We start from the raw sequence: 44,430 nt of genomic DNA on the forward strand, positions 1-44,430 counted from the left end.
TCTCGACGGCCTGCGGGCCGAAGCGCCGATCCTGCTGGTCGAACACGACATGGACGCCGTCTTTGCCCTGGCCGACCGGATTTCCGTGCTGGTCTACGGCCGCATCATCGCCACCGGCCCGCAGGAGGAGATCCGCGCCAGCCGCGCGGTGCGCGAGGCCTATCTCGGAGAGGCGAGTTGAGCCTGCTTAGGGTCGAAAATCTCACCGCCTCCTACGGGGCGAGCCAGGCGCTCTTCGGGGTGGACCTGACCGTGGCCGAGGGCGAGGTGGTCTCGCTCATGGGCCGCAACGGCATGGGCAAGACGACGACGGTCAAGGCGGTCTGCCGGATGATCCCCTCCGCCGGGCGGCTGACCTTCGACGGGCGGGACCTGCATCCCCTGCCGAGCCACGCCGCCGCGCGCCTCGGCATCGGCCTCTCGCCCGAGGGGCGCCGCTGCTTCCGCGACCTCACCGTGGCGGAGAACCTCGCCGCCGCGGCCCGGCCCGGGCCATGGGACATCGCCCGTGTCACCGCGCTCTTCCCGCGCCTCGGAGAACGCCGCGCCCAACGTGCCGCCTCGCTGTCCGGCGGAGAACAGCAGATGCTGGCCATCGGGCGGGCGCTGACGACCAATCCGCGCCTGCTGATCCTCGACGAGGCGACCGAGGGTCTCGCCCCCATCGTCAGGCAGGAGATCTGGTCCGCCATCGCCACGCTGAAATCCGAGACCGGCATGGCGATCCTCATCATCGACAAGGCACTGAAGGAACTCTCCGCCGTGGCCGACCGCGCCGTCATCCTCGAGCGCGGCAAGACGGTCTGGACCGGCCCGATGGCCGCGCTGACTCCGGACCTCACCGACCGCTACGTCGGCGTCTAGGGTGCGGCCCCGCGGATTTCGCCCGCGTCGATCTGGAAAATCCTTAAAAAAGATATACTTGCAAAGCGTTACATCGTGAAACGCTCAGCCGGAGACCGGACGCACGTCCACCTCGTGCCGCGTCGAATGCCCGCCCGAGGACCGCAAGGCCCCCCGGACCGGGGCGACGTCCGCATAGTCCCGCCCGATCGCCACCACGACGTGATCGTTGGCGGCCACCAGATCGTTCGTCGGGTCGACCTGCACCCAGCCCATCTCCGCCCCGCACCAGGCCGTCACCCAGGCATGCATGGCATCCGCCCCGTCCAGCCGGACCTGCCCCTCCGGGGGATCGGTCCGGAGGTAACCCGAGACATAGCCCGCCGGAATGCCCAGCCCGCGCAGGCCTGCGATCAGGATGTGGCTGAAATCCTGGCAGACCCCGCGCCGCGCCTCGAAGGCCTCCGCGGGCGGCGTCGTCACGTTCGTCGCCCCCGGATCGAACCGCATCTCCCGGTGCAGCGCCCGGTTGAGCGCCCGCACCGTCTCCAGCACCGACATGCCCCCGTCCGTCACGTCCCGCGCGAAGTCGGTGATCGCCGCGACCGGCCGCACCCTCTCGGAGTCGCCGCGGAAATGGTGCGGCGAGCCCCCGCCCAGCGACTGCGCCGCAGCGATGTCCTGCGCGAGCCCCGAAAGGCGCGGCGACAGGTCGAGCTCCCGCTCCTCCGCGGCCCGTCGTACCCGCCCGGTGAAGCGGAAGGCGACCCGGTCCAGCGCCGCGTCGAAGGCAACCTCGGTCGAGGGATTGCCGAAGAAATCCGTCCGGTCCCGGCGGAAATCGGGGGTCGGGTCCGTCTGCACCAGCCCCGTCACCAGCTGCTGGTCCGGAAGGCCGCGCGGCAGGATCCGCAGGATGTCCCGGCTCGCCGCGGCGGGCTGCTCGTAGTCGTAGGTGATCGTCATGCGGATATCGTAGAGCACGCTCATCCCGTCACCCCAGGTACTGCGCCGTCAGCCTGTCCGACAGGGACCGGACCCTGTCCCGCAGATCGGTCAGCCGCCGCGTGGTCACATCCTCGGGCGCCATCACCCGCAGTTCGGTGTGCATCCGCAGAAGCTCGGAAGACAGCCGCGACATCCGCCCCGCCGTGCTCGCCCCCGGCAGATGCGCGACCTCGCCGCGGATCAGGTCGATCTGGTAGACCACCGATCGCGGGTTCTTGTCGTCGAGAGCGAGCAGGTCGATCACGGTCGAGCGGTTCGTCTCCACCGAATAGCGGCGGCGGTGGGTCATCACGCTGTCCGCCACCTCGACCGCCACGTCGAAGGCGCCGGGCGGCGCCTCGGGATCGGCGAAGACCCTCAGAAGGTCCGCCCCTGTATCCGCCCGCTCCAGCGCGCGGCCGACGGTCAGGAACCGCCAGCCGTCGAAGCGGAACATGTTCTCGTGAACGAGCCCGGTGAACCCGGCGAGCCGCCGCAGGAGATCGCCGAGGCCCCGGACAGCGTCGTCGCCGGGACGCAGCTCCCCGCTCAGGGCCTCGGTGGCGCGGCTGAGATCGTCGAGCGCGAGCCAGCCGTCGGGCGAGAACCTGTCCCGGACCCGCAGCGCGCAGGCCCGCGCCTGGCCCAGAACCTGCGGAAGGCCCGGCGGGATCGGCGTGGTGGGATCGGCCTCGGGCCCGAGATAGGCCGCGAGGTGGTCGAGGAGCGGCTGGGCGGAGGCCCCGGCCTCCGCCTGCCGTCCGTGGTAGGCGCGCAGGAGGCGGATGCGCCCCTCCGCGCGCTCCACGTAGCGGCCGAGCCAGAACAGGTTGTCCGCCGCTCGGGACGGCAGAAACCCGGGCATCCGGCGCACGAAGGGGCCGGGCGAGGGATCGGCGAGGGTGGCGGGACCGGTCGGTGTCCTGCCCGCGATCCAGACATCGGCCACCGATCCGCCCCTCTGCATGGCGAGCGCGGTCGGATCGTCGTCCCGCCCGATCCGGGCATACCCGCCGGGCATGACCGTCCAGCCCTCCGGGGTGCGGGCGGCGAAGACGCGCACCGTCATCGGCCGGGGCCGCAGGCGGCCGTCCACATGGACGGGCGTTGTCGAGAGGGTCACCGCCTCCTGCCCGACGAGCTGCGCGCCGTCCCGCGCGATCCATTCCTCCACCGAGGGGCGCGCCTGGCCGCGGAACGACCCGCCGAGCACGGTGGTGGCGTCGATCTCGAAGGGCAGGCGGGTGGAGAGCGCGGGGCCGATCATCATGCGCTTCATGTTGTCGCGCACATAGGCGGCCTCGGACGGCTGCCCGCACCACCAGGTGGCGATGTTGGGCAGCGCGAGGTCCTCGCCCAGGTAATGCCGGGCGATCCGCGGCAGGAACGCCAGCAGGGCCCGCGCCTCGAGCACGCCGGAGCCCAGCGCGTTGACCATTGTCGCCGCCCCCGCGCGCAGGGCGGCGGCCATGCCGGGGGCGCCGAGCGCGGAGGTTTCGTCAAGCTCGAGCGGATCGGCAAAGCGGCTGTCGAGGCGGCGCCAGATCACGTTGACGGGCTCGGGCCCGGTGATCGTGCGCACGGCGAGGCGGTCGGCCTCCACCCGCAGATCGCCGCTCTCGATCAAAGTGAATCCGAGGTAGCGCGCGATGTAGGCGTGTTCGAAGAAGGTGTCGGTCTCCTGGCCCGGTGTCAGGATCGCGACGCGTCCCGGCTCTCCGCCCTTCAGACCGTTCAGCGCGTCCCGGAAGCGCCGGAAGAACCCCGCGAGCCGTTCGACGTTCGCACCGGGGTAATGATCGGCGAACATGCGCGTCGTCGCGACGCGGTTCTCGAGCGCGAAACCCGCGCCCGAGGGGGCCTGCGTGCGGTCGCCGAGCACGAACCAGGACCCGTCCGGCGAGCGGCCGATCTCGAAGGCGAGAAAATGCAGGTAATGCCCCGACCGGGGCCGGGCGCCCACCATGGGCCGCAGCCATTCGGGGCATTGCGCGACGATCTCGGCGGGCAGGAGGCCCTGCCGCACCAGATCGCCGGGGCCGTAGAGATCGGCCATGATCCGTTCCAGCAGGTCAGCGCGCTGGACGATGCCGCGGCTGAGCGCCGCCCATTCGTCGGCGGCGATGACGACGGGGATATGGCTCAGCGGCCAGTTCCGCTCGGTCGAGCCGTCCTCGGTATACTGACGGTAGTAGACGCCCGCGTCCCGCAGGTGCTGATCGCCGCGGGCGAAGCGCCGGGCGAGAAGATCCGGCGATTGTGCCACCAGGTAGTCGATGAGCGGCTGCCAGACGGGCCGCAGCGTGCCATCGGGGCGCATCAGTTCGTCGGCGACATTGTCGCGGGGGCGGTAGCCCTCGAGGAGGGGCGGCGGCTTGAGGGCTTCAGGAGCAGCCGCCCGGGGTTTCGGGTCCGACGTCATCGGTCCGGCTCGGGCAGAGGTGGGTCCGGAACCCACCTTGCGGAGCGTGGCGAGGCGGCGCGCATCGTCAGATCCCCGGTGCGCGGCGCAGGTCGAGGGTCATCGGGAAGTCCGGATGAGGCGTCTCCGCGGCGGGCCAGTAGGTGCCGGCGGTATGGCCCATGGGCTCGAACCGGGCGAGGCGGCGGGCCTCGGCCTCGTTGCCATTGACCGGGAAGGTGTCGTAGCTGCGTCCGCCGGGATGGGCGACATGGTAGGTGCAGCCGCCCAGCGCGCGGCCCGTCCAGGTGTCGAAGATGTCGAAGGTCAGGGGCGCGTTCACCGGCAGCACCGGATGCAGCGCCTCGGCGGGCTGCCAGGCCTTGAAGCGCACGCCGCCCACGGCCTCGCCGGAGGTGTCGGTCGGGTTGAGCGGCACCTGTCGGCGGTTGCAGGCGACCATGTAGCGACCGGGATCACGGCTGGTCAGGCGGACCTGCATCCGTTCGACCGAGCTGTCGGTATAGCGCACTGTCCCGCCGATGGCGCCGCGCTCGCCCATGACATGCCAGGGTTCCAGCGCCTGCCGCAGTTCGAGGTGGACGCCCTCGTAAGTTACCTCGCCGCAGAAGGGAAAGCGGAACTCGGCCTGGGCGGTATACCACTCCGGCCGCATGGCATAGCCGTGGTCCGACAGATCGCGCAGCACGTCGAGTAAATCGGCCCAGACGTAATGCGGCAGCATCATCCGGTCGTGCAGCACCGTGCCCCAGCGCACCGGGCGGCCCTTCACGGGCGCCTTCCACAGGCGGGCCAGCATCGCGCGGATCAGGACCTGCTGGGCGAGGGACATGCGCGGATCGGGAGGCATCTCGAAGCCCCGGAACTCCACGAGACCGAGGCGGCCCGTGGGACCGTCGGGGGAATAGAGCTTGTCGATACAGATCTCGGCGCGGTGGGTGTTGCCGGTCACGTCGATCAGGATGTTCCGCAGCAGGCGGTCCACCAGCCAGGGCTGCGGCGCGGGCCCTTCGCCAGGGTCGGGGATCTGGCTCAGCGCGATCTCGAGTTCGTAGAGCGTGTCGTGGCGGGCCTCGTCGATGCGGGGCGCCTGGCTCGTCGGGCCGATGAAGAGGCCGGAGAAGAGATAGCTCAGCGACGGGTGCCGCTGCATGTAGAGGACGAGGGAGCGCAGGAGATCGGGGCGCCGCAGGAAGGGCGAGTCCATCGGCGTCGCGCCGCCGACCACGACGTGGTTGCCCCCGCCCGTGCCGGTATGGCGCCCGTCGATCATGAACTTGTCCGCGCCGAGGCGGCTCTGGCGGGCCTCCTCGTAGATCGCGGATGTGATCGCCTTGCAGTCCTCCCAGCTACGGGCGGGATGCACGTTCACCTCGATCACGCCGGGATCGGGGGCGACCTTGATGACGTTGATGCGCGGATCGTCGGGCGGGCCGTAGCCCTCCACATGGATCGGCAGGCCCATCTCCTCCGCAGTCTGTTCGGCGGCGGTGAGCAGTTCGAGGTAGTCCTCGAGCGCCTCCACCGGGGGCATGAAGAGGCAGAGGCGGCCGTCCCGGGGCTCCACCGCCATCGCGGTGCGCACGGCGCCCGCGGCGGGATCGACGCCCTCGGGCGGGGCGGTCAGGCGCTGCTCCATCATGGGCTGACGCTCACCCGCCTCGCGCACGGCCTGGACCGGCTGGTCATGGCCCGGGGTGACCTCGGGCAGGGCCTCGGCCTCCTCGGCAGCGATGCGGCTGAGCTCCTCCAGAACGGCGCGGCGACGCTCTACGAGGTCGGCGTGGAAATCGGGCAGGGCGCCGCGGTCCACCGTGGGATCTGTGGGGTAGGTGTAGGGATAGGCGCTTTCGGGCACATGGGGCAGGGTGCCCAGAGGCAGACGAAAGCCGACGGGACTGTCGCCAGGGATCAGGAAAAGATGCCCGCGCCGGGTCTTCCACAGCTCCGACCGCCAGCGCGGCGCGCGCGCGTCCTTCGACTGCCAGCGCTGGATCGGCAGGGCATAGCCCGCAGGCTCCGTCAGACCGCGCGCGAAGACGCGGGCGATGCGGGCGCGGGCCTCCGGGTCCTTCAGCCTGGGGTTGTCGGGGGAGACGTTGGGCGGCAGGTCCGCCTCCCTCAGGATCCATTCGGCGGGGTCCTCGTAGGTCGGCTGCGCGTTCTCCGGCGGCACGCCGAGCCTGTCCGCGAGGCCCCTCAGGAAGGTGCCCGCCTCCTCAGCCCCGGCGCCGGTCGCCTCGGTCTCCGCCGCGACGAGGTCCGCGTTCTTCCACACCGGCTGACCGTCGCGGCGCCAGTAGAGGGCGAAGGTCCACCGCGGCAGGGTCTCCCCGGGGTACCATTTGCCTTGGCCGTAGTGGAGGAACCCGCCCGGCGCGAAGCGATCGCGCAGGCGACGGATGAGCCTGTCCGCGAGGGCGCGCTTCTGCGGGCCGACGGCGGCGGTGTTCCATTCCGCGCTTTCGAAATCGTCGATCGAGACGAATGTCGGCTCTCCGCCCATGGTCAGGCGCATGTCCATCGCGGTCATGTCGGCATCGACCTCTGCCCCCAGCACATCGAGCGCGGACCAGGCTTCCTCTGAGAAGGGCTTCGTGATCCGAGGATGTTCGGCGGTGCGTGTCACGGTCATGTCGAAGTCGAAATCGACCTCGGGCTGGCCGTCCGCCGAGAAGCCGCCGACGATGGGTGCGGCGTTGCGGAAGTGCGGCGTCGCGGCGAGGGGGATATGGCTCTCGCCGGTCAGGAGCCCGCTGGTGGGGTCAAGGCCGATCCAGCCCGCGCCGGGGAGGTAGACCTCGGCCCAGGCGTGCAGATCGCAGAAGTCCACATCCGTACCGGAGGGACCGTCGAGCGCCTTCAGGTCGGGCTTCAGCTGGATCAGGTAGCCTGACACGAACCGCGCGGCGAGGCCGTGATGGCGCAGGGCCTGCACCAGCATCCAGGCGGTATCGCGGCAGGAGCCCTTGCCGGTCTCCAGCGTCTCCTCGGGGGTCTGCACCCCGGGCTCCAGCCGGATCACATAGCCGATCTCCCGGGCGATGCGGGCGTTGAGAGCGACGAGCCAGTCCACGGTGCGGTCAGCGCTTTTCGCCACGCCCTCGAGGAAGGCGACGAAGAGCGGCCCTGCGGACTCGGCGCGGCGGTAGATCGTCAGGTCCTCGCGCAGGTCCTCGGGATAGTCGAAGGGATAGGCCTCGGCGGTGTCGTCGATGAAGAAGTCGAACGGATTGTAGACCGACATGTCGGCGACGAGGTCCACCTCGATCTTCAGCTCGCGGACGGGGTCGGGAAAGACGAACCGCGACAGCCAGTTTCCGTAGGGGTCCTGCTGGTGGTTCACGAAATGCTTCGCTGGGGTGACCTTAAGGGAATGGGAAATCACCCGTGTACGGCTGTGCGGGGCGGGGCGCAGCCGGATCACCTGAGGCGACAGCCAGACCGGCCGGTCGTAGCGGTAGTGCGTCAGGTGGCGGAGGCTCGCGGTGATGGCCATGGAGAGTCCCTGTCCGGCGGGTCTTACGTCCAAAGAGGTTTCAGAATTGCGACCGCGCCGCCACCCCTATCGATGCGAGGAGGCGGGGGCAGGGGGTGAAGCAGGCGCTGTGCCCCCGAATTGCGCAGAGCTGGCGACCTCTCTGCCGCATCCCGGAAGGAAACGCCGGTCGATGGCATGCGCGGTCTTGCCCTAGCGTCGCCGTCCCGCGAGAAACCGGATCATGGCTGGGGGGCCAGGACAGAGGGGCGCAGGAATGTTGCGTCAGAACCCGGCGATCGTCTTTCACGCCGATGCGGTGGAGAGCGAGGGCAAGGACCTCGTGGGCCGCCGCGCGGCAGGCGAATCCTTCCTGCGCGGATGGCTGCGCCATGCGCCCGGCGACGAAGTGGCCGTGGTCGCCCAGACCCGTGAGGGACTGAGGCTGTTCCGGGAGCGGATGGCGGCGCTCGGCCATGACCACGCGGTCCGGGACTGGACCTTGCGAGGCGACGATTTCACCGAGGCCGGGACGCTGTTCTTTCCCTCGCCCGGCTATCTCGATGCCGCCTGGAGGCGGCAGAGGTTCGGGCCTGAACGCTGTTCGCTCGTGGGGATCACCCATACGATGTCCACGCGCCGCGCGATCGAGGGACTGCACAGGCTTCTGTCCGAGCCGGTGGAGAGCTGGGACGCCATCATCTGCACCAGCCGGGCCGTGCGGTCTGTCGTGCAACGGCAGTTCGAGCTGGAGGCGGAGTATTTCCGGACGCGGTTCGGCGCCGCCCGCGTGCCCATGCCCGAGCTGCCGTTGATCCCCTTGGGGATCAACGCCGCCGATTTCCGCCGCGACGGCCGCGACCGGGAGGAGATGCGCGCCCGCAACGGCGCGCCCGAGGGGGCGTTCGTCGTGCTGACCGTGGGCCGGCTGACGATGGTCGAGAAGGCCAACATGATCCCTCTCTTCCAGGTGCTCCAGTCCCTGACAGGGCGCATCGGGCGCCCGGTGCATCTCTGGATGTCCGGCTGGGCCAGCCGCGATCCGGAGCGGGAGCTGCATGAGCGGGGCGCGCGCGAGATCGCGCCGGACGTGGTGACGCGCATGCTCGACGGGCGGGACCCGGAGGTGCGCCGCAGGGTGTGGTCGGGCGCGGATGTGTTCACCCTGCCGGTCGACAGCATCCAGGAGACCTTCGGCCTTGTTCCGGTGGAGGCGATGGCCGCCGGTCTGCCGGTCGTCATGCCCGACTGGAACGGCTTTCGGGATACCGTGCTCCATGGTGAAACCGGCTTTCTGATCCCCACGCGAACAGCGCCGCCCGGCGCGGTGGCGCAGATCGCGCGGCGTTTCGCAAACGGGACGGACGACTACCTGCGCCATCTCGCCATCGTGCAGCAGCAGACCGCGATCGACCTTCCGGCCTATCTTGCCGCCTTCGTGGACCTTGCGGGCGATCCGGCGCTCGGGCGCAGGATGGGCGAGGCCGGGGCGCGGCACGTGCGGGAGCGGTTCGACTGGTCGGCGGTGGTTCCGCAGTATCTCGCCCTGGCGGACCACCTGTCCGAGCGGCGCAAGGGGGTTAAGCCCACGACGCCGCGGCGCGCCTCGGGACCGCCGAACCCGCTCGAGGTCGATCCCTTCGATCTCTATCGCCACTATCCGACCGCGCCGCTGGGCCAGACGGACCACGTCCGGCGCGGCGAGCCGATGACGTCCGAGCGGCTCGCGATGCTGGATTCGGTCAACGGGCGCGATCTCTACCGCAGGAAGGTGCTCAACCGGGCGCAGCTGATGAGCCTTCTCGCGGCGGTTCCGGAGGAGGGCGGAACGCCGAAGGAGATCTCGCGTGGGGCGGGTCTGCCGCTGGCGCATGTCCTGGCCGGCCTTCTGTTTCTCGCCAAGCACGGCGCCGTCCGACTTGACCCGAGAGAGCCGACCGCGTGACCCTTCGACATTCTTTCGCCCCAGACTTCGGGTCAGTGCCCGAAAACAGCAGACGAGGAAGCAGCCCATGCGTCTCTCCGTGAGCTTCGAGAACACCGCCGGAACCGAGCCGGACCGCAGCGGGCCGGTGCAGGTCGGCTGGTTCCTCAGCGAGATGAAGGGCGGGGTGATCTACGACCCGCCCGAGCGCGTGCGAGGCGCAGAGCGCAACAAGACCCACGCCAAGAGCGCCTCGCGCTGTCCCGCGGTCATCAATCTCGAGTCGCGGCACTTCATGATCCGCTGCCCCTTCGATCTGAACCTCCAGTTCGTGCGGGACGAGAAGGGCCAGCCGCAGTTGCGCAATCTCAACGGGCAGATGTCCTCGATCCGCTCCAACAAGCTGCGCGACAAGGTGCATCTGACGGCGGAGCATGAATGGCGCCACGCGGGCGTGCCTACGGTGCAGGTGCAGACACCGTACGTCTTCGTCAGCGACGAGCCGGTCTACATGGCGCAGGTGCCGCCCTTCATGCACTACCTCAGGGAGCCATGGCCGGGGACGCTGTTCGGCGGGCGCTTCCCGATCAACGTCTGGCCGCGACCGTTGATGTGGGCCTTCGAATGGCACGACACCTCGAAGCCGCTGGTGATCCGCAGGGGCGATCCGTGGTTCTACGCCACGTTCGAGACCCTGCCCGCAGACCGCGGGATCGTGGTGGAAGAGGCGGAACGCACGCCCGAACTGCTCGACTACATGGAGCTGATCTCGGGCGCGGTGAATTTCGTGAACCAGACCTTCTCACTGTTCGAGGCTGCCGAGGCCCGGCGACCGGAAACGTTGGTGAAGTCCGTGAGACGGCGGGGCGGCGCGGGATGAGCGGGCCGGTTTCCCTTTCGGAGCTGCGGAACGCGGCGATGGAGGCGCATCGCGCGGGCCGGCTCGACGAGGCGATGCGCGGCTACGCGCGCTATCTCGTGAACCGGCCCGTTGACGGGGCCATCTGGTCCAACCTCGGCGCGCTGCACCGGGCCGAGAAGCGCCACGACCAGGCCGTGCGCGCCCATGCGCGGGCCCATGCCGTCGATCCGAACGCGCCCTCGGTCCTGAACAACTATGCCAACGCACTGACCGATGTGGGCCGCTACGACGACGCCATCGCCCTGCGCCGCCAGCTTCTGGCGGCAAAGCCCGACGATCTGGCGCAGAAGGCCCTGCTGGGGCGGGCGTTGCGCGGCAAGGGCGACTATCAGGCGGCGATCGAGTGGCTTTCGGCGGCGCACCGGGCCCACCCCGAGGATGGGGAAATCGAGTTGCAGCTGGCCTTTGCCCTGCTGGGCCAGGGCGACTACGGTCGCGGGTTCGAGGCCTACCGTGCGCGCTGGCGCACCGACGAGATGAAGAAGCAGTCCGTGCCCTTTCCGAAATGGGAGGGGGAGGACCTGTCCGGCAAGACCGTGCTCGTGATGCCGGAGCAGGGCTTCGGCGATGCCGTTCTGATGATGCGGTTCCTGCCCTGGCTTAAGGAGCGGGCGGGACGGGTGATCTGCATCGCGGAAAAGCCCATGGCGCGACTCTTCGCGGGTCTGCCCGGAGCGGACAGCGTGGTGACCGAGCTTGCGAGGGATGCGAAGGTCGACGCCTATCTCAACATCATGGATCTGCCGCGGCTGGGGCTTTCAGGGCGCGACGACGTCCCTCCGCCGGCGCAGCTGACGATCCCCGGGGATTCGCGCAGGCGGGCGCAGGCGATCGCCGCGCCCTACCGGGACCGTCTGCGTATCGGCGTGAACTGGAGTGGCAGCGTGACCTATCGGGCCAATGCCTTCCGGTCGTTCAGTCACAGGGAGTACCTGCCGTTCGCCGATCTGTCGGGGGTGCAGCTGTTCTCGCTCTACAAGGGGCCGGGGCTCGACGCCTTCCGCGCCGATGGCAGCGACGCCTTCATCGTCGATGCGGCCTCCACCGACCGGGATTTCGCCGATTGCGCCGGGCTGATGCAGGAGATGGACCTGATCATCACCTCCGACACGGCCACCGCCCATGTGGCCGGGTCCCTCGGACTGCCGACCTGGGTCGTGCTCCACTGGGACAGTTTCTGGGTCTACATCCATGCCGGGTCCGCGACGCCCTGGTATCCGTCCATGCGGCTCTTCCGCCAGCCTGCGCCGCAGGACTGGGACACGCCGCTCGGAGAGGTCCGCGCCGCGCTGGAGGAACGGATCGCGTCAGCCGGAGGCAAGGCAAATGGATGACATCCTCGTGCCCACCTCGCCAGGCGAGCTGATCGACAAGCTGACGATCCTGCGGCTCAAGAGCGAGCGGATCACCGATGCGGGCCGCCTTGCCAACGTGCGCCACGAGAAGGCGGTGCTCGATGCCACGGCGTGCGCCCATCTGCCCGACAGCGCGGAGCTGGCGGCGCTCTGGGAGGAGCTCTACGGGATCAACGCCGAACTCTGGCAGATCGAGGACGACATCCGCGATTGCGAGCGAGAGGGCGATTTCGGGCCGAGGTTCGTGGCGCTGGCGCGGGCCGTCTACCGGACCAACGACCGTCGTGCGGCGGTCAAGAAACGGATCAACGAGGCGCTGGGCTCGGCGCTGGTGGAGGAGAAATCCTACGCCGATTACGGGGCTGACGGCGCATGACCCCGGCCGAACGCGTCGCCGCGGCCCGCCGCGAGCTGAGCCTCGCCCGGGCCGAACTGCAGGAGGTGCTGCGCCGGGACCGGACGCGACGGCGCGGCGCGGCGATGCGGCAGCTTCATGAGATCGACCGGATGCTGCGCCCCGACGATCCGTGGCGGTCGCAGGCGGGGCAGGACCGGGTGGTCGACCGCCTGCTGGGCTGCAAGAGCGGCGGTGTCTTCGTCGATGTCGGCGGCTATGACGGCGTGACCGGGTCCAACACCCTCTTCTTCGAGGAGACTCGCGGTTGGACAGGCGTCCTCGTGGAGCCCGTGCCGGCGATGCTGGACCGCGCGCGGGTGCGGCGACGGTGTCCCTGTCTCGGCGTCGCAGTCGCCACGCGCGAGGGCGAGGCGGAGTTCATCGAGGTCACCCGTGGCTATACCCAGATGTCGGGTCTCGCGGGCACCTATGACCCCGCCCTTCTCGAGAGGGTTCGGTCCGATCCCCGCCACCGGGAGGATGTGCGGCGTGTGCCGACGCGGACGCTGAGCTCGATCCTGACGGGCGAGGGCGTGCCCGATCCCGATTACCTCTCTCTCGACATCGAGGGCGGTGAGGTCGCCGTGCTGGAGGAATTTCCGTTCGAGAAGCACCGCATCACCGCATGGTCGATCGAGAACAACACCGCCGATCCGCGCATTCCCGAGATCATGCGGGCGAACGGCTACGATCTGGTCGAGTTCTGCGGTCCGGACGACATCTATCTAAAATCCGGCGTATAATCCGGCACTCGCCGATCGGATTGTGGCGACCCTGCCCGAAGTTTGCCCGCCCCGTGCCCCATCCGGCCACGAGTCTGGCTGCGGCACAGCAAGGGGGCGGGCATGTCTGCGCAGCCGAACGCACCGATCATCGTCAAGCGGAAGAAGGTCGTCGTCGCGGGCGGCCACCACGGAGGCGCGTGGAAGGTCGCCTATGCCGATTTCGTCACCGCCATGATGGCGTTCTTCATGCTGATGTGGCTGCTCAACGCCACCACGGAGCAGCAGAGGAAGGGCATCGCCGACTATTTCTCGCCCACGATCCCGATCAACAGGATTTCGGGGGGCGGAGACGGCGCATTCGGCGGCGATAACATCTTTGTCGAGGACAGGCTCGCCGAGAATGGCGATGTGGCCACGGTCGAGAGCGCCGGAAACGAGGAGACCGTCGCTTTCGAGCAGGGCACCGACGACTCCGATGCGGAGCCCGCACAGGTCGCGGCCCTGCGCGAGGTCGAGGACCAGCTTCTTGGGCGGGGCGGCGAGAGCCTCATTTCCGAGAATGCCCTGCGCCATGTCGTGACGCGACTGACCGACGAAGGCCTGATCATCGAACTCTTCGATCTGGACGATGCGCGGCTCTTCGAACCGGGGACAGCGATCCCGCGACCTGTGACGGAGGAACTGGCGCGGATCTTCGCCCGCGTCTTCGCGCTGGTCGAGAACGATGTTGCGGTGGACGGACACACGCGCTCGCGCCCTGTCGTGCTGGCGGAGAATCCGGTGTGGGATCTGTCGATCAACCGCGCCTCGGCCTTCCGGAGGCTGATGGAGGAGGCCGGTCTGGACCGCGGGCGTCTCGTGCGGGTGACCGGTCACGCCGACCGGGAGCTTGCCACGCGCAACGCTCTCGATGTCCGCAACAACCGCCTGGAGGTCATCCTGCTGCGGTCCGACATGATGGGCGCGCGTTAGCGGGACCTTAAGCCCGTGGGCTGTATGGCCGGGAATGAGAGCGTGCACCCAGCCATGCAGAAAGGTCCCGACCATGACGATCTCTTCCTCGCTCAATGCCGGAGTCGCCGGTCTCAGCGCCAACGCCAGCCGTCTTGCGACGATCTCCGACAACATCGCCAACAGCGCGACCTTCGGCTACAAACGCGCGGTCACCGACTTCCACTCCATGGTCATCAACGGCTCCCGCGGGTCCTATTCGGCCGGGGGCGTCCGGGCGACGACGAATCGGCTCATCGACGAACGGGGGTCGATCACCTCCACCAGCAACGTGAGCGACCTCGCAGTGCGAGGGCGGGGCATGATGCCGGTCACGACCGAATCCGCGATCGGCGTCGGGAACGTGGGCTCGGAATTCCTTCTGACGACCACAGGATCGTTCCGTCCGGACAAGGAGGGATACCTGAGGTCCGAAAGCGGCCTCGTCCTCATGGGCTGGCCCGCGACCCCTGACGGGACGATCCCGGGCTATCCGCGGGATACGGCCACGGGGCTGGAACCGATCCGGATCAACGCCAACCAGGCCGCGGGCGAGGCGACGACCTATGTCGATCTCGGCATCAACCTTCCCGCCACCTCGACCCAGTACGGGGCCGACGGTTTCCCCGAAAGCCTGACCATCGCCTACTTCGACAACCTCGGGACGTCCGAGGAACTGACGGTCGAATTCAGCCCCACGGTGCCTGCGGCGGCGGGATCCTCCAACGAATGGACAATGACGGTGCGCGACAGCGCTTCCGCCGGTGCCGTGGTGGGCGAATACATCCTGCAGTTCGATTCCACGCGCGGCGCGGGCGGCACGCTCCAGTCGGTGACCGCAGTGACGGGCGGCGGCCATGACAACGCGACCGGGCGCGTCGATGTCACGGTGGCCGGCGGACCGCTCGGCATCGGGATCGGTCAGCTCGGGCAGCAGGGCGGCCTGACGCAGCTCTCCGACACCTTCGCCCCGGTTTCCGTTCAGAAGGACGGCAATCCCGTGGGCAACATGACCTCCATCGACATCGACGCCAATGGCTTCGTCCGCGCCTCCTTCGACACCGGCATCAACCGCGTGATCTACCAGATCCCGCTCGTCGACGTGACGAACTTCAACGGGCTGGAGGCGCTGGACAGCCAGACCTACCAGGTGGGCCCCAATTCCGGCAGCTACTTTCTGTGGGACGCGGGCGACGGGCCCACGGGCGACCTGCTGAGCTACGCGCTGGAGGAATCCGCCACCGACGTGGCCGGCGAGCTGACCAGCCTGATCCAGACGCAGCGGGCCTACTCCTCGAACGCCAAGGTCATTCAGACCGTCGACGAGATGCTGCAGGAAACCACCAACATCAAGCGATAGAGGCGGCGGGCGCCCGGGGACAATGCCATGAGCATAGGAAACACCATCGCCGCGGCGCTGAGCGGATTGAACGTCGCATCGCGGCGGGCTGAGGTCGTCGCCTCCAATGTCGCGAACGCGATGACAGAGGGATACGGCCGGCGCTCGCTGGCGGTGTCCAGCCATGGTCTTGGCGGTGTCCGTGTCGAAGGGGTGCACCGCCAGGTCGATGCGGGCCTGATCGCCGCGCGCCGGCTGGCCGACGCGGATCTCGAAGCCGGTCGCTTCGCGGCGGATCACCTCGGCCGGATCGAGCTCATGGTCGGGCGGATCGGAGAGGACGGAGGGCTCGCCGGTCGTCTGGCGGAGGTGGAAGCCTCTCTCGTCGCGGCCGCGGCGGATCCCGCCTCCGAGATCCGGCTGACCCGCGTGACCGATGCCCTGGGCGCACTGTCGGACACTCTCAACAGCGCCTCGGACGGCATCCAGTCCCTGCGGTCGGATCTCGACGGGACGATCGCGGAGCAGGTCGCGGCGCTCAACGGGGCGCTCGTACGGGTCGAACGGCTGAACGTGACCATCGCGGAGTCGGCGCACAGCGGAGTCGATCCGTCCGCCCTGATGGACCAGCGACAGCAGGCGGTGGACAGCATCGCCGCCCTCGTCCCGATCCGTGAGATCGACCGCGGAGGAGGCGAGATCGCCCTGATGTCGGTTGCCGGGCAGATGCTTCTCGACGGGCGCGCCTATCGGTTCGATTTCGCGCCGGCCACCTATGTCACGGCCGACATGACCCTTGCCTCCGGCGCGCTGTCGGGCCTGTCAGTCAACGGTTTAGCCATCGCGGGCGACGGGGTCGGACGTCTGGTCGGCGGCCGTCTCGGGCAGGCTTTCGCCCTGCGCGACGCCGTTCTGCCTGCTGCCCAGGACAGCCTCGACCCTCTGGCCCGCGACCTCATCGAGCGGCTCTCCGGACCGGCCGATCCGACGCTTGGTCCCGGAATGTCCGGTCTGATGACCGACGCGGGAACCGGCCTCGCGCCCGGACACCTTCCCGGTCTGGCGGGGCGCATTGCGCTCAACGCGGCCGTCGATCCCGCGCGCGGCGGCGCAGCCCGGCTGCTCCGCGACGGCCTGGCTTCCGCTGGGCCGGGCCCGGCGGGCAGCGCCGTACAACTCGAGCGCTGGACCGACGCCCTGCGCGAGGCACTGCCCCTCGCCTCCGGCGGACAGGCCCGCTCCGCCGCCGGCCATGCCGCCTCGACACTTGCGGAAATCGGAGCCGCGCGCGTTTCGGCAGAGCGGGACACGGCCTTTCATGGCGCGCGCCGCGACACGCTCAGGAACGCCGAGCTGAGCGGCGGCGTGGATACGGACGTCGAGCTGCAGAGCCTTCTGCAGATCGAGCAGGCCTACGCCGCCAACGCCCAGGTTCTCAGGACCGTCGACTCCCTGATCCGCATTCTGCTGGAGTTCTGATCCATGCCCACACTCACCACCGGAGACCTCTCGCGCCATTTCCTTGCGGGGACCCGCACCCGGCAGATCAAGGCGGAGCTTCAGACTCTCCATCAGGAACTGGGCACCGGACGCGTGGCGGACACCGCGCGCCACCTGGGCGCCGATACAGGGCGGCTCCTGCACATGGACCATCGCTTGGCTGCAATCGACAGCCACGTCGGCGCCAATCGTCTGACCGCCGACCGGCTTGCCCACATGCAGATCAGCCTCGACGCGATGGAGAGCCGGCGCAGCGGACTCGCCGATCACGCCCTGTCGCTTCCCGCGTCGGTCTCCGACGTCCAGCTAGACGGCTTCGCGGATGCGGCGAGGACCGGGTTCTCCGCGATGGTCGCGGATCTCGGGGTCTCCCTTGCCGGTCGCCGTCTGTTCGGCGGCGCAGCTTCCGACGGGCCGGTCCTCGCGAGCCCGGATGCGATCCTGGCGGAGCTTCGCGGCGCGGTATCCGGCGCGGCCACGGCCGATCAGGTCGCGGCCCGGATCAGCGACTGGTTCGCTGCGCCCGGCGGCGGGTTCGAGACCATGGGCTATCTCGGCGCCACCGGAGCAGCGGAGACCCAGAGGCTCGGCGACGGCAGCGTGGCCATCGTTTCCGTTCGCGCGGACAGTGCGGAACTGCGCGACGTCCTCGCGGCGGCGGCCCTGGCCGCCATCCTCGACGGCGGGCCGCCCGGCCTCCCGGGCGAAGAACGCGGCGCGCTGGCCCGCCTCAGCGGTCTTGCGCTTCTGTCGGCGGCCGCTCCTTTCGCCGAGAGCCGGGGGCGTCTCGGACGCGCCGAACAGGCGGTGGAAACGGCGACGGTCCGGCTGCAGTCGGAACGGACATCGTTGCTCATGCAGCGGAACGACATGGTGGCCTCCGATCCGTTCGCGACAGCGACTCGCCTCGAGGCTGTCCGGACCCAGCTTCAGATCACCTTCGAGGTCACCGCCCGCCTCGCGGGCCTGAGCTTCGCGGACTACATCCGATGACGCGGCTGCTCCATCTGGTCATCGCGCTCGTCCTGTCGGCCACCGCCGCCGCGGCCATGCCGGTCCGGCTCAAGGATCTGGTGGAGTTCGACGGCGTCCGGTCGAACGATCTCGTCGGCTACGGCCTCGTCGTCGGTCTGAACGGGACCGGCGACGGCCTGCGCAATTCGCCATTCACCGAAGAGATCCTGACCAACATTCTCGAGCGGCTCGGAGTGAATATCACCGGCGAACAGGTCCGTCCGCGTAACGTCGCCGCGGTTCTGGTGACCGCAAGCCTGCCGCCGTTCGCCCGCGCCGGAAGCCCCGTGGACGTGACCGTCTCGGCCATCGGCGATGCGAGCTCATTGCTCGGAGGGACCCTGGTGATGACTCCCCTCAACGCCGCGGACGGGCAGATCTATGTGGTGGCCCAGGGCACGATCATCGCCGGCGGAGCGGTGGTCGAGGGCGCGGCAGCGCAGGTCACGCAGGGGGTGCCGACCTCCGGGGTCATTCCCTCCGGCGGCACGGTGGAGCGGGAGGTCGCCTTCGAGTTCGCGGGCCTGACGACGTTGCGGCTCGCGCTCCGGACGCCGGATTTCACCACGGCCGCCCGAATCGAACATGCGATCAACGCCACCTTCGGCGGCCCGGTCGCGCTGATGCTCGATGCCGGGACGGTCGAACTCGACATCCTGCGGACCGGCTTGCCCTCTCCCGCCCATGCGCTCGGTCACGTGGAGAACATCATGGTCGAACCCGAACGCCGGGCTCGCGTCGTGGTGGATCAGCATTCCGGAACGATCGTCATGGGAGAAGATGTCCGCATCAGCCGCGTGGCCGTCAGCCAGGGCAACCTGACCCTGCGGATCGAGGAGGCCCCTCTCGTCGTCCAGCCGAACCCGTTCTCGCCCGGCGAAACCGTCATCGTGCCGCGCACGGGCGTGGCGATCGAGGAGGAACCGGGCATAGGTTTGGCCGAGGTCCGGGGCGGCGCGTCCCTGTCCGAGGTCGTCGCCGGGTTGAACGCCCTCGGTGTCTCGCCAAGAGACATGATCGACATCCTCAAGAGCATCAAGGCCGCCGGCGCGCTGCACGCGGAGTTCATCGTTCGCTGAGCGACGGCGGTTGCGCCGGGGCCCCGCGCCGTCGGACGCGACCTCTGGAGCTGCCACCGCGCGACCGGATCAGCCTCCGCCCCGGGGGGGCCGGTTCCGGCGCAGACACGCGGCACGGCGCGCCCCCGACATGCGGAGGGTCCGGCGTCGGGAAGACCGCAGCGGCTTCAGATCGCCAGGGGCAGGATCCGGCTCCGGGACAGAGGCCCGAAGTTTGACCGTGCCAAGGCGAGCGTGATCCGCTGTCAGGGCCAATCCGATCAGGGCTAGATCTCAACGCGCCTCGACGGTCCGGACGTGCGGCCGGCTGGCCTGACCGTCGGCGTCAAGGGTGCAGCCGTTTCGTGACGGACCCGACAGGGCGCGGGACACGGGTCTTCGGCAGCGACAAGTCGTGGCGCCGGTGCGACCTGGCGTCCCGGGATCAGAGGTAGCCTCTGACGAGCGCTTCGGAGAGCAGGCTCCAGCCGTCGGCGACGACGAAGAAGGCCAGCTTGAAAGGTAGAGAGACAATCGCCGGCGGGACCATCATCATGCCCATGGACATCAGGATCGCCGCGACCACGAGGTCGATGATCAGGAAGGGCAGAAAGACAAGGAACCCGATCTGGAAAGCCAGTGCGATCTCGCTCAGGAGGAACGCCGGCACAAGGACGGACAGCGGTTCCTCGCCCGCGACGGCCGGCGCGAGGTCCGGGCGCAGGCCCGCGAGACGCTCGTAGGTTGCCGGATCTATCCGCCCGGCCATGAAGGCTCGGAACGGGTCCAGCACGGCAGGGAACGCCTGCTCCAGGGTCAGCCGTCCGTTGATCAGCGGGTCGATCCCCGCCGTCCAGGCCTCCCGGACGACGGGCTCCATGACGAAGTAGGTCAGAAACAGGGCGAGGGTCACAATCAGCATGTTTGGCGGGGATTGCTGCAAGCCGATGGCCTGCCGCAGGATGGCCAGAACGGTGACGATGAACGGAAAGCAGGTGACCATGATCGCGAGGCCCGGCACCAGGCTCAGAAGGGTGATCAGGACGAAGAGCTGAACCGCCCGCGTCGTGAGCGAGCCATCGTCTCCGAAGTCGATCGAGACATCCTGTGCTGCGACCGGGGCCCCCGCAAGGCACAGGGCCAGGACGATCAGGACGATACGCGCCATGCGGTCAGAGCAGGCTGTCGCGGATCTGGGCGACTTCCGTGAGGCGGACCGCCAGTTGCCCCGGCTCTCCGCCGTCAAGCTCCTGCAGCTCGCCCCGCGCGATCAGGCGATTCCCGATGAAGAGTTCCACCGGATCGTCGATCTTGCGATCGAGGGGCAAGACGGCGTTCTCGGTGAGGTCCATCAGATCGCGGACCGAGGGACGTGCCCGACCGACCGTGATGGTGATCTCGATCGGGACCTCTCTCAGCAGGTTCGGCGCGGGGCCGCGAGTGGACGTCTCATCCATGGCGATCTCTCCGGGGTTCTTCGACAAAGAGAGCGGCCAGCGCCCCCTGCAGGTCTTCCACGAGCCTGTCGATGTCGAGCATGGTTTCGCGCTCGGACGAGCGGATCAGCACTTCGCCCGGGCCGAGCCCGGGGTTGGCCTCGATCAGGACGGGGTTCCCGGCCTGTCTCGCTGCCACGGCGCGGACGATTTCCGCGACCTCCGGTGCCACGAGAAGGGCAACGGGCACCCGTGTGTCGGCCTCGGCGGCCTCGATCAGGGCCTCGGCCACATAGGGGGCAAGGCTCGCCTGGGCGGCACGGGGCAGAAGCTTGCCGGTCACGGCGGCGAAGAGCGGGCGCAGGGCCGCGAGGACATGCGCCCTCGCCTCGGCGCCGGTGAACGTCAGGTCCGCAAACCGGTCCGCAAGGACAGCAGTCAGCCTTGCCCGGGTGGTGTCGGCCTCTGCAAGGCCCGTCTCCCGGCCCGCACGGAAGCCCTCTTCGTAGCCGGGGAGGCTCTCGACCGGCAGATCTTCGGCGCTCTGCCCTGAAGGGCGACGGTCGAAATCCTCGAGCGTCAGAGCCTGACCGGTCACGCCACATCCTCCCGCCGAGGCTCGTCGACCCAGTTCTGGAGGATGCGCAGGGCTTCGTCTTCGCGCTCCTCGATCAACTGGCGAAGCCGGGCCACGGGCTCCTGCGGCACGGGGCGATCCACGGGATCATCAGCGGCGCCGGTCCGAACCGGGTCCGGGGAGTCTTGCTGCAGGGTTGCCGCTACGGCTGAAGGTATCGCCGCGGGGAGGGCGGCGACGCGCCGCTCCGATCCGGGGTCCGGCAGATCCATGGTCAGCGCAGGCGGAGCCACGGGGCGCGGAGCCGCCCGCGACGAGAGAATCGGGCGGATGACGAAGAGCCCGAGGATCAGAGCAACGAGGGCGAGGATGCCGAGCTGGACGAGGCCCATCACGTCGAGGTCCATCCCGGCCACGGCAGCGGGGCCGGCCTCGCTGCCCGTCTCGGGAAGCGGCTCGAATGCCATGGAGCGCAGGGTGATGACGTCGCCCCGTGCCTCGTCGTAGCCGACGGCGGAGGCCACGAGGTCCCTGAGGTCGGCAAGTTCCTCCTCGGACCGGGGCGTCGCCGGGTCGGTCCCTGACGCGGCCACGGCATTGACCATTACCGCAACGGTTATGCGGCGGATCGCGCCCGGTCCCCTCGTGATTTCGCGTTGTGTCTCGGACACTTCGAAGTTCGTCAGCTCCCGGGTCTCGGACGTCTGGCTGGTCGTCTCCCCGTCCTGACCGGCATCCCCGTCGGGCAGGTTGGAGGCCACGGTCACAGCCCCGCGATTGTCCGAAGATGTTCCGCTCCGCTCCTCGATCTCGGTCGAGATCGCGACACGGCCTTCCGGATCGAACCGCCGTTCCACGATCTGTTCGCGGTCGGTTCCTGTCTCGATCGACAGTTCCACGACCGCGTTGCCCGGACCGACCCGGGCTGCGAGCAGGCGTTCCACCCGCGCGCGCATCTCGGCCTCCCGGTCCGACGGGCTGCCCGGAGCACCCGTCTCGCCGGTCTGGCCCACGAGATTCCCCTCGCCGTCGATGACGGCCACGTCCTCGGGCGACAGACCGGGGACCGCCGAGGCCACGAGGAAGCGAAACGCCCGGGCCCGGTCGGGATGAACCGGCGAGACCGCGTCTACCGTCACGGATGCGGTGGACCGTTCCGCCCTCTGGAAACCGCGGGTCGCGGCCGTCGAGATATGCACCCGCGCGGAGCGCACGTCCGCGCTGGCCTGGATCGTCCGCGCCAGTTCCCCTTCCTTCGCGCGCCAGTAGGCGGCGTCGAACATCTGGGAGGTCGTCCCGAACCCGTTCAGGGAATCGAGAAGTTCGTACCCTTGCGGTCCATTCGCCGGCAGTCCCTGTCCCGCTAGGGTCATTCGCAGCAGGTCGCGGGTGGCCGCCTCGACCATGATCGCCCCCGACCGCACCTCATAGGCGGCTCCGGCTTGATCCAGCGCGGCCAAGACCTCTCCCGCTGCGGCGGGATCGAGCCCCGCATAGAGGAGCGCCATCTCCCGGGAGGTGCCGGACCGCCCGATCGCCAGCACCGCGCCGAAGACGGCCAGCGCCGCAACGACGACGATCGCTTTTCGCTGCATGTCCAGACCGGACCAGACCGAACCGAGACCCTCCAACGCGCACCTCCAACCCCGCCGCACCTTCTGCGCGGCTGGGTCATCCCTGCACGATCACACTTAACAATCGGTTAGCTCTTGGCGGGTTATGAAGGCCGGGAAACTGAGGGCCGCAAAGCATGTCCGATACCATCGCCGACGCAACGCAGGAACCTTCCGAGGGGCCGCCCCGGCGCAGGATCCTGCCGCTGATCCTCGGGCTGATTCTCGCAGTCGCCGGCGCCGGTGGGGGATTCTTCGCAGCGCGCTCCGGGATGCTGCCGTTCTCTGGCGGCGCGGGTGATCCGGCCTCCCGGGAGCAGATGTTACCCCTGGCGCCGGTAGCCTTCGTGGCGCTCGATCCACTCGTGATCGCCCTTCCGGGTGCGCAGAACCGGCAGCATCTCCGTTTCACGGCGCAGCTCGAGGTTCCTCCCGATCAGGTCGCCGCCGTCGAGATGATCCGACCGCGAATCGTCGACGTGCTGAACGGCTATCTCCGGGCGGTGGACCTGACCGATCTCGAGGATCCCAGCGCTCTTATCCGGCTCCGGGCCCAGATGCTGCGGCGCATCCAGGTCGTCGCGGGCGAGGGTCGCGTGAACGATCTGCTCATCATGGAATTCGTCCTGAACTGAGAGGCTGCATGAACCTGATTGCCGATATCCTGCTCGTCGCCGGCGCGCTCGGCGCAGGTCTCTACTGCCATGTGCTCGCCGGGCGGCTGCGCCGGTTCACCGACCTGGAGAGGGGGGTCGGCGGCGCCGTTGCCGTTCTGTCGGCGCAGATCGACGACCTGACCCGCGCCGTCGCCCTCGCCCGGGCCGAGGCTCAGGCCCGGGGCATGTCGCTGGCCGACCAGACCGAACGGGCGGAGACTGCCGGCAAGAGGCTGGAGCTGCTCGTCGCGGCCCTGCACGATCTGCCGGCACCTGCTGCGCCCGCGGATGCGCCGCAGCGGGAACCGCTGACGGCGCGCCATCCGTTCTTCGTCCGGCGCCCGGCAGAGGGGGCCGGGCAATGAAGGCTGGGTCCGCCCGCCGGGGCGTCCTCGTGGTTCTCTCGACACTCCTCGTGGGGTCCGGCCTCCTGCGCGTCGGCGGCCAGGCAGGCCACGTTCTCGCCGCCAGCGGCGACCTCGCCGTGACCGAGACCCCGGAGTCGGACTGCCTGCCGAGAGAGGAAATCTCCGCGATTCTCGTCGCGCTCGACGACCGGGAGCGTCGGGTTGCGGATCGGGAACTCGCGCTTGCGGACCGGATGCAGGCTCTCCGGGTCGCGGAAGCCCAGGCCGTCGCCCGGATCGGGGAGCTGGAACAGGCGGAGGCCGACCTCGCCGCGACGATCGCACAGGTCGAGAGCGCCGCGGAAACCGACCTCGACCGGCTGGTCACGGTCTACGAAAACATGCGGCCGGCCGACGCCTCCGCGCTGTTCGCGACAATGTCTCCGGAGTTCGCCGCAGGTTTCATCGGCCGGATGCGGCCCGAGGCCGCGGCGGACATCCTGACGGGACTTGACCCGGCGAATGCCTATTCCATCAGCGTCATCCTTGCCGGTCGCAATGCGAACGCCCCCGACGAGTGACATTGACCCGTCCTTAACCCGCGGTCGCTAGCCAGAGCGGGAAACGGAGCGGACTCAATGGTCGTCATCGTCGGAATCGTCATCATCTTCGTCATGGTCTTCGGCGGGTATCTTCTCGCCGGCGGCAAGATGGGCATCATCCTGAAGGCCCTTCCGTTCGAGATGATCATGATCGGCGGTGCCGCCCTCGGCGCCTTCGTGATCGCCAACGACATGGGGGCAATTCGACAGACGCTTCGGGACATCGGCAAGGTGTTCCGCGGGCCGAACTGGAAACATGAGGATTACCGCGACCTGCTGTGCCTTCTCTTCGAACTGATCCGTGTCGCGCGGAACGCGCCGGTCGAACTCGAGGAACACATCGAGGCGCCCGAGACCTCGCGCATCTTCAGCCGCTATCCCCGGATTCTCGCGGACGGCGAGGCGGTGCAACTGATCTGCGACACGCTCCGGTCGGCGTCGATGAACTACGACGACCCGCATCAGGTGGAGGAGGTTCTCGAGAAACGGATCGAGGCATCGCTGGAGCACAAGCTGCATTCCGCCCACGCGCTCCAGACCACCGCCGACGCCCTCCCGGCGCTCGGGATCGTCGCGGCCGTCCTCGGCGTCATCAAGACGATGGCGTCGATCGACCAGCCGCCGGAGATCCTCGGCAAGCTGATCGGCGGCGCCCTTGTGGGGACGTTTCTCGGCGTCTTCCTGTCCTACGGGATCGTCGGACCCTTCTCGAACAAGGTCCGCACCGTGATCGAGGAGGATCATCACTTCTACCGGCTGATCCGAGAGGTGCTCGTCGCGAATCTCTACCAGCATGCGGCGAACATCTGCATCGAGGTGGGGCGGCAGAACACCCCCGGCCACCACAGGCCGAGCTACTCCGAACTCGAGGATGCGCTCAAGGCCGTGAAGCAGGGGGCCGCGTGATGCGCGTGTCGGCCGTCATCCTTGCCGGTCTGCTGGTTTCGGGCTCGGCGGTTGCCCAGACCGTCCCGGTCCGCAGTGGCTGGCAGGCGCAGTTCACGAGGCTCGTGCTAACGGTACCCGAGGGCATCGGCTGGCAGCTCGGTCGGTCCGGGGCGGACTACCTGCTGGTTCTGGAGGATCGGGCGCTGATCTACGATCTCGACGGTGTCTTCGACCGCATTCCAGGGACGCGCCTCGCCGGTCTCGACGGGGCTGCGGGCACCCTGCGCATCACTCTCGCCTGCGACTGCCATGCCACGGCGTTTCTCTGGCGTCCGGACCGGCTGGTGATCGATCTGGTGGACGGTCCTCCGCCGGAGGGATCCCCCCATGAAACCGCGGTCGATCCGCCCGGGGACGAGGCCGACGAAACGACCGCAGCCGCCGGATCCCGCGCGGCCGCAATCGCCTTGCCGCCTCCTGCGGAGTCGGACCCCTTCGGATACGACGCGCTGATGCCGGATCCCTTCCGGATCCGGACCGAGGAGTCCGAGCGGTTGAGCGCCGCCGAAGAAGCGCTGATCCGGAGCATAGCGAGAGCGGCGAGCCAAGGCCTGCTGACGACCGCGGCTGACGCCGCGGTGACGCCTCCGCTTCCCGATTCGCCCCGCCCGGCCCAACCGGACCCGTCTGCCGAAACTCCTGCTCCGCATGAAGAAAGACAGCCGGGCATCGCCGCGCGGACAGCGATTGACCGCGATCTCGGCGAGGCCGATCCGTTCTCCGCCACGGATGACCGGACGGACGCGGCCTGCCTGCCCCAGTCCTTTTTCGCCTTCGACACATGGGGCGACGCGACGCCCTTTCATGCCCAACTGTCGGAGGCGCGCCGCTCTCTGGTCGGCGAATTCGACCGCCTTGCCGCCGATTCGGCCGCGGATCTGGCAAGGACCTACCTCTATTTCGGCTTCGGAACAGAGGCGCTCGGCGCGCTTGCCCTCATCGATGCGCCGTCGGAAGAACATGCGGTTCTCGCCGAACTCTCCCGTCTCGTCGACGATCTGCCCGGCACGACGGGCCTTTTCGCCGAACAGATCGGCTGCCGGACGCCCGCAGCCCTCTGGGCCCTCCTCGGACGCGCGGCCATACCCGCCCGCCCGGAGGTCGACCGGAATGGCGTGCTTCAGTATTTCAAGACCCTGCCTGCCCCGGTCCAGGGACAGGTCGCAGGACGGTTGGCGCCACTTTTCCTCGACGCCGGCGACGAGGATGCCGCCGCCATCCTCCTGGACCGCGCGGCGCGGTCTCCTGCCACGGATCCCGAGGACGTCATGCTGGCCGTGGCCGACCTCGCCATGCATTACGGCGACCCCGAAAGCTCCTTGCAGGAGATGATCGACACGGCCCGCAATGACGGGAGAACCGGGCCCGAGATGCTGCTCCGCATCTTCGAACTCTCGGCCGAGACCGGAACCCTGGTTCCCCGCGATCTTCTCGATCTGGCCAGCGTGCTGCGGTTCGAGCATCGAGGGCAGCCCGTGGTCGCCGATCTCGCGGCCGCGGAAATCCGTACCCACCTGCTCGCCGGCGATCACGACAGGGCGCTTGCCACGATCGAGGACGAACGCAAGCGGCTTCCGGCGGACAGGTTGGAGGGGCTGCTTTCCGAAACGCTCGTCGCCATGGCGCAGGATCTCGACGACGTCGGCTTCCTTGAGCGAGTTCTTCCGGACACGCCTCGGCCGCTGACGGCCGAAGCGGAGAATGCCGTCGCGCGACGATTGATCGATCTCGGGCTGGTCTCCCAGGCGGCGCAGGTGATGCTGACCGCACCCGTCCGTGCAGCCGCGCAGGAACGGCGGTACCTTAGGGCGGAGATCGCCCTTGCGCTCGGAGAGTTCGCCCGGGTCGATGACCTGCTTGCCGCGATGACCGACGCCCGCGCAACGGATCTGCGCGCCGCTGCCCTTTCGGCCGGCGGTGACTACACCGAAGCCTATGCCGTGGGCGCGGAGGCGATGTCCGCCGCGGATGCCGCATGGCGGGCCGGAGCCTGGAGCCGCCTAGCCGTTTCCCCGGATCCGGAGCTCAGCCGGCTGTCCGTTCTCGTCATCGACAGGGCGGAACCTGATCCGGTCGAACCGACCCCGGGCGCAGGACCCGCGGCAGAGGCCTTCGAAGAACCTCCGACGATCGCGGGAGGCCGCGCGCTCCTGGCCGAGAGCGCAGAGGCGCGAGAGCTTCTCGACACGATCATCGCGCGCTTTCCCGCCCCTGCTGACGATCCCCGACAGTGATTCTTCGACAAATGAACCTTCTCCCGTCAGGTGCCGAGTCCTCCACGCATCAAGGGATCGACGGTCGATGAGTGCTGCCTCGCCGATGCCATGCACCCGACCGGTATGGCGGCCGTCGACATGATCGTCGTCCGGTCTCTCTTCCAGCCGACGATCCTGCTGGCCCTCGCCCTGATGGCGATCATCGTCATGATGATCCTGCCGATGCCGGCCTGGGTTCTCGACCTGGGGCTCGCGGCCTCCTTCGCCTTGGCCATCCTGATCTTCACGGTGACCCTCTTCATCGACAGACCGCTGGATTTCTCTGCCTTCCCGACCGTCCTCCTGGCGTCGCTGATGCTGCGGCTGTCGCTGAACGTCTCCTCGACGAAGCTCATCATCGGCGAGGGTCACACCGGAACCGGCGCCGCAGGCGACGTGATCGAGGGCTTCGCCAGCTTCGTCATGGGCGGCAGCGTCTTTCTCGGTCTGGTCGTCTTCTGCGTGCTTCTGATCGTCAACTTCGTCGTGATCAACAAGGGCGCCACGAGGATGGCCGAGGTAGGCGCAAGGTTCGCGCTGGACGGCATGCCCGGGAAACAGCTCGCAATCGACAGCGACATGAACGCCGGGGCGATCGACCATGCCGAGGCCAAACGCCGCCGGGAGACGGAACAGGCGGAAACCACCTTCTTCGGCTCGCTCGACGGCGCCTCGAAATTCGTCAAGGGCGACGCCATCGCGGGTCTGCTGATCACGGTCCTGAACCTCGTGATGGGGCTCGTCATGGGAACCGCCGTGCATGGCATGCCCCTCGGCCAGGCCTTCGAGACCTACGCGATCCTGACCGTGGGCGACGGGCTCGTGAACCAGATCCCGGCCGTGATCATTTCCATCGCCGCAGCGCTGCTTCTGGCGCGCGGGGGCGCGTCCGGCGCCATGGATCTCGCGCTGGCCGGCCAGCTCGGCCGGCATCCGGCGGCGCTCGCCACCGTGGGGCTGCTGATGGCGCTGTTTGCCCTCGTTCCCGGGTTGCCGGCCGGGCCATTCCTCCTCGGGGCCGGCGTGCTGCTCGGGTGCGCGGCTCAGGTGGCCCGAAACCGGTCCCGGGACCGACGCGGCGAGACACGCACGACCGAAGCGGCGGAGGCGCCGATGTCCCGGTCACTGGGTGACATGCTCGATCTCGACGACATCCATGTCGAATTCGCGCCGGATCTCGTCGACATGGTTCTCGACCCGGGGACGGGACTCGATGCCCGGATCGCCAACATGCGGAGCCATGTCGCCACCGGCTTTGGGATGTTGCTTCCGGAGATCCGACTTACCGACAATCCTGCCCTGCGCCCCGGAGACTACGCGATCCGGGTGCATGGGGTGGAGCAGGCCCGGGCGAGCCTGCGGCCGGACCAGGCACTGGCATTGCTCCCCGGTTCCGGCGCGGTGGAGATACCGGGCGAAGACGTCGCGGAACCGGTATATGGCGCGCCCGCTCGCTGGATCGATCCGGCGCAGCAGGAGATCGCTGCGATCCAGGGGCTGACGGTGGTCAACCCGCCGGAAATTCTCGCAACTCACCTCCTCGAGACCATCAAGTCAAATTTTCCACGCCTGATGACGCACAAGTCGCTGCGGCGCCTGCTCGACGAACTGACGAACCTCTCCGACCGTCAGCGGGCCGAGGCCAACCGCCGGATGCTGGACGAACTGATCCCGGACAAGGTCCCGGTTGATGTCCTCCTGGCCGTGCTCAGGTTGCTTCTGGAGGAGCGGGTCTCGATCAGAAACCTGCCGCTCATCGTGGAGGCGATCGCCGAGGGACGACAGCTCCATGCGACTGTCGAAGGTATCGCCGAGCATGTCCGGCAGAGGCTCGGCTTCCAGCTCGTCGCCGAGTATCGCCGTGCCGACGGGACCATCCCCCTCGTCCAGCTGGCGCCGGAGTGGGAGGAGACCTTCGCCGCACATCAACTGGGCGGTGACCGCGGCGGCGGCGACGTCGCGCTGCCACCGGAGGCCTTCAACCGCCTCGCCGCGGCGATCGCGGAGACCTGTTCCAGGGCGGGAGAAGCTGGCGGATTCCCGGCGGTCGTCACCTCCCTCAGGCGGCGCAGGTTCATCCGGACCGTCCTTGCCGCAAAGGGCATTCCGAACCCGGTCCTTTCGTTCGAGGAGATCGGACTCGATGCCCGCCCCGCTCTGGTCGGGCTGGTTCCGGCATGATCTCGACCCTGTCCGAACTTCTGCCCGTCGCCGGGGACGCGTTCTCCACTGCCATTTGGGTGTTTCTGCGGGTGGGGGGAATGATCGCCGCTCTTCCCGCCTTCGGCGAGCAATCGGTTCCGCTCCGCGTCCGGCTCGCGATGGCCTTCGCCTTCACCCTGCTGGTCGCCCCGGCAGTCCCGGCCGGCGCCAGCTTTGTCGCACCGCCCGGACCGGCCGCCGTGCTGAGCGAGACGCTGGTCGGGCTGGCGTTCGGGCTTTTCATCCGGTTCTTCGTCTTCGCCCTGCAGATCGCGGGGACGATCGCGGCGCAATCGACCTCGCTGAGCCAGATTCTCGGCGCCCAGGCCGGCATCGATCCGCTGCCGGCGATGGGCCATGTGCTGGTGATCGGGGGCATCGCGCTCGCGACCATCCTCGGTCTTCATGTGGCCGCTGCGGAATACATCATCCGCAGCTACGACCTCGTGCCGGTCGGCACCCTCCCCGACCCCGCCCGGCTCGCAGACGTCGGGGTTGCGGAGACCGCACGCAGCTTCAGCCTGGCATTCGTACTGTCCGCGCCGTTTCTTGTGGCGTCGCTGCTCTACAATCTCACGCTCGGGGTCATCAACAGGGCGATGCCTCAGCTCATGGTCTCGTTCGTCGGCGCACCGGCAATCACGGCGGGTGGACTTGCCCTGCTCGCGCTGGCCGCCGCGCCTCTGCTCCAGCTCTGGAGCGGCGCGCTCTTCACCTTTCTCGAGTCACCCTTCGGCCCGCTGCCATGAGCGGGGCGGACGAGAGCGAGAAGTCTTTCGAGCCGACGCCGAAGAAGCTCGAGGACGCGCGCAAAAAGGGGGAGGTGGCGAAATCGGCCGATCTCGCGACAGCCGCTGCCTATGGCGGGTTCCTGCTGGCTTCACTTGCCGTGGGCGCCCCGGTCGTTCAGCAACTGGCGACCTTCCTCATGACGCTTCTAGCCGGGCCCGACCGGCTTGCGCTCGAGGTGTTCGGGACGGGCGGGCCGCTTCAGAGGGAACTGATGGTCGCGGTCGCGGCGGGAAGCTGGCCATGGTTCCTGTTTCCCGCAGTTGCGGCAATCCTGGCGTTCCTCGCCCAGCGCGCCGTCGTCTTTGCCCCGTCGAAACTGGTCCCCAAGCTCTCCCGTATCTCGCCGATCGAGAGCGCCAGGCAGAAATTCGGTCGCGCGGGGCTCTTCGAATTCTTCAAGAGCTTCCTGAAGCTGGTGATCTACTCGGTCGTTCTGGGCGTCTACCTGGCGTCCCGCCTGCCGCGGATCATGACGACCATGCAGCTCGCCCCGAAACAGGTCGCAGCTGAACTCGGACATCTCTCGCTCGGGCTCTTGGGCATCGTGCTCGTCGTGTCGGTGGTCCTCGGCGTCCTCGACGCGGTGTTCCAGCATGCCGAGCATATTCGGAAGAACCGGATGAGCCGACAGGAACTGACGGACGAGTTGAAGCAGTCCGAAGGCGACCCGATGATGAAGCATCAGCGTCGGGAGAAGGCAATCGGGGTCGCAATGCAGAAGATGCTGACCGATGTGCCGCGCGCCGATGTCGTCATCGTCAATCCGACCCACTTTGCCGTGGCTCTCAAATGGGATCGCCGTTCGCCCGGCGCCCCGGTCTGCGTCGCCAAGGGCGTCGACGAGATCGCTCTGCGCATCCGCGAGATCGCGGCAGCCGAGGGTATCCCTGTCCGGTCCGATCCGCCCACGGCCCGCGCGCTTCATGCCGAGGTCGAGGTTGGACAGGAGATCAGTCCGACACACTACCGGGCCGTGGCCGCGGCGATCCGCTTCGCCGAGCATCTTCGCGGCAAGGCGCGCGGCAAATGAGGACGGATCGCGAGAAGATCGCAGCGCTGCGCCGTATTGTGGATGCCGCTTGGCAGGTGGAGCAGTCCCGCACCGCGCGGATCGCGTCTGAGGAGGCCGCCTTGCGGAACCGGATCGACGCGCTCTCGGCCTGCAGGCAGGACCGTCTGCAGGATCTGACCCGTGGTCCCGATGCGGCCCGGCTCGCCGGCGCGGATCCGTTGTGGGAAAGCTGGATCGACGGCAGGCGCTCGGACCTGCTCACGGAGCTTGCCCGGCTCCTTGCGCAAAAGGACCGGGCCCAGCGCCGCCTGGCCCGCGCCTTCGGCCGCAGGGAGGCCGCGACCGGGATCGCCCACGGGAACGCCCCGCAATCCGGGCGACCGGATCAGCCCTGAACGTCCTGCCGCACGATGTCGATGATCAGCACGTCGATGATCCGCTCGCCGAGCACGTCCTGAGCCGACTCCCGCAGTCCCGATCTCAGGACGCGCATGTTCGACGAGGAGGTGAAGTTTCCGCTGAACCCGCCGATATTCGCATGGTCGAACAGGACCTGCAGGAACGCGTCGCGCAGTTTCGGCTCGCGGCTGAAGACCGTTTCGCGGCTTCCTGACGTCACCTCGAGGCTCAGCGACAGCACCACGAGCGCCTCGACCCGCGCCTCGTCGACCACGGGGACGACGAACTGATTGTTGAGCCGGACGTACTCCTGGCCTTCGATCTCCTCGCCGCCGTCGGCGTCGGGCACCGCCGCGGCGGGGGTGACATCGGCGGTCTCCGGTGCCCCGGCGTCCTCCACGCCGGGTCCCGGAGGCATGAGAAACAGTCCTGCGCCGACGCCGGCGCCGGAGCCAAGGAGCAGCATGACGGCAGGGAGCAGCAGGCTCTTCATACGTGGCGCTCAGAACGGAAGCAGCGCATCGACGACCTGCTGGCCATAGCGCGGCTGCTGGACATCGCTGATCTGGCCTCGCCCGCCATAGGAGATCCGGGCGGAGGCAATCTTGTCATAGGAAATCTCGTTCTGGCGGGTAATGTCCGCAGGCCGCACGAAGCCCGACACGAGAAGCTCGCGCAGCTCGAAATTCACGCGCACTTCCTGCTGGCCCGCGATCGCCAGAACCCCGTTTGGCATGACGTCGAGGATCGTCGCCGCGACCCGCAGCTCAAGGCGCTCGTTCCGGCTGACCGAACCGTCCCCGTCAGAGGCGCTGGCACTGGTCACCGATACCGCGTTCGCCATGCTCGCTCCCTCCGGCAGGCGCTGGTCCAGGCGTTGCGGGATGCCGAGAAGCTGCGGCAGAGCGAGGGACTCGGACCCGGAGCGCGACCGGCTGGTGGAGTTCGATATCTCGGCCCGATCGTCGATCTCGATGACCACCGTGAGGATGTCGCCCCGCTGCATCGCGCGCCTGTCGCCCAGAAGAGACCCCCGTTCCCCGGTCCAGAGCGACGCGTCCTGCAGCGGCGCGCGGACAGGGGCGGTCTCGTCCCTCAGCGGCAGGGCATAGGTCAGCATGGCGGTATGGTCCCGGGTGGCGTTGACCGGCGTGATCTCGGGCGCCTGACCCACATCGGCCAGCCGGCTGCATCCCGCCAGGAGGGCCGTGGCCAGGAAGGCGACCAGAAGGAGACGCATCGGGAATTCCTCAGTGAGAGACATGCGCGGCGCCATCGGGCCCGATCCGGGCCGACACAGTCGTGCGCGATGCGAGGTTCATCACACGGACCAGTTCGCCGGCCCCGGCGCGATCAAGAGCCCGACCCTCGGTCGTGATGGTCAGGCCCGAGGTCGAATAGATGAGCGGAACGAGAGCGTTGCGTTCCACAAGCGCCGGCGGTCCCACGTCTCCGGCGCGCACGGGCCGGCCGGCATAGAGCGCGACGCGCGCCTCCTGCCCGATCAGGAGATCGGGGTCGGAGACCCCTCCCGGAACCTGCACCGCCTGAATGACCAGATCGCCCGGCATCAGGATTTCTTGCGGCCGGATCGTCCGCGTCGCGACGAGCGTCTCGGCAAGAGCGGGAGCGGCAAGGAGGGACAGACACAGGGCCAGTCGCATCAGCGCACCTGCACCATGGCGCCCAGCATCTGGTCGGCGGCCGTGATGACCTTTGAATTGAGCTCGTAGCCGCGCTGCGCCTCGATCAGGTCCGTCACCTCGCGCACGGCATCAACGGAACTGTCCTCCAGAAAGCCTTGCCGAAGAAAGCCGAGTCCGTCCTGGCCCGGCGTCGTCACGTTCGACGGGCCCGAGGCCTCGGTCTCGAGAAAGAGGTTCGATCCGATCGCCTCGAGGCCGCGGGGGTTGGTGAACCCGGCGAGGGTGAACTGGCCGAGGCTCTCGGGCTCGATCCGGTCCGAGAAATAGGCGAAAATCTCGCCCTCGGCGTTGATAGAGATGGACCGAGCGTCGCGGGGGATGGTGATCTCCGGCACCACGGCATGGCCATCCGCCGTGACGATCAGCCCGTCGCCGGACCGTTTCAGGCCGCCGTCGCGGGTGTAGGCGGCGCGGCCGTCGGGCAGGGTGACTTCGAGATAGCCCGATCCTTCGATCGCGATGTCGAGATCGCCCCCGGTTTCGGACAGCGCGCCCTGCCCGAGGAGCATGGAGACAGAGGTGGCGCGCACACCGAGACCGAGTTGCACGCCGGTGGGCAGGATCGTCCCGTCCGACGCGTTGATCGTGCCGGGCCGCGCAAGCTGCTGGTAATGCAGGTCCGCAAATTCCGCGCGGCGGGGGTTGTAGCCCGTCGTGTTCATGTTCGCGAGGTTGTTCGAGATGACCTCGACCCGCATCTGCTGGGCGGACATGCCGGCGGCGGCGATCTGGAGGGCGCGCATGGGAAATCCTTCCTAGCGGGTGACGGAACTGATGGCGGAGAGAAGACGGTCGTGCTCGTTCTGCAGGAAGGACTGGCCGAGCTCGTAGGCGCGCTGCACCTCGATCATTCGGGCCAGCTCGATCACCGGGTCCACGTTCGCGCTTTCGAGAAAGCCTTGCAGGACCCGTGCCTCGAGCGCCGGAACCGTCCCGCCGTCCGCGCGGAACCGGACTCCGTCCTCCCTGACGAGGTCGGCGGGGGTTATCGGCAGCACGAGGCCGATCTGCCCGAGCGGCAGGCCATCGGCGCTGATCGTGCCGTCCGCGGCCACCGCGATCGGCCCGGTCCCCTGCGGCACGAAGAGCGGCGCGCCGCCCGCATCGAGGACCGGGTATCCCTCCGGTGTCACGAGGTCGCCCTCGGCACTGGTCTGGAAATGGCCCGCCCGGGTCAGCCTCTCTCCGCCCGGCGCGAGGACGAGAAAGAACCCCTCGCCCTCGATCGCCAGGTCCAGTGTCCCGCCCGTCTGCTCGAGTGGCCCCTGGCCGAGGTCGGTGGTGCGTCCGGCGGCGCGCGTCATCGACAGGCTCTCGTGGCCGGAGCCGAGGCCGCGGACATATTCCGAGAAGGTCACGCCCTCGGCCCGGTATCCGCCGGTGGAGGCGTTGGCGATGTTGTTGGCGACAATTCGCATTTCGGCCAGCAGGCCGGATTGCCGGGTCAGGGTCGCGTAGCCGGCATTGTCCATCTCACGATCCTCCTGTGATGAGGGGGATCAGCGTCCCGCGGAAGAAGGCAGAGAGCGACTGGGACATGAACCCCATGCTGACCCAGAAGACGACGACGATAGCCCCGAGCTTCGGCACAAAGGTCAGCGTCATTTCCTGGATCGAGGTGAGCGCCTGGAAGAGGCCGACGACGAGGCCGGCGAACAAGGCCACAGCGAGGATCGGAAGCGAGATCGCGAAGGCGGTCCAGAGACCTTCGCGCATGACGTCATAGAAGGCGCTTTCGGTCAGCATCAAACGGGCATCCTCAGGATTTCCTGGTAGGCTTCGACCACCCGATCGCGCACCGCCACCGCCGTCTCCAGGGCGAGCTCCGTCTGCGTCAACGCCTGAACGAGGGTGTGCGGATCCGCCCCGTTCGTCATGGCGGACATCGCGGCGGCCTCGCCCTGGCGCAGGGTCTCGGCGAAATCGGCGGCAGCGCCGGCGAGCGGGCTGCCCGCGGCGCCGTCGAGTGGCGCAGTCACGGGTCGGCTTGCCTCGTACTGTCGGGCGACGAGGGAGGTATCGAGCTTCATCGGGGTCTCCTATCGGCGCAGAAGGTCCATGAGGGACGTGGACATCTGTCGTATCTGTTCGAACATCTTGAGGTTGGCTTCGTAGCTGCGCTGGGCCTCGCGGGAGTCCGCGATCTCGATCAGCAGATCGACATTGCTGCCGCGGTAGATCCCGTCGTCTCCGGCCAGCGGGTGTGCCGGGTCGAAGATCTCCGCAAGCTCGGAGCGATCGAGCCGGACTGGCCCGGGTGTCACGCCGCCGGTCGGCCTGCCGGCCTCCATCTCCGCCTCGAATGACACTGTCTTGCGGCGGTACCCGGGGGTATCGGCGTTGGCGATGTTCTCGGAAACGTGGCGGAGGCGGGCGGATTGCGCCTGCATGCCGCTCGCCACGATGTCGAGGGCGGTGCTGAAGTCGTTCATGACGGCTCCTACCTGCGGCCCAGGGAAAGGCGCAGGATTTCCATTGACTTGCGATAGATCGTCAGGGCGCGAGCATGCTCTCGCGCGACCTCGACGGCGTGCAGCATCTCCTGCTCGAGAGACACGGCATTGCCGTTCGGGGCGGGTTCCGTGTTCCGGGTAGCAGACCCGCCTGCAGCAGCGTCGGTGGGATCCAGATGGCCGGGGCGCGTGCTGCGCATCGCCGTCGCCGACAGCTTGCCATGGACCTCCACGAAGGGGGCGATCTGCCGCGCCCGGTAGCCGGGCGTGTCGGCGTTCGCGATGTTCTGCGCCACAACCGCCTGTCTCTGGCCGGCGTGGCGTGCCATTGCGGCGGCTGTCTGGAATACGTCCAGGGTCTGGTGCATCGGGGCTTCTCCCTCGATTGGCTTCAATCAAGCCTTAAGCCTGATTCCTTAAGAAGGGGTGTGTCGGAACAAACTGGGTACACTTTGGATGGACGACGAACTGATGGCGCGGATCACGGAGCGGGTCGGCGACCTGAGGGTCAGGCACCTGCTCGGCCGGGTCGCGGCGGTCCGCGGTCCCGTTCTCGACGTGGCCGGTTTCGGGACAGGTGTGCGGCTGGGCGATCCGGTGTCGCTCCCCTCGCTCGGCGACCGGCGCGGGGAGGTCATCGGCCTCATGCCCGATATGGCGGTCGTCCTGCTCGAAGGGGGCACGGACGGTGTCAGCCTGCGCACGCCGGTGCGGCTCGACCCGCCGGTGCGGTTCGCGCCGGGCGCGCACTGGCTCGGGCGGGTCATCGACCCGGACGGCCGGCCGCTCGACGGGCGCCCCCTGTTGCCCGGCCTCGGACGACGATCCCGCGACCAGCCGCCGCCTCCCCCCCATGACCGGCGCCCGCTGGGTACGCGGCTTGCCACCGGCCTCGCCGTCTTCGATACGTTCCTGCCCATCGTGCGCGGTCAGCGCATCGGCCTGTTCGCCGGGTCGGGCGTCGGCAAGTCGACGCTCCTGGGGGATCTCGCCCGGTGGGTCGAGGCCGATGTAACCGTAATCGCGCTGGTCGGGGAGCGGGGGCGCGAGCTGCGCCATTTCGTCGAAGGGGTTCTGGGGCCCGTGGGTATGGCGAGGGCCGTCGTCGTCAGCGCGACCTCCGATTCCGCGCCGCAGCTGCGGCGCGCCTGCGCCCCGGCGGCGATGACGGTGGCGGAGCATTTCCGGGACGAAGGCAGGCAGGTCCTGCTCCTTGTCGACAGCGTCACACGCTTCGCCGAGGCGCATCGCGAACTCGCACTTGCCCGGGGGGAGGCGGCATCGCTGCGGGGGTTTCCCCCGTCGACGGCGCCGGCCATCGCCGGCCTTTGTGAACGCGCCGGTCCGGGAACCGGAGAGGCCGGCGACATCACGGCGGTCTTCACCGTGCTCGTTGCGGGTTCCGACATGGAGGAACCCGTGGCGGACATGCTGAGAGGGGTTCTCGACGGGCACGTGGTGCTCGACCGCACCATAGCGGAACGCGGGCGGTTTCCGGCGGTCGATGTCCTGAGATCCGTCTCGCGGTCGCTTCCCGATGCCGCGAACCCGCAGGAGAACCTGCTTCTGACAGAGGCGCGCCGGATGCTCGGCCTTTATGACCGGTCCGAACTCATGATCCAGTCCGGTCTTTACACCCCAGGGAGCGACGAACGGCTCGACGCCGCAATCGCCTGTCAGGCCGAACTCGAGCGCTTTCTCGCGCGCCGCTCGCCTCGGGGTCCGGAGGAGAGCTTCGCCGCGCTCCGCCGCGTGCTGGCCCAGCGGCCCCCGGTCCGGGACGACGGTGTCAGCCGAAGCGGGCCGCCCCCTGCAAGAGTATGAGGGCAGTCGCGTTGGGCGAGGCTGACTGCGACGCGAGGGATTCGGACCGCACCATGAAGAGCCGGACGACCCTCTCCCTGATATCGGGGGCTGCGAAGTCCGCGGGATCGTCGGTGCCGAGGACGCTCCGCGCCCGCTGTCGGAACTGGTCAAGCTGCTGATCGAGGTCGATCCGCCCGAATCCGGGACCGAATCCCAGCGCCGTCTCGAAGACCCGGCGCAGGGGCGGATCTCCCATCAGGGCGAACCACCGGGCACGGGTTCCTTCCGTGGAGGCCAGAAGATCCGCGAGACCCGAGTCGAGGTTCAGGGCAAGGCGCAGATCGTTGTTCTGCTCGCCCACCGCGCGCGCGAACGCGCGACTTTCGTAGCGCGAGATGAGGGTGTCGGCGAAGCCGCTGAACTGGGTCCGGCCCGCGCCCCCGAGATCGCCGAACCCCATCGCCCGCGAGAAGACCTCGTACCGGGTATCTCCGAGGCGTCTGGCAAAGGCGCTCCCGGACAGCGTGCCTTCGGCGAGGATCTTCCGGATGAAGGCCCGGTTGCCAACGTCTGCCTCGAGGCCGAACGCGCCCAGGGCCACTTCGAGCAGCCGCCGGTCGGCCATGAAGTCGTCCACCGAGGAGATCCGACCCAGCGCGGTTCGGACATGGTCCGTCAGGCGCGCGACCGGAGCGCTCTCGGCAAATGCGGACTTCTGCGTGTCGAGGGTGCGATCGAGAAAGCGCCAACCGGCATAGCCTCCTAGCGGGACGACGGGCCGAAAGGTCATCGTGTTTCACCGGACAGGCCGAAAAGGCGCTCCTCGCGTGGCAGCAGGCCGCGAAGACGCTTCAGGGCCCGGTAGAAATCCGCCGCCGCCACCGCTTCCGTAGCGGCCGTCAGGGTGGCGCGGCTGTCCTCGTCGCGCAGGACCTGGCTCAGCTGCTCGATGCCTTGCATGATCTGATGTCCCGCGTCGTCCTCGGAGACATCGCCGGAGAGCACGAGCTGGGCGATGTAGCAGACCCGGCGGACCGGAGTGTTGGCTTCGTCCGGCCGGATGGCATCCCTCAGGCGCAGGATGTTGGCCTTGGGCGTGAGGATCGACAATCTCGATCGACGATCCCCGTTCTCGATCACCGCGCCGTTGACGAGGACCCGTTCCCGCGGTCCGAGCTTCAGAACGAGGCAGGTCATCGCGGAGCCTCGGCGCGGTTCAGGCCGCGCATGATGGCCGTGTTGATGTCGATGAGAACGCTCGCGTCTGCCTGTCCCCGCAAAACCCGCCGGCTGTGCAATGTCACGCATTCGAAGAGGTGGAATATCCTGCCTCGAAGGTCCGCTGGCAGAGCGTTGGTCTGATCGGCCACCTCGGCGGCGAGATGTGCCCAGACGCGCCGGTTCTCGAGCAGGGCCATGGCGAGGCGCGGAAGATCCTGCGGTGTGGCGGCTGCCGCGGCGAGCTTCGCCGTGATCTGCGAGAAGAGCTGCAGTTCTGCATCCCGTCCTGTCAGGATCGGCGAAGTGGTGGGCGCATAGGCGCGCCGGGCCCGGTCGATGACGTTCACGTCGGAGTCCTTTCGGGACTGGATCGGTGCGGCGGCTTCGGCCGCGGGGGATCAGGTCTCGGAATGGGGAAGGCGCGGTGACGTCTTCCCCCCGTCCTCAACGGAACAGCGACAGGATCGACTGCGGTGCCTGGTTCGCGATCGAAAGCGCCTGGGTCCCGAGCTGCTGCTGGACCTGCAGCGCCTGGAGTCTGGCGGAGGCTTCCTCCATGTCGGCGTCCACCAGGCTTCCGATGCCCGACTTGAGCGTATCGGTCAGCTTGGAGATGAACTCCGACTGGGTCTCGATCCGCCCCTGGATCGAGCCGAATGCCGCGGCCGACTCGATCGCCGTATCGATCCACGTCTCGATATTGGCGAGGGCGGATGCGACGCCCGCATCCGTGGTCACGTCGATCTTGTCGACGCCCACGAGTCCGCCGGTGGCCGTTCCGCCCGCCGCTCCCGTGGTCGTCAGGCTCAGCGCGGTGCCGTCGTTGTCGATCTGGAGGCGCCATTGACCCGTGGCGGGATCCTGACTCACGCGGGTTTCGATATTCGTCAGACCCGCCCCGTCGATCACGGTCTTCAGACCCCTCGCGACATCCTCCATGCTCTCGCCGCGACCGGCCACATAGTCGTAGTTCTGGCCGCCGATCGTCACGCGGTAGCCATCGCCGTTCTGGACGGCGGCTGCGGCGGAGAAGGCGATCTCGGACGCACGGCTCTGGATCGTTCCGCTGCTGGCGGTGGCCGGCGCGGAGGTCACGCCGTTGGACTGGATGGCGAAAGTCGCGCCGCCGCCCGAGGTCGTGCCCGTGTTGATCTCCACGTCGTCGAACTTTGATGTCGAGCTGATGGTGAGCACGGCGGCCGCCGAGGTCGCGGTGATCCCTTCGATCCCCGCCGCATTGATGGCCGCCTGGAAACCCGCGGCGATCTCATCGACCGTTCCGGTCGCGTCGGTGGTATAGTTCACCGTCGTGCCCGCGATCTGCATCGTATAGGTCTGCGCGTTGCCAGCCGTGCCTGCAACGGTGATGGCGGCCAGGTTCGCACCGTTGGAGAAGGCCCCGCCGGTCCCGTTCGCGGCAAGGTTGCCGCCGAGGGTGGTCGTGGCATTCGCGGTGAGGGGCGTCCCGGTCCCGAACGCACCTGCGTCGAAGGTCAGATCCTGACGCCCCACGGCGATCTGCGAGGCGGTGACGGAACCGTCAGGCGCCCGGTCGAGCGACGAAAGGACATTGACGTTGTCGGTACCGGACAGGAGGCTGAGACCGTTGAACTGGGCCGCCCCTACGACCGAGGAGATCTGGTCGGAGAGCGCCTTGATGTCGGCCTGCAGCTTCTCTCGGTCGACGTTCTGTTCCTGCGCCCCGACGATCTTCTCCTTCATCTGGGTCAGAAGGTCGGTCGTGGTCTCCGCCGCGGTGCGGGCCACGGCCACGGTCGATTCGCCGAGAGCGAGCGATTCCGAGATCGCCTTGAACCCCTTCACGTCGGATTCCATGACTTTGGAAATCGCCCAGACGGCGGAATTGTCCTTTGCCGAGCCGATCGCCTTGCCGGTGGAGATAAGGTTCTGGGTATCGGTCAGGTTGCGGTTGATCGACTTCAGGGTCTGAAGGGCGACCATTGCGCCGTTGTTTGTCAGAATGCTGGACATCGTGACTATCGTCCTTTCCGGCCGGCATTTGCCCGGCCATCGGTTGAGGATGCGCCGCGCGCTTCAGCCGCGGCGGAGATCGCCATTCTGACGGGGACCAGCCGGACGCTTCGGTCCGGCGGGCCGCACTCTCGCGAATGCAGGGCGATCTAGACATCTCAAGCGTCAAGGAAGGGCTAACGCCGGCGCGCGCGATGACCGGAGTTTGGCTCGTGTTTTAGGCTTTGCGTTCGAAGACGTGGCGCGTGTCCGCAGCGACGTCGGCCTTGTGCCCGCGGGAATCGTAGGTGGTCAGCCGCGACCGAACCTGTCGCACGTCTCGCAGGCGGGCGCGTGCAGTGGCAATCCCGTCGAGCGAGGCCGCGAGAAGCGCGTGGACCCGCTGCGCCTCCTCCCGGATCTGGTCCAGTGCCTCCTTCGGCACTTCCGCCACCCGCAACCGCTCGAGCGCCGCCCGTTTGCATGCGGTCAGAGCTGCCACGGCGCCGAGGTCGCCGGCCAGCAGAGCGCGGCGTTCTTCGACGAGGAGACGCTCAAGTGCGGCAATCGCGTCAGTCATCCGCTCGCTCCTTCAGGCTCCGGAAGATCGATTCGGCGAGGCCGATGCCCCCGGCTTCCGCCATGACCATGGCCTGCCGCCGTGTCAGAAAGGAGGAGAACTGATCCTCGCCCGCGCCGCCGCCGCCAAGCCCCTCCCGGGTTTTCCCGAGGCCGGCGGCGGACAGCATTTCCGCAAGAAAGGCGCCTTCCAGTTCCTTGGCGGCATGGCGCAGCCTGGCGTCGTGCGGGGAAATTGCAGGGACGGGTCCGGTCGGTGTGATGTCGGTCATGTGAGGTCCGATGCAGAGGATTTTCCCCAACATGACCGGTCGGCGGTAAAGATCGGGTAAGCAATTGCCGCGAAACTGTCTCCGAAGCCTCTGGCCCGGAGATCCGATGCAGACGACCCTGTCCCCTGCTCATGTGGCACCGCACGCCGCCGTCCATATGGCGTCGGCTCCCTCACAGACCTTGTTGAAAGGCGACTTCGCCCGCTTCATGGACCGGCAGGCCGTTTCTGTCGTCCCCAGCGTCACCCCATCATCGGCCGAGACAGGAGAGGACCCCGCGCCGGTCGCCGCAAGATCGGGGAGGCCTGAGGGCGAGGTAGAGCCTGCCCTGCCAACGACTACGCGGCTCGGCGGTGACGCGCCATTGCTTGCTTCGTCGATCACTGTCGATGAGGACGCCGCCGCCGAACCGGAGCCAGAGGTTCCGCGAGAGACACCACCGGGCTCGGCCGGATCGGATATGCGGTGGCCCGGCAGTGGCGGTTCATGGGTCGCGCCGGATACCGCCCGACCCATCGACGACGGCCTTGAGCCCGGTGCGGAGGTCGACGACCGACAAGACCGGCATGAAGCGGGGTCCCCCCGGCCGGACGGCGGCACGGCGCTACGGCGGCCAACCAGGCCGACGCGCGCGACCGGAGCGTTTCCGGCCACGGACTCACTGACGCTTCTCGCGGGAACGCCGGCACGAAAGGCCGGGGAGCCCGCCGTTCCAACCAATCCGGTTGGCGAACGACATCCGGAGACACGACCCTCCCCGGTCGCCACCGGCGCGACGCGAGCAACGACCGTCGAGGACGTAGTCGGGATCGCCCGCTCGCTTGACCGGCGAGCGACCCACGCGCCCGCCGCTCCTCCGCCCCGCACGGCGGCAGCCGTTGAGCCTGTTCTCCTCCCGGTCGCAGCGCCGGGAGCAACACGACCTGCGGCGAGCCACACGCCTGCCTCGGCCGCTGCCCCTGAGGCCGCGTCCGCCTTGCTCTCCGCGGCGTCCACCTCCCCAACGACCATGACGGGCGGCACGAGCGACGACGTTCCGTTCCGGGCAACCCCGGCGCCGGTCCCCCGGGAGGCCGCCCGGCCGGATCAGCGTAAGACCGCGAAGCACGGCACGACGACTCAAGGAGCGGGTGCAGTCCCTCCCCAGTCTGCGCCTCCCCCGTCGGTGACGGCGTCCGTCACCGGGGCTGCAAGTCTCCCGCCGGGAGAGGGAGGGAAGCAGAGTGCACTTGCTCCGCAAGCAGAGCTGCTCTCGGCTGGACCTGTCGCGCCGGACCCGGCGCCCGGCGCGGCCGCGACACGGGCGAGCCTGGCACCGGCCGTGCAGGCCGCCCCGCTCGTGCAGCAGCTGACGACGGTGATTCAGGCTTCCTCGCCCGGAGTCACGGAGATCAGGCTCGACCCAGTCGAGCTCGGTCGGGTAATCCTGACCCTCACGAGCGGCGAGTCGGGACTGACCGTCGTGGTCAACGCCGATCGGCCGGAGACAGCAGACCTGGTCCGCCGGCATCTCGAGAGCCTGTCGGCCGAACTCAGGCAGATCGGCTATGGAGCCGTCAGCTACAGCTTCACCAACTCGGGGTCCGGTTCGGGGCCCGACCGCGGACAGGCGGCGGAACGGGCAGACGCCGGCGGGTCGGAGCCCGCGCCGGAGCAGACCGGCCGCACAAGCACCGACAGAAGGGTCGCCGGCACGGCCGACGGTACCCTCGATATCAGGATATGAGGCGAGACCATGACAACAGCCGCGACCCCGAACACTGCCGTCCAGCAGGCGTTCTCCAATTCCGCCAGGAGCACCGTCGCCGAGGCGGCTGCAAGCTCCGGCGGGGTGCGCAGGGCGGTGATCGGATCGGACTTCGATACGTTCCTGAAGATGCTGACGGTGCAGATGGAGAACCAGGACCCTCTCAACCCTACCGATTCCTCCGAATATGCTGTCCAGCTCGCCACTTTCTCCGGCGTCGAGCAGCAGGTGCGCACGAACGAGCTTCTGGCGACGATCGTCGATCGCGCCTCGGGCGGTCTCGGAGAGATTGCCGGGTGGGTTGGCCGACAGGCCCGAGTGGTCGCTCCGGTCGAGGTAGGTGTGGCGGGCGTAACGGTCGCCGCGGAGCCGGTCCCCTTTTCAGACCGCGCTACACTGACTGTCAGAAGCGCGACCGGTCAGCTGGTCGCGTCCGAGGCGTTTCCGCCGACCGGGGGCGAGGTCCACTGGACGCCTCCCGCGGGGCTCTCGATTCCGCCCGGACCCCTCAGTTTCGAGGTCGAGAGCTTCGCCGCGGACGTGTCGCTCGGTTCCGAACTTGCGGCTGTCTACGCCGACATCAGGGAGGTCCGGCTGGATCGCGGCACGCCCAGCCTGGTCCTTGCCGGCGGCACGGTTGTCCCGGCCGATTCTGTAACGGCCCTGCGCGAGCGCCCCCGGTGAAGGAGGGCGCCGCGATCCCGCCGGGGCTTGCCTACCGCGGCGAAGCCCCTGGCCGGATGCGGTGAAGAACCGTAACCGCCCGATTGAAGCCGCCTGCCTGATTGCGGGGTTCCGAGCTAAGACACGTGCATAACGACGTCGTTAGCGACGTGTCTTATCGGAAGGTGCCATGCTGGGCGAGGTTTTGGGTGTCGAACG

At 68.5% G+C, this 44,430-nt stretch carries 46 protein-coding genes (1 of these 46 cut by a window edge); 24 read left to right on the top strand and 22 right to left on the bottom strand.

Annotated elements, in window-relative coordinates:
* Together EAT49_RS07990 and EAT49_RS07995 are read left to right on the top strand one after the other, a co-directional pair.
* On the top strand, positions 1-181 hold the 3' end of the coding sequence (locus tag EAT49_RS07990; protein ID WP_123641765.1) for an ABC transporter ATP-binding protein. Its footprint begins 569 nt before the window's first position; only the last 181 of its 750 coding nucleotides appear in the window; its start codon lies beyond the left edge, outside the window; its stop codon occupies positions 179-181.
* Positions 178-864 (top strand): ABC transporter ATP-binding protein, encoded by a 687-nt coding sequence (locus EAT49_RS07995; protein ID WP_123641766.1) that lies wholly within the window; start codon positions 178-180, stop codon positions 862-864. The genes EAT49_RS07990 and EAT49_RS07995 overlap by 4 nt, the downstream gene beginning before the upstream one ends.
* 84 nt (positions 865-948) lie before the next feature.
* Here the strand turns inward: EAT49_RS07995 and EAT49_RS08000 are convergent, their stop codons facing one another.
* The 3 genes from EAT49_RS08000 to EAT49_RS08010 all read right to left on the bottom strand — a co-directional run bounded on the left by EAT49_RS08000 (position 949) and on the right by EAT49_RS08010 (position 7,751).
* Positions 949-1,833: a transglutaminase family protein gene (locus tag EAT49_RS08000; RefSeq protein ID WP_123641767.1), complete on the bottom strand. Its 885-nt coding sequence runs from the start codon at positions 1,831-1,833 to the stop codon at positions 949-951.
* Positions 1,834-1,837: 4 nt separating this feature from the next.
* Positions 1,838-4,252, bottom strand: a complete 2,415-nt coding sequence (locus tag EAT49_RS08005; RefSeq protein ID WP_123641768.1) for a circularly permuted type 2 ATP-grasp protein — start codon at positions 4,250-4,252, stop codon at positions 1,838-1,840.
* 67 nt (positions 4,253-4,319) lie between these two features.
* Entirely contained in the window at positions 4,320-7,751 is a 3,432-nt protein-coding gene (locus EAT49_RS08010) for a transglutaminase family protein (protein ID WP_123641769.1), read from the bottom strand.
* A 256-nt stretch (positions 7,752-8,007) separates the two neighbouring features.
* Here EAT49_RS08010 and EAT49_RS08015 point away from each other — a divergent pair, with 256 nt between their 5' ends.
* The 10 genes from EAT49_RS08015 (at position 8,008) to EAT49_RS08060 (ending at position 18,975) form a co-directional block, all read left to right on the top strand.
* A complete protein-coding gene (locus tag EAT49_RS08015; RefSeq protein WP_123641770.1) occupies positions 8,008-9,675 on the top strand; it encodes a glycosyltransferase family 4 protein in 1,668 nt (555 codons plus the stop codon).
* A gap of 67 nt (positions 9,676-9,742) precedes the next feature.
* Entirely contained in the window at positions 9,743-10,534 is a 792-nt protein-coding gene (locus tag EAT49_RS08020; RefSeq protein WP_123641771.1) for a hypothetical protein, read from the top strand.
* Positions 10,531-11,910: a tetratricopeptide repeat protein gene (locus EAT49_RS08025; protein ID WP_123641772.1), complete on the top strand. Its 1,380-nt coding sequence runs from the start codon at positions 10,531-10,533 to the stop codon at positions 11,908-11,910. The genes EAT49_RS08020 and EAT49_RS08025 overlap by 4 nt, the downstream gene beginning before the upstream one ends.
* Complete coding sequence (locus EAT49_RS08030; RefSeq protein ID WP_123641773.1) at positions 11,903-12,307, top strand: DUF6165 family protein; 405 nt, start codon at positions 11,903-11,905, stop codon at positions 12,305-12,307. Before EAT49_RS08025 ends, EAT49_RS08030 begins: the two co-directional genes overlap by 8 nt.
* Entirely contained in the window at positions 12,304-13,071 is a 768-nt protein-coding gene (locus EAT49_RS08035) for an FkbM family methyltransferase (RefSeq protein WP_123641774.1), read from the top strand. Before EAT49_RS08030 ends, EAT49_RS08035 begins: the two co-directional genes overlap by 4 nt.
* Positions 13,072-13,173: 102 nt before the next feature.
* On the top strand, positions 13,174-14,025 hold the full coding sequence (locus tag EAT49_RS08040) for a flagellar motor protein MotB (protein WP_123641775.1): 852 nt from the start codon (positions 13,174-13,176) through the stop codon (positions 14,023-14,025).
* A gap of 73 nt (positions 14,026-14,098) precedes the next feature.
* Positions 14,099-15,403, top strand: coding sequence for a flagellar hook protein FlgE (locus tag EAT49_RS08045; RefSeq protein ID WP_123641776.1), 1,305 nt, complete (start codon positions 14,099-14,101; stop codon positions 15,401-15,403).
* A 27-nt stretch (positions 15,404-15,430) separates the two neighbouring features.
* Complete coding sequence (gene flgK / locus EAT49_RS08050; protein WP_123641777.1) at positions 15,431-16,861, top strand: flagellar hook-associated protein FlgK; 1,431 nt, start codon at positions 15,431-15,433, stop codon at positions 16,859-16,861.
* Positions 16,862-16,864: 3 nt separating this feature from the next.
* A complete protein-coding gene (locus EAT49_RS08055) occupies positions 16,865-17,875 on the top strand; it encodes a flagellin (RefSeq protein WP_123641778.1) in 1,011 nt (336 codons plus the stop codon).
* Entirely contained in the window at positions 17,872-18,975 is a 1,104-nt protein-coding gene (locus tag EAT49_RS08060) for a flagellar basal body P-ring protein FlgI (protein WP_123641779.1), read from the top strand. The genes EAT49_RS08055 and EAT49_RS08060 overlap by 4 nt, the downstream gene beginning before the upstream one ends.
* A gap of 424 nt (positions 18,976-19,399) precedes the next feature.
* Here the strand turns inward: EAT49_RS08060 and fliP are convergent, their stop codons facing one another.
* From fliP to fliF, 4 genes are read right to left on the bottom strand one after another with little or no spacing between them, the layout of a single operon-like run.
* Entirely contained in the window at positions 19,400-20,122 is a 723-nt protein-coding gene (fliP, locus tag EAT49_RS08065) for a flagellar type III secretion system pore protein FliP (RefSeq protein ID WP_123641780.1), read from the bottom strand.
* A 4-nt stretch (positions 20,123-20,126) separates the two neighbouring features.
* On the bottom strand, positions 20,127-20,411 hold the full coding sequence (locus EAT49_RS08070; RefSeq protein WP_123641781.1) for a FliM/FliN family flagellar motor switch protein: 285 nt from the start codon (positions 20,409-20,411) through the stop codon (positions 20,127-20,129).
* The gene (locus EAT49_RS08075) at positions 20,404-20,988 is read right to left on the bottom strand and encodes a FliH/SctL family protein (RefSeq protein WP_123641782.1); all 585 of its coding nucleotides are present in this window, start codon (positions 20,986-20,988) and stop codon (positions 20,404-20,406) included. The genes EAT49_RS08070 and EAT49_RS08075 overlap by 8 nt, the downstream gene beginning before the upstream one ends.
* Complete coding sequence (gene fliF, locus EAT49_RS08080; protein ID WP_221181443.1) at positions 20,985-22,562, bottom strand: flagellar basal-body MS-ring/collar protein FliF; 1,578 nt, start codon at positions 22,560-22,562, stop codon at positions 20,985-20,987. The genes EAT49_RS08075 and fliF overlap by 4 nt, the downstream gene beginning before the upstream one ends.
* A 155-nt stretch (positions 22,563-22,717) precedes the next feature.
* On the opposite strand from fliF, the gene EAT49_RS08085 reads away from it, so the two are divergent.
* The 9 genes from EAT49_RS08085 to EAT49_RS08125 all read left to right on the top strand — a co-directional run bounded on the left by EAT49_RS08085 (position 22,718) and on the right by EAT49_RS08125 (position 31,789).
* Positions 22,718-23,215 carry a flagellar basal body-associated FliL family protein gene (locus EAT49_RS08085; RefSeq protein WP_123641784.1) on the top strand — a complete coding sequence of 166 codons (498 nt, stop codon included), beginning with the start codon at positions 22,718-22,720 and terminating at the stop codon, positions 23,213-23,215.
* A gap of 8 nt (positions 23,216-23,223) precedes the next feature.
* The gene (locus EAT49_RS08090) at positions 23,224-23,601 is read left to right on the top strand and encodes a hypothetical protein (protein WP_123641785.1); all 378 of its coding nucleotides are present in this window, start codon (positions 23,224-23,226) and stop codon (positions 23,599-23,601) included.
* Entirely contained in the window at positions 23,598-24,164 is a 567-nt protein-coding gene (locus tag EAT49_RS08095) for a MotE family protein (RefSeq protein ID WP_123641786.1), read from the top strand. The genes EAT49_RS08090 and EAT49_RS08095 overlap by 4 nt, the downstream gene beginning before the upstream one ends.
* Positions 24,165-24,221: 57 nt before the next feature.
* Entirely contained in the window at positions 24,222-25,091 is an 870-nt protein-coding gene (motA, locus tag EAT49_RS08100) for a flagellar motor stator protein MotA (RefSeq protein ID WP_123641787.1), read from the top strand.
* Positions 25,091-27,367, top strand: coding sequence for a hypothetical protein (locus EAT49_RS08105; RefSeq protein WP_123641788.1), 2,277 nt, complete (start codon positions 25,091-25,093; stop codon positions 27,365-27,367). Before motA ends, EAT49_RS08105 begins: the two co-directional genes overlap by 1 nt.
* Before the next feature lie 105 nt (positions 27,368-27,472).
* Positions 27,473-29,569, top strand: a complete 2,097-nt coding sequence (gene flhA / locus EAT49_RS08110) for a flagellar biosynthesis protein FlhA (RefSeq protein ID WP_425459515.1) — start codon at positions 27,473-27,475, stop codon at positions 29,567-29,569.
* Positions 29,566-30,339, top strand: a complete 774-nt coding sequence (locus EAT49_RS08115) for a flagellar biosynthetic protein FliR (RefSeq protein WP_123641789.1) — start codon at positions 29,566-29,568, stop codon at positions 30,337-30,339. The genes flhA and EAT49_RS08115 overlap by 4 nt, the downstream gene beginning before the upstream one ends.
* Positions 30,336-31,412: an EscU/YscU/HrcU family type III secretion system export apparatus switch protein gene (locus tag EAT49_RS08120; RefSeq protein WP_123641790.1), complete on the top strand. Its 1,077-nt coding sequence runs from the start codon at positions 30,336-30,338 to the stop codon at positions 31,410-31,412. Before EAT49_RS08115 ends, EAT49_RS08120 begins: the two co-directional genes overlap by 4 nt.
* Positions 31,409-31,789, top strand: coding sequence for a hypothetical protein (locus EAT49_RS08125; RefSeq protein ID WP_123641791.1), 381 nt, complete (start codon positions 31,409-31,411; stop codon positions 31,787-31,789). The genes EAT49_RS08120 and EAT49_RS08125 overlap by 4 nt, the downstream gene beginning before the upstream one ends.
* Here EAT49_RS08125 and EAT49_RS08130 read toward each other — a convergent pair.
* Genes EAT49_RS08130 through EAT49_RS08170 form a run of 9 tightly spaced genes read right to left on the bottom strand, consistent with a single transcriptional unit; the run spans position 31,780 to position 36,320 of the window.
* The gene (locus tag EAT49_RS08130; RefSeq protein ID WP_123641792.1) at positions 31,780-32,286 is read right to left on the bottom strand and encodes a flagellar basal body-associated FliL family protein; all 507 of its coding nucleotides are present in this window, start codon (positions 32,284-32,286) and stop codon (positions 31,780-31,782) included. The two genes, EAT49_RS08125 and EAT49_RS08130, sit on opposite strands and share 10 nt — an antisense overlap.
* A gap of 9 nt (positions 32,287-32,295) precedes the next feature.
* The gene (flgH, locus tag EAT49_RS08135) at positions 32,296-33,033 is read right to left on the bottom strand and encodes a flagellar basal body L-ring protein FlgH (protein ID WP_123641793.1); all 738 of its coding nucleotides are present in this window, start codon (positions 33,031-33,033) and stop codon (positions 32,296-32,298) included.
* A 10-nt stretch (positions 33,034-33,043) separates the two neighbouring features.
* Complete coding sequence (gene flgA, locus EAT49_RS08140) at positions 33,044-33,457, bottom strand: flagellar basal body P-ring formation chaperone FlgA (protein ID WP_123641794.1); 414 nt, start codon at positions 33,455-33,457, stop codon at positions 33,044-33,046.
* Positions 33,457-34,242, bottom strand: coding sequence for a flagellar basal-body rod protein FlgG (gene flgG, locus EAT49_RS08145; protein WP_123641795.1), 786 nt, complete (start codon positions 34,240-34,242; stop codon positions 33,457-33,459). Before flgG ends, flgA begins: the two co-directional genes overlap by 1 nt.
* A gap of 12 nt (positions 34,243-34,254) precedes the next feature.
* Entirely contained in the window at positions 34,255-34,971 is a 717-nt protein-coding gene (locus EAT49_RS08150; protein WP_123641796.1) for a flagellar hook-basal body complex protein, read from the bottom strand.
* A 1-nt stretch (position 34,972) separates the two neighbouring features.
* The gene (locus EAT49_RS08155) at positions 34,973-35,245 is read right to left on the bottom strand and encodes a flagellar biosynthetic protein FliQ (RefSeq protein ID WP_123641797.1); all 273 of its coding nucleotides are present in this window, start codon (positions 35,243-35,245) and stop codon (positions 34,973-34,975) included.
* Positions 35,245-35,529, bottom strand: a complete 285-nt coding sequence (fliE, locus tag EAT49_RS08160; RefSeq protein ID WP_123641798.1) for a flagellar hook-basal body complex protein FliE — start codon at positions 35,527-35,529, stop codon at positions 35,245-35,247. The genes EAT49_RS08155 and fliE overlap by 1 nt, the downstream gene beginning before the upstream one ends.
* A 9-nt stretch (positions 35,530-35,538) precedes the next feature.
* Positions 35,539-35,931 (bottom strand): flagellar basal body rod protein FlgC, encoded by a 393-nt coding sequence (flgC, locus tag EAT49_RS08165; protein ID WP_123641799.1) that lies wholly within the window; start codon positions 35,929-35,931, stop codon positions 35,539-35,541.
* Positions 35,932-35,939: 8 nt separating this feature from the next.
* On the bottom strand, positions 35,940-36,320 hold the full coding sequence (locus EAT49_RS08170; protein WP_185020694.1) for a FlgB family protein: 381 nt from the start codon (positions 36,318-36,320) through the stop codon (positions 35,940-35,942).
* An 88-nt stretch (positions 36,321-36,408) separates the two neighbouring features.
* Between EAT49_RS08170 and EAT49_RS08175 the strand changes: the two genes are divergently transcribed.
* Positions 36,409-37,776, top strand: coding sequence for a FliI/YscN family ATPase (locus EAT49_RS08175; protein WP_123641801.1), 1,368 nt, complete (start codon positions 36,409-36,411; stop codon positions 37,774-37,776).
* On the opposite strand, the gene EAT49_RS08180 is transcribed toward EAT49_RS08175, so the two are convergent.
* The 6 genes from EAT49_RS08180 to EAT49_RS08205 form a co-directional block, all read right to left on the bottom strand.
* Positions 37,742-38,548: a DUF1217 domain-containing protein gene (locus EAT49_RS08180; protein WP_123641802.1), complete on the bottom strand. Its 807-nt coding sequence runs from the start codon at positions 38,546-38,548 to the stop codon at positions 37,742-37,744. The genes EAT49_RS08175 and EAT49_RS08180 overlap by 35 nt on opposite strands.
* Positions 38,545-38,955, bottom strand: a complete 411-nt coding sequence (gene flbT / locus EAT49_RS08185) for a flagellar biosynthesis repressor FlbT (RefSeq protein ID WP_123641803.1) — start codon at positions 38,953-38,955, stop codon at positions 38,545-38,547. The genes EAT49_RS08180 and flbT overlap by 4 nt, the downstream gene beginning before the upstream one ends.
* Entirely contained in the window at positions 38,952-39,326 is a 375-nt protein-coding gene (gene flaF, locus EAT49_RS08190; protein WP_246003795.1) for a flagellar biosynthesis regulator FlaF, read from the bottom strand. The genes flbT and flaF overlap by 4 nt, the downstream gene beginning before the upstream one ends.
* A 97-nt stretch (positions 39,327-39,423) precedes the next feature.
* Positions 39,424-40,971, bottom strand: coding sequence for a flagellin N-terminal helical domain-containing protein (locus EAT49_RS08195; protein ID WP_123641804.1), 1,548 nt, complete (start codon positions 40,969-40,971; stop codon positions 39,424-39,426).
* Between the two features lie 217 nt (positions 40,972-41,188).
* Positions 41,189-41,530 (bottom strand): hypothetical protein, encoded by a 342-nt coding sequence (locus EAT49_RS08200; RefSeq protein ID WP_123641805.1) that lies wholly within the window; start codon positions 41,528-41,530, stop codon positions 41,189-41,191.
* The gene (locus EAT49_RS08205; protein WP_123641806.1) at positions 41,523-41,801 is read right to left on the bottom strand and encodes a rod-binding protein; all 279 of its coding nucleotides are present in this window, start codon (positions 41,799-41,801) and stop codon (positions 41,523-41,525) included. The genes EAT49_RS08200 and EAT49_RS08205 overlap by 8 nt, the downstream gene beginning before the upstream one ends.
* 1,339 nt (positions 41,802-43,140) lie before the next feature.
* Here EAT49_RS08205 and fliK point away from each other — a divergent pair.
* Together fliK and EAT49_RS08220 are read left to right on the top strand one after the other, a co-directional pair.
* On the top strand, positions 43,141-43,527 hold the full coding sequence (gene fliK / locus EAT49_RS21105; protein WP_185020695.1) for a flagellar hook-length control protein FliK: 387 nt from the start codon (positions 43,141-43,143) through the stop codon (positions 43,525-43,527).
* A 9-nt stretch (positions 43,528-43,536) separates the two neighbouring features.
* A complete protein-coding gene (locus tag EAT49_RS08220; RefSeq protein WP_123641808.1) occupies positions 43,537-44,232 on the top strand; it encodes a flagellar hook capping FlgD N-terminal domain-containing protein in 696 nt (231 codons plus the stop codon).
* Positions 44,233-44,430: the final 198 nt, after the last annotated feature.

Source organism: Histidinibacterium lentulum, from assembly GCF_003789055.1.
GTDB classification, from domain to species: Bacteria; Pseudomonadota; Alphaproteobacteria; order Rhodobacterales; family Rhodobacteraceae; genus Oceanicola; species Oceanicola lentulus.

Coding starts and splice junctions, on each gene's coding strand:
- EAT49_RS08025 (WP_123641772.1), top strand. CDS start 10,531: ATGAGCGGGCCGGTTTCCCTTTCGGAGCTGCGGAACGCGGCGATGGAG.
- EAT49_RS08000 (WP_123641767.1), bottom strand. CDS start 1,833: ATGAGCGTGCTCTACGATATCCGCATGACGATCACCTACGACTACGAG.
- EAT49_RS08020 (WP_123641771.1), top strand. CDS start 9,743: ATGCGTCTCTCCGTGAGCTTCGAGAACACCGCCGGAACCGAGCCGGAC.
- EAT49_RS08005 (WP_123641768.1), bottom strand. CDS start 4,252: ATGACGTCGGACCCGAAACCCCGGGCGGCTGCTCCTGAAGCCCTCAAG.
- EAT49_RS08115 (WP_123641789.1), top strand. CDS start 29,566: ATGATCTCGACCCTGTCCGAACTTCTGCCCGTCGCCGGGGACGCGTTC.
- EAT49_RS08040 (WP_123641775.1), top strand. CDS start 13,174: ATGTCTGCGCAGCCGAACGCACCGATCATCGTCAAGCGGAAGAAGGTC.
- EAT49_RS08155 (WP_123641797.1), bottom strand. CDS start 35,245: ATGCTGACCGAAAGCGCCTTCTATGACGTCATGCGCGAAGGTCTCTGG.
- EAT49_RS08070 (WP_123641781.1), bottom strand. CDS start 20,411: ATGGATGAGACGTCCACTCGCGGCCCCGCGCCGAACCTGCTGAGAGAG.
- EAT49_RS08010 (WP_123641769.1), bottom strand. CDS start 7,751: ATGGCCATCACCGCGAGCCTCCGCCACCTGACGCACTACCGCTACGAC.
- EAT49_RS08030 (WP_123641773.1), top strand. CDS start 11,903: ATGGATGACATCCTCGTGCCCACCTCGCCAGGCGAGCTGATCGACAAG.
- EAT49_RS08015 (WP_123641770.1), top strand. CDS start 8,008: ATGTTGCGTCAGAACCCGGCGATCGTCTTTCACGCCGATGCGGTGGAG.
- EAT49_RS08090 (WP_123641785.1), top strand. CDS start 23,224: ATGAACCTGATTGCCGATATCCTGCTCGTCGCCGGCGCGCTCGGCGCA.
- EAT49_RS08035 (WP_123641774.1), top strand. CDS start 12,304: ATGACCCCGGCCGAACGCGTCGCCGCGGCCCGCCGCGAGCTGAGCCTC.
- EAT49_RS08045 (WP_123641776.1), top strand. CDS start 14,099: ATGACGATCTCTTCCTCGCTCAATGCCGGAGTCGCCGGTCTCAGCGCC.
- EAT49_RS08220 (WP_123641808.1), top strand. CDS start 43,537: ATGACAACAGCCGCGACCCCGAACACTGCCGTCCAGCAGGCGTTCTCC.
- EAT49_RS08060 (WP_123641779.1), top strand. CDS start 17,872: ATGACGCGGCTGCTCCATCTGGTCATCGCGCTCGTCCTGTCGGCCACC.
- EAT49_RS08195 (WP_123641804.1), bottom strand. CDS start 40,971: ATGTCCAGCATTCTGACAAACAACGGCGCAATGGTCGCCCTTCAGACC.
- EAT49_RS08095 (WP_123641786.1), top strand. CDS start 23,598: ATGAAGGCTGGGTCCGCCCGCCGGGGCGTCCTCGTGGTTCTCTCGACA.
- flgC (WP_123641799.1), bottom strand. CDS start 35,931: ATGAACGACTTCAGCACCGCCCTCGACATCGTGGCGAGCGGCATGCAG.
- EAT49_RS08150 (WP_123641796.1), bottom strand. CDS start 34,971: ATGGACAATGCCGGCTACGCGACCCTGACCCGGCAATCCGGCCTGCTG.
- flgA (WP_123641794.1), bottom strand. CDS start 33,457: ATGCGACTGGCCCTGTGTCTGTCCCTCCTTGCCGCTCCCGCTCTTGCC.
- flgH (WP_123641793.1), bottom strand. CDS start 33,033: ATGCGTCTCCTTCTGGTCGCCTTCCTGGCCACGGCCCTCCTGGCGGGA.
- motA (WP_123641787.1), top strand. CDS start 24,222: ATGGTCGTCATCGTCGGAATCGTCATCATCTTCGTCATGGTCTTCGGC.
- EAT49_RS08055 (WP_123641778.1), top strand. CDS start 16,865: ATGCCCACACTCACCACCGGAGACCTCTCGCGCCATTTCCTTGCGGGG.
- EAT49_RS08130 (WP_123641792.1), bottom strand. CDS start 32,286: ATGAAGAGCCTGCTGCTCCCTGCCGTCATGCTGCTCCTTGGCTCCGGC.
- EAT49_RS08120 (WP_123641790.1), top strand. CDS start 30,336: ATGAGCGGGGCGGACGAGAGCGAGAAGTCTTTCGAGCCGACGCCGAAG.
- EAT49_RS08125 (WP_123641791.1), top strand. CDS start 31,409: ATGAGGACGGATCGCGAGAAGATCGCAGCGCTGCGCCGTATTGTGGAT.
- EAT49_RS08175 (WP_123641801.1), top strand. CDS start 36,409: ATGGACGACGAACTGATGGCGCGGATCACGGAGCGGGTCGGCGACCTG.
- flhA (WP_425459515.1), top strand. CDS start 27,473: ATGGCGGCCGTCGACATGATCGTCGTCCGGTCTCTCTTCCAGCCGACG.
- EAT49_RS08170 (WP_185020694.1), bottom strand. CDS start 36,320: ATGCACCAGACCCTGGACGTATTCCAGACAGCCGCCGCAATGGCACGC.
- flgG (WP_123641795.1), bottom strand. CDS start 34,242: ATGCGCGCCCTCCAGATCGCCGCCGCCGGCATGTCCGCCCAGCAGATG.
- flgK (WP_123641777.1), top strand. CDS start 15,431: ATGAGCATAGGAAACACCATCGCCGCGGCGCTGAGCGGATTGAACGTC.
- fliF (WP_221181443.1), bottom strand. CDS start 22,562: ATGCAGCGAAAAGCGATCGTCGTCGTTGCGGCGCTGGCCGTCTTCGGC.
- fliE (WP_123641798.1), bottom strand. CDS start 35,529: ATGAAGCTCGATACCTCCCTCGTCGCCCGACAGTACGAGGCAAGCCGA.
- EAT49_RS08180 (WP_123641802.1), bottom strand. CDS start 38,548: ATGACCTTTCGGCCCGTCGTCCCGCTAGGAGGCTATGCCGGTTGGCGC.
- fliP (WP_123641780.1), bottom strand. CDS start 20,122: ATGGCGCGTATCGTCCTGATCGTCCTGGCCCTGTGCCTTGCGGGGGCC.
- EAT49_RS08200 (WP_123641805.1), bottom strand. CDS start 41,530: ATGACTGACGCGATTGCCGCACTTGAGCGTCTCCTCGTCGAAGAACGC.
- EAT49_RS08205 (WP_123641806.1), bottom strand. CDS start 41,801: ATGACCGACATCACACCGACCGGACCCGTCCCTGCAATTTCCCCGCAC.
- EAT49_RS08105 (WP_123641788.1), top strand. CDS start 25,091: ATGCGCGTGTCGGCCGTCATCCTTGCCGGTCTGCTGGTTTCGGGCTCG.
- flbT (WP_123641803.1), bottom strand. CDS start 38,955: ATGACCTGCCTCGTTCTGAAGCTCGGACCGCGGGAACGGGTCCTCGTC.
- EAT49_RS08085 (WP_123641784.1), top strand. CDS start 22,718: ATGTCCGATACCATCGCCGACGCAACGCAGGAACCTTCCGAGGGGCCG.